The following is a 42,380-nucleotide window of genomic DNA, read 5'->3' as shown; positions in this document are numbered from 1 at the left end:
ATTGTCTTTTTGCATAAAAAATACCACCCACATTTATGTGAGTGGCATCGATATCCATCAATACCAGTTGACAGATATCCTTTCTTTTTTACTATTATAATTAATCTTACTTAACTGTACCAGCAAAACTTGGTGCAAAATAAGGGCTTAAGTTATATACGGCCACGTTTGTTCCCGGCTTAGCGGCAGCAGCATATTGGTTATTCCCCATGTAAATCCCAACGTGGTATGTGCTTCCATGGTTACCCCAGAAAAGGAGGTCTCCTGATTGAGCTTGACTAGCTGGCTTTGAGTTAACATAACTTTCCATTGCAACGGTGTTATGTGGTAATTGCTTACCTTCAGCGTTTGCGTATACATATTGAACAAAGCCTGAACAATCCATCCCACTTAATGAATTACCACCCCATTGATATGGAACGCTATTTGAATTAGCAATCTTGCTTGCCAAACTTACCACTGAACCTGAATGTAAATCAACGTTATTTTGAGTGGTAGTTTGAGGCTGTTGTGAAGCTACTTGGCTTTGTTGTTGTGGCTGTGATTGTGTTTGAACAGTAGCTGAACTGTTAGAAGTTTGGTTCTGGGTATATGCCACTTGTTGAACAGCAGGTTGTTGTGAAGCAGTACTACTATTTGCGGTTAATTTTTGACTAGTATTAACTGCTGAAGCTTGACTTGTCTGTTGGTTATTAGTGACAGGAGCCACTGAACTTTGTTGACTAGTAACAGCTGCTGAGTTATAAGCCGCTGCATTTGCATCACTTGTGTAGGCAGTTGCCGTAGAGTTAACAGCTACTGCTTGTTGGCTAGCGATCTGCTGGCTTGCAACCGCAACCGTTGAACCTTGCTGACTAACAACTGCTGAGTTATAAGCTGCTGCATTTGCGTCACTCGTGTAAGCAGTTGCAGTAGGGTTAACAGCTGTTGCTTGTTGGTAGATCCCTTGTTGATATACAGGCGTTACTTGTTGTGAAACAACTTGTTGAGCTGGTACAGTTTGCTGTGGTTGATCCTGTTGAGTGCCATTTCCTGCTACAGTGTAGGATTGAGGTTGAGTACTTACTGTACTTGACTGGGTTGTTGCTGAGTTAGCACCCTTTCCTTCAACTAATAGTTGTTGACCAACGTAAATCAGGTTTGGATTCTGAATATGGTTCCAGGAAACAAGGTCATTAAGGGTAACATTAAAGTGAACAGCTAGTTCGCTTAAAGTATCACCACTCTTAACCACATAAGTACGGTTATGTGCAGTTGAAGCTGACTTAGCTGCAGATGATGAAGATACCATTGGGGCCAATGACAACTGATTATCGTTCCGAATAGCACTTGCTGAAGAACTCATTGATTCAGGTTGTTCAGTGCCTGCATTATTATTCTTAGCCTTTGCTTCAACAGTATTGTTTATTTGGGCAGTTAAAGCAAAAACACTTAATGCACCTACCGTCCCAGCAACTAATCTTTTTGATGAACTATACTTATGTACCTTTTTTACCATACAGAAACATCCTCTCAAAATAAACGAAAATAATTGCTAATTACTTAGTATCTAAATTCAAATCTCTTTAACCATATCATTTTTTTAGAAATTCTTGTACTAATTTTAACATTTTTAAAGATTTTATTTTTACGTTAAAGCAAAATAATGTGATAAATGTTACAAAAAGGTTATTTTGCTTAAGTTTTGTTAAAGACGACAGTAAATTCAAACTGCCGATCTCATTTCATTGATAAAATAAAAATAGTTATAGAAGGAAGTGATCGCATGATTTGGATATACTATCACACTAACGATCCTTCAAAACGAAAAGCAGTTAAATTGCTTACCGCTCACCGACTATTTGTAAATGAACGGAATATTGAAAAGCAACCATTAACTCAAGCAGAGATTTTTAACTTGCTGAGTAAATCAATTAACGGAACTGCTGACTTAATTTCCAATCGTTCTCGAGATACAAAAGCTCTCAAGTTAACTTCTGAAAACTTAACAATTAATCAACTTGTAAGAACGATTCAGAAGAATCCCCACGTTTTGAAAAATCCAATTATCTGTGATGAAAACAAGTTAGTAACAGGTTTCGATCAAGAAAAAATGGGCATTTTCATTTCACAACAAGAACGTAAGGATGAACTTGCGGACTTATTATTGAAACAAAATCTCCAAACAAGCCATTTTGCATTTCCTTTCTAATCGAAATGGTTTAATTATGCAATTATCATAATCTTATACATATTAAAAGGTCACCGGTATTCAATAGTCTGAATACTGGTGACCTCTTTTTTATCCTTTTAGGACAACACACTAGCTCTAAGAACTCACTAGTCGTCTCCCTAATTTATTCTAATGCTTAAATAATTCACGAATTGATTGGTGATTGTGAACCCGCACTATTGCTTCCTTTAAGAGTGCGGCAACAGAAAGACGACGAAGCTTCTTAAATTCTTTTTCAGCAGGCAAATTAATTGTATCTGTAACCCACATCTCTTCAAGTGGTGATTCTTCTAGCACTTGAGGAGCATTTCCGGATAAGACAGCATGAGTTGCAATTCCATAAATCTTCTTTGCACCAAGTTTCCGTAATGCGCGTGCAGAGAGGTTCATCCGAACCCCAGTATCAACAATATCATCAACGATAATTGCGACCTTATCTTTAACATCACCAATAACATATTCAGGAACTTCTTGATCAGTTCGTTCCCGAACTTCATCATTCCGATTATCAACAATCGCAATTGGCGCCTTAATTTCTTCTGCAAATCGCCGTGCTAAACTAACCCCTGCATGATCAGGTGAAACCACGACAATATTATCGCCAAGTTCCCGTTCTTCGACATACTTTGCAAATAATTGAGTTGCTTGTAAATGATCGACTGGAATATCAAAGAAACCTTGAACTTGAGCAGCATGCAAGTCAATCGTAATTAGACGATCAATTTTATCCATTTCAAGCAAGTTAGCAATTAATTTTGCGGTAATTGGTTCCCGACTTCGTGCTTTCCGATCTTGCCGTGCATAACCATAATACGGCATCACAACATTAATCTTTTTAGCGCTTGCCCGACGTAAAGCATCAACCATAATTAACAATTCCATCAAGTTAGTATTAACTGGATCGGAAACCGATTGAATTACGTAGGTTTCGCAACCACGAACACTTTCATCAATCGTCACTTTGATCTCCCCATCAGCAAAATGACTAATTGAAGCCTTGCTAAGAGGTAAACCAATTTTATCAGCGACACTTTTAGCTAGTGGTTCGTTAGAGTTCAGGGCAAATAAGCGAACATTTTTCGCATCTTTTATTTCAGTCATTGTTATTCTCCTCAAGATAAAATCAACAATACACTGTTATTATCGCAAGTTTTTCTATCCGGTGCAAGCTGAACTATTTTTTAAAATCGGTTGGTCTTATTCCATCCATTCCGATCATTGGATCAATTGTCCCTGCTTTAACTAAGGCGGGCGTAAGAACTGCTTCCTTCACGTTACCAGTTTCGAGTAATTTCACTGACCCTTGTTGTTCATGATCATGTTCTTTAGTTTTATTAAGCTCAAATTGATCTTCAGTTCCCTGTTCAAGAGGTGATTTTAATTCTCCATGGTGGTTCCAAACATCTGTTAATCGTTTCAATAAACTAGTCTGCCGGTTAACAGACTGGTTGTTAATCGCAGTCACAAACGCGTAAGTCTCACCAAGCATAATTAATTTATCCGCAGCCCGGGTAATTGCAGTATACAAAAGATTGCGTTGGAGCATCCGACCAAATTCGTGTACAAGGGGCAAAATCACAATTTTAAATTGGCTCCCCTGAGACTTATGAATTGAAATACTATAAGCTAACCGAATCTGTGACCATTCCAGCCGACCATAATTAACCTCGTTCCCGTCAAAGTCAATTGTCATCGTCGCATTCTTTTTCCCCTTAGTTCTACCATTTTCAATTGAGACAATCCGTCCAATATCACCATTAAAAACGTTATTTTCTGGACTATTAACTAATTGTAGGACTTTATCACCAACCCGGAAAATCTGACCACGAAATTCGATTTCCTGTTTACTAGGAGTTGCCGGATTATATACCGTCTGTGAAAGATCATTAAGACGATCAACCCCCGCTGCTCCGCGGTACATTGGAACAAGAATTTGAAGATCATTTGCGTCATAGCCACGTTTTTGGCTCATCTCAATAATTTGTTTTACAACTCCTGGAACTTGCTGTGAATGACACGCAATAAATGATCGATCCGCCATCTTAACTGTCAAATCACTAGGGATTCTTCCTTCCCGAATGGCATGGGCTAACGGAATAATTGTTGAATCAGCTGCCTGCCGGTGAATCTTTTTCAATTCGATCCGTGGTAAATCAGCAAACTCCAACAAGTCATGGAATACTTGACCAGGACCAACTGACGGTAATTGATCCTTATCACCAACAAAAATAACGTGCATTGACGTTGGGATCGACTGAACCAGGACTTTAAATAGTAACGTATCAACCATCGACATTTCATCAACAATTAATAATGAGCCTTCAAGATCCTTTGCATTTAACTCAGTCGGCATTTCACGACCATTTAATCCCAATAACCGGTGAATTGTGCTGGCTGGTAAGTCAGTGGCTTCACTCATGCGCTTTGCCGCACGCCCCGTTGGAGCAGCTAATAAAATTGGAAATGCTTTTTCCTTGTATTGATTAGGATCAAGGGCAATAGCATGCATTTCAGCAAAGGCTTCCACAACACCCTTAATAATCGTCGTTTTCCCTGTTCCTGGTCCCCCAGTAAGAAGCATTACTTTAGATGTCAGCGCGGTTTTAATTGCCTCGATTTGAACATCATCATATTTGATTCCTGTCTTAATCGGCAACTTTTCTAAAATAGTTGCAACTTGTTGTTCATTTTTTGAATTGTCCTGTTTCTGGAAAAGGCGGTGTAAGTTTTCAGCAATTTGCCACTCAGCTTTATAAAGGCTTGCTGGATAAATCCGTTTCTCTTCGTATTGAATGGCACCCTCTTTTTCCATCGTTACAATCTGCTGGGTTACTTTATCCGTCGAAATTGGTTCCCCACTACCTTCAGCAAGCAATCGCATACTCTCCTGAAGTAATGGCTTAGCGCTTGTATAGGTGTCCCCACTTGCCATTGTTAAATCATCAATCGATTGAATAATAGCAGCCGAGATTCGCCGCTCATCATCTGAAGGGATCCCCATTTTAATTGCAACTTGATCTGCACGTTTAAAACTAATCCCGTCAATATCTTGAACAAGCTGGTAGGGATTTTCACTAATAACATGGAGAGTCTCATCTCCATACCGGTCAAAAATTGCGCTACTTAGGTTACTCCCAAAGCCAAGATCGTTTAATCCAATAATAATTTGATCCATCCCTTGATTAGCATTGAGATTTTCTACAAGACTAGTACGTACTGCTTCACGTAGCTTTAGACTATCCAAGACATGTGGATCAGCATTAATTTTATCAATTGCTTGGATCCCTAAATGATCGACAATTTTCTCTGCAGTCTTTTTTCCCACTCCAGGAAACTGTTTCCCAGAGAGAAAGTTAATGATTCCTTCTTTACTCGTTGGCTGGTTGGCATGGTATGAACTAGCCTGAAATTGACGCCCATATTTCGGGTGATCGACTAGTTTCCCCTCAAATCGATATGTTTGGTCATCACGTAAATCGCCAAAGCTTCCCGTAACCGTTATTTCGCTTTCTTTCCAGTCAAAGTTAGCATCTTCTACCGATACCAAAAGAACCTTATAAAAAGAATCAGGACTATCAAATATGTCTGATTGAACCTGGCCAATAAAAAAAGATGGCTCTTCTGGCGCCTCAAATAGGTTAATTTCTTCTGCTATGAAAGTCATCCTTTCTCTAATTATTATTTATCATTTTGTGGTTTCTGGGTTGCTTGCAAAGTCTTTTCAATTTCTGCAATCCGTTTTTCACTCTTCGTGTAGTAATCTAGATCAAGCTGCCGTGCCTGGTTTAGGTAGTCCTTATAAGGCTCACCAAGAACCATTGCCACCAATCCACGGTTAAACTGTGTATCAGCCCGACCAGGATGACGTTTAAGAATTGCATCATAGTATGAAGCTGCTTGCTTAAATTCACCTAATGCTAACAACGCGTCCCCTAATGCTTGGTTAATTTCTGGATCCTCTGGACGTAATTCATGAGCGGTCAAGCCATAGGCAACTGCTTGCTTATACTGCTTTTTCTTACTGTAACTTTGGGCAAGCATCAGGTAAGAATCAGCCTTTAACTTCTTATCATCAATCTTGTTATAAAGCTTAATAGCCTGATCAACCTTCCCGACTTCATAATACAAATTTCCGAGGCCATAATTTAACAGGTTTTGGGCTTCCTGATCGTTTTTTGCTTCAAAAATTCCTAATGCCTTCATAAAGAGCTCTTCAGCCTGAGCATAGTCTTGAAGACGAGTTAGCAATGAACCAAGATCATAGTAATTATTAGCCTTTTCAGGATGTTCATCAATTGCAGTAATCAACTTATGGACTAAACGTTCAGTTTGCTTTTTTTGTTCTTCACGGTTAGTTTGCTGTTCAGTCATTGAAATTCACTCTCCCTCAAATTGTATCGGTTGGATCGACACTAGTTTTATGCAGATATGATGTATCGTTCCATTTTTCCAATTCGAAATGTTCAGCATCATCAGTCGTTAAAATAGTTGTCGAGGTGTTACTAAGGCCTCCCCGATCTTTAAGGTGGGCCATTGGAGTACCAACTAATGCATTAATACTAGCATTCAGGGCTGCTCCATGGGAAACAATTAAGATTGACCCATGTGGATCATTACGACAAAATTCTCTAATTGCTGTCCCCATCCGATCAATAACTTGTTCAAAGCTTTCACTTTCAACAATTGTACTGTCATACTTATCAGGATGATGACGGAAGTTTTTAAGTACTTCAGGCCACTTTTGAGCTACCGCATCAAAGTGCATTCCTTCCATTTTTCCCAAATTAAATTCCTTTAACCGGCTATCAATTGTTAGTGGGACCGGCCGGTTAAGGTGCTGTAATAATGTCATTGCGGTTACCCGAGCACGCTTCAATGGGCTTGCATATATATGGTTAATCGGAACATTCTTCAACGATGCAGCAAGCATTTCGATTTCTTTATAACTTTGATCAAGTAACGGTGAATCGCCATTTGCCCCTTGGTAACGAGATTCAAGATTCCATTGGGTTTTTCCGTGACGGATTAAATAAACTTTAGTCATACTATTCGACCTTTTTCCTCTATTCTAACAAAATATCGCCATCATGTTTCAAACTTTTATAAATATATGTATAGGGAAGTCTACCGTCTATATATTAATAACGGTAACTTCCCTGATTTGTACTAATTTACTTATGTTTTTTAGACGTATTGGCAAAGGTGATCGTGATTGTAGGCCCGATCAATAATTGCACTTCCTAGACATTCTTCACCATTATAGAAAACTACTGCTTGACCTGGCGTAATTGCCCGTGCTGGATCATCAAAGGTTACGGTTACCATTTGGCCATCCTCAGAAAGGTGAACTGTAACCCCAACATCTTTTTGCCGGTAACGGAACTTTGCAGTACAGTGGAAATCACGACCATACCGACTTACAACATCATCAACCCAATGGATATCACTTGCTTCCAAGTGAGTTGCATAAAGGTGTTCGTTTTCGTATCCTTGACCGACATATAGAACATTTTTCTTAATATCCTTACCAATTACAAACCATGGGGCATTACTTTTCTTGTTTCCCCCAAGGCCGAGCCCACGACGCTGGCCAATAGTGTAGTACATTAAGCCCATGTGTTGACCGACAACCTTTCCGTCGACAGTTTCCATATTTCCAGGTTGGGCTGGAATGTACTGGCTTAAGAATTCACGGAAGTGCCCATCTTCACCAATGAAGCAGATCCCAACTGAATCCTTCTTCTTTGCTGTTGCCAAACCTGCCTCTTCAGCAATTTGCCGAATTTCTGGTTTAGTGTAGTCAGCTAACGGGAAAAGGACCTTATCTAATTGGTGGTAGTCCAATTGACTTAAGAAGTAAGTTTGATCCTTATTTTGATCCTTAGCCCGCATTAAGTGCATCCGCCCATCGCTATCACGCCTTAAATCAGCATAGTGACCAGTAGCAACATAGTCAGCACCAAGTTGGTTTGCGTAATCAATAAAGGACTTAAACTTAATTTCCTTATTGCAGACCACATCAGGGTTAGGTGTCCGTCCCTTCTTGTATTCAGCAATAAAGTATTTAAATACCCGATCCCAGTATTCCTTTTCAAAGTTTACAGAATAATATGGGATCCCAATCTTAGCGGCCACCTTTGCAACATCCCGGTAATCCTCTGTTGCAGTACAAACACCATTTTCATCCGTGTCGTCCCAGTTTTTCATGAAGACACCAATAACGTCATAGCCTTGACGCTTCAATAATAGCGCGGTAACTGAGGAATCTACTCCCCCACTCATTCCTACAACAACTCGCTTACGGCGCTTTTCGGCCATTTTATATCACCATCATTTCAAATAGATTCTGGAACAATCTACGATAGAAGGTCGCATGTTACCAGTATGAACTATTGTATCAAAGCTTACTAATTACTGCACCTATTTGCCCTCATTCTTAACAAAGACATCTCGTTGTAACATTTCTTTAAGAATAAAGTGGTATTGTTCAACAAATTCCGCTGATCGCTGGTGGTTAAAAATATTAATTTTCCGTGTTCCGTTACCAGTAATCGTTTCCATCTTAAATCCACTTAAGTCACTATTAATTAGGATCCGTAACTTAGCAACTGGTTTAAACGGGTTCTTCGTATCTACACTACCCACATACTCAAAATTACCGCGCTTGGTTTCTTCAAAGCCCAAATCTATTAATGTATAACGTTTTATCTCAGGACTTAATGAATAACGGTCAGGATCGCCCTGGAGTTGAATACTCTTTTCAAATTCCATTATTCTTCAACTCCCTTAACCTTTTTAACTTTGTTGACAATTTCTGCAATTGCATCTGCCAACTCCTTAACATCTTCCTCAGTATTCATAATACCGAAGCTAATCCGGATTGACTCACTAATCCGTGGGCTTTGCTTACCAAACATTGCGGTCAAGACATGTGACGGTTCAATACTTCCGGCTGTACATGCCGAACCACCAGAAACGGCAAAACCAGCTAAATCAAGATCCGTTTGTAAAACGTACGTTGAAATTCCCTTAATCCAAAGGTTTAACACATGGTTAAGGTTATTCGGATCCACACGACCATTAACTTTAAAATCTACTCCAGCATCCGTCAAGCATTGAATAATTACTTGCTTAAAATGGAAATAACGTTCCTGGCGTCGTTGCTTTTCTTCCGGAGTATCAATCGAAACAGCCTTGGCAAAAGCCGCAATTGCTGGAACATTCTCCGTTCCCGCACGCCGTTTTGTTTCTTGATCTCCCCCACGAACAAAACTAGGGAAATTGATTCCCTGACGACGATAAAGGAACCCAATCATCTTCGGACCATTAATCTTATGGGCAGAAGTTGAAAGCATATCGATATGATCAGCCTTAACGTCAATTGGCAACAAACCGTACGTTTGGACAGCATCGGTATGGAACCATGCTTGGTGATCTTTTAAAATTTCACCGATCTCATGAATTGGCATCCGGCTACCAACTTCATTATTTCCCATCATAATCGTGACAAGAATTGTATCATCACGTAAAGCATTTCGAAAATCAGTTAGTGAGATTTCACCATTTTCATCTACGGGTAAGTAAGTTACTTCAAAGCCCAGTGATTCAAGGTAGTGTAACGGCTTTAAAATTGCTTCATGCTCGATCGCTGTAGTAATGATATGCTTTCCTAATTTTTGCCGGGTTAGTGCAGTTTGAATCACAGCAGTGTTATCACTTTCTGTTCCCCCACTAGTGAAGATAATTTCATCTTCATTTGCATTAATACTTTTAGCAATTACCTGCCGACTTTCATCCATCACCAGTTTTGATTGACGACCATATGAATAACCGGTTGAAGCATTTCCCCAACTCGTAGCCATTTGCTTTGTCATCTCATCTATAACTGGCTTTGTCATTGGGGTGGTAGCAGCATTATCAAAATACTTCTCACTCACTTTTTTCACTACTCCTTATTCAAATCATTAAAAAGTTGTAACAGCATCTTTGCGGACCGTTTACCAGCTTCAATAATAAATTCATCAAAGCTAACCCCAGCATCTTCATCCCCGGTGTCAGACATTGCACGAACAACAACATATGGAATGCCATGATCAGTGGCAACTTGTCCTACAGCAGCCCCTTCCATTTCACTTGATAATGCTTCAGGGAAGTAATGGAGGATCTTTTGAATTGCGTCCTTACTTGCAACAAACTGATCACCAGAAACAATCAGACCACGCTTAACATTTAACCCGGTCTTTTCACCAGCAGCTTCAAGAGCCTTCCCCCACTTTTCAGATGCTTTAAACCGTGGTTCTTTTCCTGGTAATTGCCCATAAACATAATCAAAGGCTCGTGCATCAACATCATGGTATGCTGTCTCACTTGAAATAACAACATCACCAACATGAAGGCCTTCACCAATTCCACCTGCAGAGCCAGAATTAATCACAATATCTGCCCCACAATCAGTAATTAAGTGCTCAGTTGTAATTCCAGCTTCAACCTTACCAATTCCAGATTCAACCAAAGTAACATCCTGGTTATCAATTTGACCAGAATAATACTTTTTTCCACCAATTTCCTTAACACTTTCGTTTTCCAATGCCGCCGTTAATTCCTTGATTTCTTCTGGCATTGCGCAAATAATTCCAAACTTCATTCTCTTCATTCCTTACTTTACAAAAAATAAAATTAAATAGACGATAATAATTGCGATCACTAAAGCAACGATTGCAATGTTTAACCGTCTTCGTAACTGGTGCATTTTCTGCTCACTCGTCAACTGCTCTTGCTCAATCTTTTGGGCAGTTCGTGATTGAGAAGCAAACGATTGGCGTCCTTCTTCATTACCGTCTTCCGTACTTTGTTGACGATATTGCTGACGCGTCATCCGTTCACTATTGCTATTTTGATGATCCTTATCCACGATTACTCATCCCTTGCCAATAGTAAATTGCCATAATTGTCTTGGCGTCTTCAATTTCTCCCGCATCAATCATCTTTAATGCTTCGTCAAGGGTAACCTTTTCTAATACTAATTGTTCATCACGATCCTGGGGTAACTTTTCCTTCACTGGAGTTAGATCAGTTGCTAAATACAACGTCATAAATTCATCCAGGACTCCAATTGAAGTATAAAATGATGAAATCTTTTTAATTGTCCCGGCTTCAAAACGGGTTTCCTCATTCAATTCACGCTTTGCTGCATGAAGAGCATCATCACTATCACGTGAATCTACTTTTCCTGCGGGAATTTCTAAAGTGGTGTTATGAATTGGTGAACGCCACTGCTTCTCCAGTATCATCTTATGATCATCCGTTAAAGCTAAAATTGCTACCGCTGGAACATGATGGACAATCTCCCGCTGTGCCTTTAAGCCTTTGGGAGTTTCAACTTCCTCAACAGCAACTTTAATTACTTTCCCATCAAAAACGGTTTTCTCACTTAAGGTTTTTTCTTCAAAATCCATTTTAAAAACCTCGCTTACTTAGTCGTTGAACATGTGCCGCTTGTGGTCCCCGTTTTCCTTGAACAATTACTAATGAGACCTGTTCGCCCGGGGTTAAGATTCTTAAACCATGACCATCAATTCCTGAATAGTGAACAAAGATTTCACCTTCATTAGGAACGTTGATAAATCCCCATCCCTTTTCACGATCAAAACTTTTGACTGTGCCTTGTAACATTAATTTCACCTACAAACAAAAATACCAAGCAACATAAACGTCACTTGGTATTTTACAACGCTATTCAGGGTTTGTCATTGATGGACAACTATTTTTCTAAGCCTTCATCAACGGTTTCTGGGAAGGTTTCCCGGACAACCTTAGCACAACGAGCACAAAGGGTTGGGTATGCTGAGTCTGAACCAACATCTTCCTTCACCATCCGACAACGTTGACAAGTTTCACCTGGGGCAACACTGACCTTAACGGCAACTCCGCCGTTATATTGATCGGTATCTTCACCCGCTTCATCAAGAGAATGAAGAACTAATTTTGAAACACCGAGTAATAATTGAACATCTGCATTCAGACTCTCTAATAATTCCTTATTATGGTCGTTAACATAAAGATCAATTTGTGCTTCTAGTGATTTACCAATCATTTTGGCACTCCGTGCTTCTTCAAGACTCTTCAATACATGAGAACGAACTTCCATAAATTCTGACCACTTGTCTAGTAAGCCATCTTCACCATCAAAGTGACGAACTTCAGGAATTTCTGTTAATTGAACGAATTCTTCAGGTTCATTCATATAGCTCCAAACTTCTTCAGTCGTGTGAGGAAGAATTGGGGTAAGCAACTTAACCATTGTCAGTAAGATATCATAGAAGACAGTTTGCATAGAACGACGAGTCCGTGAATTCTCCGGTTCAATGTAAAGAACATCCTTAGCAACGTTCATATAGAAGGCTGACAAGTCATTATTAACAAAATTAATTAATAACCGGTAAGCATCAAGGAAGTCATAGTTATCGAAATCAGCCCGCATCTTCTCAAGGAAGTGGTTTAACTTAACGAGCATGTATTGATCAACTGAACTCAAGTATTCATATGAAACTGTATCTTCATTAGCGTCAAAATCACTAGTATTAGCAAGCAAGAAGCGGAAAGTATTCCGTAACTTACGGTAAGCTTCAGAGATTTGTTGGAAAGTTCCCATTGAAACCCGAACATCAGCAGAGGTATCAGCACTCATTACCCAAAGACGGATGATTTCAGCACCCATTTGTTGGACAACCTTATTCGGATCAATAACATTTCCTTGGGACTTACTCATCTTGTTGCCACGCTTATCAAGGGTAAATCCTTGAGAAATAATTGACTTGTATGGTGCGTGACCTGAGCAAACAACACTAGTAATCAAACTAGAATTAAACCATCCACGGTATTGATCTGAACCTTCAAGGTAAAGATCAGCTGGATATGTCAAGTAGTCACGTTCAGTTAATACTCCTTGGTGAGAAGAACCAGAATCAAACCAGACATCCATAATGTCAGTTTCCTTAGTAAACTTCCCATGAGGTGAATGCTCATTAGTGTAGCCTTCCGGAAGAAGATCCTTTGCATCACGTTCAAACCAAACGTTAGAACCATACTTTCTAAAGAGATCGGCTACATGGTTAATTGTTTCTTCTTCCATGATTGGTGTACCATCTTCGGCATAGAAGATTGGCAATGGAACACCCCAAACACGTTGACGAGAAATTACCCAGTCACCACGGTCTTTGATCATATTGCGCAAACGAACCTTACCCCATTCTGGGTAGTACTTAACGTTTTCCAAAGCATCTAAAATGTTTTGCCGCATCTTTTCGATAGAAACAAACCATTGATCCGTTGCCCGGAAAATAATTGGCTTCTTTGTCCGCCAGTCAAATGGGTAACTGTGCTTTAATGGTTCTTCAAGTAAAAGGGCATTGTTATCTTCCAACTTTTGAAGTGAAATATCATCAGCCTTTTGATAGAAGACACCATCAAAGTCCTCACCATTTTCTTTCGTCAATACCCCTTGATCATTAATTGGAGCAAAGATTGGTAAATCATACTTCTTCCCAAAGTTGTAGTCATCATCACCATAACCTGGTGCAGTGTGAACTAATCCAGTACCAGCATCAGCAGTAACGTAATCTGCAACCCCAACTAATAAATCACGATCAAGGTATGGGTGTTGAGTAGTTAATCCTTCAAGATCCTTACCAGCTAAATGCTTAACTACTTTATAATCTTCCCAGCCAAGCTTTTCAACTAAACCGTCAAGCAAGTCAGTAGCAACAACAAATTGCCGTTCGTCGTTTGCTGGCTTAACAACAGAATAATCAAACTTAGCGTTTACAGCAACCGCCTCTGAAGCCGGAATAGTCCATGGGGTAGTCGTCCAAACTACTAGGTAGGTATTATTATCAAGAACACCCTTACCATCCTTCACTTGTTCAGCAAAGAAGGCTGTCTTAGCAGTAACATCATGGTATTCAACTTCCGCTTCAGCCAATGCTGATTCAGATGACCATGACCAATAAACAGGTTTCTTAGCTTGGTAAAGAAGGCCCTTCTTAGCAAATTCACCAAAGACACGAATTTGAGCAGCCTCAAATTCCTTATTCAATGTTAGGTATGGGTGATCCCAGTCAGCACTAACACCTAAACGCTTAAAGTCAGTTCGTTGTTTATCAACTTGTTCCAAAGCGTATTTCCGACAAAGATCACGGAACTCGGTTAAACTCATCTTTTTCCGGTCATAGCCAGCCTTAGTCAATTGGTGTTCGATCGGTAACCCGTGAGTATCCCATCCCGGAACATATGGTGAGCGATAACCACTCATTGACTTATAACGAACGATAAAGTCCTTTGAAATCTTATTCATGGCGTGACCAATATGAATATTACCGTTGGCATATGGAGGACCATCGTGAAGAATAAATGTTGGTTTCCCCTCATTTAATTTTTGCCGTAATTCATATACTTTATTTTCTTCCCAGACACTTTCACGTTGTGCTTCTGTGACTGGTAATTTCCCCCGCATTGGGAACTTGGTTTTACCCAAATTTAAGGTATCTTTAACCCGCATATGCAATTCTCCTTCCATATTTTTAATAATTAGTAAATAAAAAACTTCACCCCTAATTGGGACGAAGTTTTCTCGTGGTACCACCCGTTTTCAGGGCATTCGACTTTCCAAATACCCCCTCAATCATTGATTAACGGTAATGAACCGACCTAACTTAAAAATTCAGTTAGGTACTCAGGACCGATCAAGCAACGCAGTACTAAGTGTTAACCTCACACCTTTTGCTAACTCGCTGAACCGTTCATGCCTTGCTAATGTCCCTCAACATTTTTACTAATTATTTCTATCTAATTTCAACAACTAGTTATTATCCGGGAAGACAACAACCGTATCTCCATCATCGCTATTACTTGATTCTGTTGAAGTCGAATCGATAGAATCAGTAGTTGCTGATGAAGAATCACTACTTTGTGACATTAATGAATTAAAATCAATTGAAGAATTAAAGGAAACAGTCTCCGCTGAATTAGTAGAAGTAGTTTCTTTTTCTTCCTCTGGTTGAACTACAACTTCAGAATTTGATGTAATATCTGGATTGTTATTACTATCAATTTCAACACCTGCTGATGTAGCATCAGAAGGTGAAGTTGTACTTTCCGCTTCTAAATTACTAGTTGTAATTGAGGTTGATTCTACACTTTCACCCGAATTATTGTCAAGACGAGTTCCTAAAATATTTTGAATTTCACCGTATTTATCAATATCGTCATTAGCTAAAAGCTTATCCCACTCAGCACTTTTGACAACCTCTAACTGGGATTCAAGCATCACTTGTAGACGTTGGCGGAAAATTCTGGTTTGCTTCTTTAGATCACTAGTTTCAGAAGTTAACTTGCGAGTCCCTTCTGCAGTATTCTCGACAATTTGATTAGCCTTTTCATTAGCAGTTGAAACAATATCGGTCGCTTGCTTTTGTGCTTCACGAACCATGATATCAGCTTCACGCTTAGCATTATTTTTAACCTTATCAGCGGCTTCCTGAGCAACAAGGATCGACTTGTTCAATGAATCCTTTAATTCGCTGAAGTATTTTAACTTACTTTCATTAGCCTTAACTTTTTCTTGTAATGCCCGATTTTGTTCACTCAATTCTTGAACCGTTTGTGCAACTTCTTTAATGAAGTCATTCACTTCAGTTGGATTGTAGCCACGCATTTTGGTGTTAAATTGAATTTGATTTATTTCATCTACAGTTAAACTCATCAGTTTTTTCCTCCATGTGATCTTAATTAAGCATGAATTATTGATAAGGTAATTCGTTGCTTATTTTTTCTCGTAATGGTTCCAACCTGGTCAACTCGTAACCGGCCAGCATGTCTTACGGACAGCATATCATGTTCACCAACCAAGTAGTCTGGTCGTTGCATTTCTTCCCAATTAATCTGCACAAGCCCATGCTCTAACAATTGTTTTGCTCGATTACGAGAATAATTAAAACCAGCAGCAACTACCGCATCAATCCGTAATGACGAAACAGTAGTCGTTAATTGTTCCCAATCATCTTCCGGCGCAATTAATTGCTCAAGGGAAATCGTCTTCCACTTAACCTTAATCTTACCAACATGGTCAATTCGTTCACACACAAAACGGGCCATTTGGTTAGTAATTACTACTTGCCACCGTTTACCATCAGTAACAATATCTCCAAATGCAGCCCGATCCAGTCCTTCACCCAATAATGTTCCCATTATTTGACGATGGTGCAACTCAGCAAATTTTTGTGGATAATCTATTTCTAAACAGGTAACCTCAAAATCTTTTACTTGTGGCTGATAATAAGACGGAAAGAAGAGAACCCGCTTCATTTCCGCATGCTGCCACCCACCGTTCGATACCATTTTCACGTTACCGTTACCATTCACAAGTGTCTGGGCAATATAACGTTGTCGCGGATTAAGAAATGGTGTCAGTACAGGACGATATTGATCCGTAGTTTGTACTAACCAGTCATTAATCTGATCTATAATTGGCCCTTCATCAACCCGAAAATGTTGTTTTATGTTTAATTCATCCATAATTAATTAAAGCATCATGGTAATTGCTTTTAGTCCATATTGAACAAGGTAAAGGACAAAGATTGCTACAATTGGTGAAAAACTAATTCCCCCCAGTGGTGGAATAAAATCAAACCACCGCATATAAGGTTCAACCAACCGATTAACAATCTCGCCTAAACGGCTTCCCCTTGCATTTGGAAACCATGATAGCAAGCACCAAATGACAATCACCAAAATATAAATATCAATTAGTTGGTAAATTACCCAGGCTAAAAAATTAATAATTGCCATTGCAAGCTCCTTTTATATTAAATCTTATCTGTATCATTCTTAAGGTTATCAGATAGGTTACCCGAAACCTCAAAATTCTTTGGTGTACAAAGGAAAATTTCTTTTCCAATCCGCTTAATATCACCACTAATTGCAAAAACAGTTCCATTTAAGAAATCAACAATTCGACTTGCCACTTTTGAATCCATTTGGGAAAAATTAACGATTACTGCCCGATCATTTAATAATTGATCAGCAATTTGTTTAACATCCGCATAGAGTCGTGGCTCATAAAGGGCAATCTTACTTGAACGTTGCCGGATACTATTCATTGAAACGACTTTATTATCGCTCTGTGAAACTGGAGCCTGTTCATCATAGTATTCATCTTGATTATCAGACTCACCATCACTAAAGAGACTCTTAAAAAGATTATTTGCCATCTTACTTCCTCCTTACCTTCCTAGAATTACGAAATGGGAGATGCCCTAAATCAGTGCCTCTCCCCATCACTATCTATTAATTATTGACGACGATTCTTAAAGAATGGTGGCGTTGATAAATTATCATCGTCATCATCAGTTGCAGCAGAATCATCATTAAAGACGTTAAATTCTGGCTTCTTCACATGTGAAAATTCATTATCCGTCTTTTCGTTTGAATCATTAATCCCAGCAGTTGGATCATTCCAACCATCAAATGGATCTTCAGGAGTAGCTGATTCTTCAGGCTTATTATCCTCACTCTTTGGTTCATCATTTACGGGAGCTACATGTTGTGCCTTCTGAGCATTTTTACTCTTCTTAGCGTCAATTCCTGTAGCAATTACAGTAACACGAACTTCATCGCCTAATGATTCATTCAAGGACATCCCAAATGAAATATCAACATTTGTACCAGCCGCTTGTTTAATTACGTCAGAAGCTTCTTGGGCTTCAAACATTGAAAGATCTTTACCACCAGTGATATCCATCAACACATGTTGGGCACCAGAAATTGAAACTTCAAGAAGTGGTGATGAAATAGCCTTCTTAGTTGCTTCCGTAGCACGGTTCTCACCAGTTGCACTCCCAACCCCCATCAAGGCAGACCCTTGATTAGACATTAAGGTCTTAATATCGGCAAAATCCAAGTTAATGTAACCTGGAGTAACAATCAAGTCAGAAATACCTTGCACACCTTGACGAAGAACATTATCTGCTTCCTTGAACGCTTCCATCATTGGGGTCTTCTTATCAATCATTTCTAGCAAACGATTATTAGCAACAATGATTAAAGTATCAACATTTGCCTTTAACTTCGCTAAACCTTCACTAGCAAACTTATCACGCCGGGGACCTTCGAAAGTAAATGGACGGGTAACAACACCAACAGTTAATGCACCACTATCCTTAGCAATCTTGGCAACAACGGGTGCAGCACCGGTACCGGTACCACCACCCATTCCGGCAGTAATAAAGACCATATCTGAGCCTTCAAGTGCTTTTTGAATTTGTTCTTCACTTTCTTCAGCAGCTTTATCACCAACTTCAGGATTAGAACCAGCACCAAGCCCCTTAGTCAATTTAGGTCCTAATTGGATCTTGGTCTGTGCTTGAGAAGCATTCAGTGCCTGGAGGTCAGTATTAGCAACGATAAAATCGACACCTTGAACCTTTTCAGTAATCATTCGATTTACGGCATTACCACCACCACCACCGACACCAATAACTTTAATCTTAGCTCCGGCAAATTGGTTTTCCATTGAATTCTCGTTATCCATTCGACACCCTCCGTTAATTATTAATCAAATAAATTATTGAAGAGGCTCTTAAATTTACTGCTAAATGAGCCATCCTTCTTTTTTGTGGTTTGTTCCTGGCTAGTCCGTTTTTGAGTAGGACTATTACTATCTTCAACTGATTCTTGACTCTGAGGTTCACGATTACCAGCATTAGTATCCGGTATAGCCTTTCCAAAGTCAGCCTCTTGGACTACTTGTTTAATTAATCGGTCAATCCCGGATAACCGATCTTCATAAAGGCCAAGCGCGTAACTAATAGCAAAACGCGGATGACGAATTCCCATTTGTTCTGGAACAAAAACTTTTACGTTACCAGAGAAGTATTGTTTAGCTAATGACCTAATGCCAGGTAAGGCAGCAACACCACCGATTAAAATCACACCACCTGGTAATTCAGGTGCATTAATCCGGTCAAGTTGACGAGCAATTCGGTCAAAAATTTGCCGAATCCGCGCTTCAATTACTTCTGAAACATACTTTTCACTATATTGAACTGGCTTATCTTGACCAACAACTTCAACGTCAATCTGAACATCGTCATCAGCCTGTGTACTATCAGCAAAACCATGATCACGCTTTAATTGTTCTGCGTTTTTTAGCGAAGTATTCAAAACAGTTGAAATATCCTTAGTGATATATTGACCACCTTCCGGATCAACATAACTGTACTTTAACTGATGATCATGAATAATACTTGTAGTTGTCTGGCCGCCACCAAGATCAATTACTAATGTCCCAAAATCTTGTTCACCATCATTAAGTAGGTTAAAGCCAGTGGCAATTGGTGTAACAACAAAATCCCGGACCATGTAACCAGCTTTTTGAATCGCTTTTTTAGCATTATGGACAATCGTCTTTGGACCAGTATAGAGAGTTCCCTTCATTTCAAGACGAACTCCAACCATTCCACGTGGATCTTTTATCCCATCAAAACCATCAACGGTAAACTCGGTTGGTACCAAGTCGATTACCGTTCTTTCAGGTGGAATGCTTTGCGTCAATGTTTCTCGTGCTAAATCTAAGACATCTTGATCAACAATTTCACGTGATTGACCATTATTAGCAATGGTTATCATTCCATGAACCCGTTGCATTTGTAAATAGTTTGCTGGCAAGCCAACAATTACTCCTTTAATGTCTATATTGGACTTTTCCTCAGCCTGAGCAATGGCATTTGAAATTGCACGAGCGGTTTTATCAATGTCAACTATTACACCGCGACTCATTCCGGCCGCAGGTTCAACACCGGCACCAATAACCTTAATTTGCCCTTTTACATTTTCACATACTAATGCTTTTATCGAGGTGGTTCCAATATCTAACCCAACATAAACCTCAGAATTATCCATTGAGAGGAACCTCCTAAATTTTTACACTAAATTAATATTTTTATTTATTAGTCTAACCTAAATTTTACCACAGTTAATCACTTGTAAAGAAAGATCTTTGTGATTTTTTTATAAAATCATTTATCTTTTGCCCCGTAATTGTACGAATAGGCACCAACACGAAAATCAACTACCCCTTGTCCTTTCATCTTGGTTAGAATTGATGGGTAATATTTCATTTTATCACCAACATTCGTTAACGTAGCCTTAACGGTATTTCCATCTTTCATGTAAAGAATCACTTGGTGAGGTGATTCTTTAGTTGGTTGGTACTTAATGGATGAAATTCCGTGAGAAATTACTGGCTTTAATTTTCCCAACTGTTGACCAAGAATTTCAAGCTGTTGACGGTGGCTTTCAAACCCCTGAAAATCAATATTTGTATTTTGTGCTGTTGTTAACTGTAACTGACCATTTGACAACACAGCGTATTTTTGTTTGCCAACTTGTGCCTCACCTAACAACCGATTTTCCGTAATTGCAACGTGAACACTTTGGGGACCACGAAGGCTAACTTCAAGTGTTTTAACCTGTGGATTTTTGATTCTAGTCGCATGCTCTAAATATTTCTGACCTAACCAGGCAGTCCAAATCAGCCGTCCTGGACGAATCGTAGATGCATCTTCAACTTCCCTATTTGTTAACTCGTTATTCCCACTAATCGTAATATTAGTGATCTTACTTATCGGTAGAATGATATAAATCATTACTAACAGAACAATTCCAAAAAGCCACATTAACGCACTAATTCTCTTTTTACTGGAATTTTGACGCTGTTTCTTTATTCCAACAACCTTATCTCCAATCGGTTGATGTGGTCCCTTTCGTGCAGAAATATTTCGCTTTTCTAGATGAGCTAAGCGCTGAGAATAACGATGATGCTCTGGAATACAATTGTCACTCGCCATTTCATCCACCAACTAATGCTCGTTAATTGCTTTACGGAGAACAGAAATTAACTCATCAGCAGCTTGTGGATGACCAACCTTACGAGATGCATTTGCCATTTTATCACGAAGACCTTGATTTTCCATAATTTTATCTGCCTGAAGCAATAATGTCCTACTATCTAAATGATCCTCAGTAATCATTACTGCAGCATTCTTCCGAACTAGCGATTGAGCATTCTTTACTTGGTGATTAGCAGTTACGTATGGACTTGGAATTAAGATTGTTGGTACACCTAAAGCAGTTACTTCCGCAATTGTAGTCGCTCCCGCACGGGAAACTAATGCAGCTACTTTAGGCATTTTTGCTGGCATATCCTTAATATACGGAACAACTTTAACATTTTTACCAATTTTCGTTCCTTGTAACTGTTTTTGAACGTTATTATACCGCTTCTGTCCAGTAGCAAAGATCACCTGATAGGAACGCTTACTAAATTCCGGAATTGCATCTACAACTGTCGAATTAATTTTTGGTGCACCTTGGCTTCCCCCAAAAATCATCAATGTTGGGACATCATCCTTTAACCCGTATTCTTTCCAAGAAAAGTCACTAGCAGTTTGAGAAGCAACTTGTTGAGCTCGCGGATTACCTGTCATCGTGACTTTTCCTTCCGGAAACTGACTGCGTGCAGCTTCAAACGCAATTGCTATCTGATCCACATACCGACTTAAGAACTTATTTGTTACCCCAACAACACTATTTTGTTCATGAATCACTGTTGGAATGTGTTGTTTAGCTGCGGCATAAAGGACCGCCCCACTTACATAACCACCAGTTCCCAAAACAACGTCCGGTTTAAAATCATGAATAATCTTTTTTGCATGGTGAACAGAGCGGAGAAAAAGGTAGACTGTCTTAAAATTTTCCAATGAAAGTGATCGCTTAAACCCCTGCATTTGCATTGTTTCAAGCTTAATTCCTGCATCTGGAACAATTTTATTTTCAAGTCCCCGGGTAGTCCCAACATAAAGAACCTCTGTATCTGGTTCTACCTGTTTTAATCGCTCAATCAATGCTAATGCCGGATAAATATGACCACCGGTTCCGCCACCAGAAACAAGTAACCGCATATTATTTCTCCTCCTGTTCTTTAATTAACGTATTAACAGCTTCAATAAACTTATCACCACGAACCTCAAAGCTTGGGAACTGATCCCAACTAGCATTAGCTGGAGATAATAAAATGACATCCCCCGGTTCACTAACCTTCCAAGCTTCTGGGACAGCAGTAATTGCATTTTCACTTTCAATTATTGTTGGAATTTCAGCTTGTTTTGCAGCATCCTTCATTTTATCTTTACACTGTCCAAAAACAACGATCGCTTTAACATGCTTTTTGAAATATGGAACCAGTCGTTCAAAGGTATAGCCACGATCTAACCCACCAGCTAGTAGAATAACTGGTTGTTCAAAGCCCTGAAGTGCTACCTCAGTTGCTTCAATATCAGTTGACTTAGAATCGTTATAGAACCGACGACCCTCGTAATCTGTTACGTATTGAAGACGGTGACGGACACCACTAAAAGTTGTCAAGACGTCAACTATTTCCTGATTAGCAACCCCACTTAATTTAGCAGCAGCAATTGCAGCTAACGCATTTTCAACATTTTGTGGACCGATTAGGCGAATGTCCTTAGCATCCATGATATATTCATCACGCCAATAGATCTTGCCATTCTCCTCATAAGAACCTTCATGACTTTTATTTTGGCGTGAAAATGGAATGATCGTTGCCCGTGAACGCCGTGCAATTTCTTGCCATTCATCACGATCCCAATTCATGATTAAGTAATCATCACTGGTTTGGTTGCGGGTGATATTTAACTTGGCATTAACATAGTTTTCACGTGTTTTATGGTAATCGAGGTGGTTAGAGAAAATATTAGTGATAATGGCAATATGTGGATGAATAGTGGGCGCTCCTAGTAATTGAAAGCTTGAAAGTTCAGTAACCAACGTATCCTCTGATCCTAATTCAGCAGCTACTTTACTAAAGGAAACACCGATATTACCGGCATATTCAACCCGGTGAGAGTTATTCTTTGCAATCATCAATTGTGTCAAGGTCGTTGTCGTCGTCTTCCCGTTACTTCCAGTAACACTTACCAAGTGTCCTTCAAAAATCTGCCACCCCAACTCTGCCTCAGTGATAATCGGTGTCTTCTTTTCAACAAACTTAGCAACTAATGGATTATCATAAGGAATTCCCGGGTTTTTTACCACAACATCAAAGTTGTCTTCCGCAAGACTAAGCGGATTAGAACCAGTAATTACTTTAATCCCATCATTTTCAAGTCCTTCAACAATTGAAGGATCCTTAGGTGTTGCCTGATCATTAGCAACAACGTCAGCACCCAACTTTTTTAACAAATGTGCTGCGTTTAACCCACTGATTCCAAAACCCATTACAAGAACTTTTTTATTATTATAGTTTGTTACTTTCTTCATTTCTCTTGCCACCTAGCTTAAATTAAATATTAAAAATTAAAATACTTGCTACCGCAATAATTGAAGCAATTAAACCGACACACCAGAAGACGATATCAATCTTCCACTCACTCCATCCGCAAAGTTCAAAGTGGTGATGGATCGGTGTCATCTTAAAAATTCGCTTCCCAGTAAGCTTAAATGATGCTACTTGCATGATTACACTAGCAGTTTCGCAGACATAAACAATCCCAATTACTAATAATGACCATTCGTGATGAAGTAATAGTGAAACTGCAGCTAGTGAAGCACCAATAGCTAACGAACCCATATCACCCATAAAAATTTTAGCGGGCTTATGGTTATAAGGAAAGAACCCACATAAGGTTCCAATCATTGCTAAACAGAATAAAGCAATTTCTGCATAACCAGGTTGGTTAATATTTACAAGGGCAATAATAAGGTAAGCCAAGAATGAAATAATTGATAATCCACTAACTAATCCATCCAAACCATCAGTCAAATTAACAGCATTTGAAAACCCAACAATCCAAAAAATGATAAAAAGGCCGTACCACCAACCAACTTGACTAGTTCCAAAGCCCATTTGGAAGCCTTCATGCTGGTAAATTACTGTAAAAATCATTGCGGCAATAACTTGACATAAAGCTTTTTGCCATGCTTTAAATCCTTCATTTTGGTGGTGAAAAATCTTTATGCTGTCGTCCCACATTCCAATTAGTCCATAAACTACTAGGACAAACAGGAGAGCCCACATAGTATTAGTTAACATCCCCATGAAAACGCCAACCAGTAAAACGGTAATAACGGCTGAAATTATAAAGAGGAGTCCTCCCATAGTAGGTGTCCCCGCTTTTTTAGCATGCCACTTAGGTCCTTCTTTACGAATCTGCTGTCCTTCTTTTTTCGCCCGGAAATAACGGATTAAAGAAGGCATTAATAGAAAAGTGATTAAGAATGAACAAACTAATGTTATTACAATACTAAGAAAATTCATATTTTCCTCCTAAATTAATGTCGAGAAGAATACTCGACAGTCAATGTTGATGACTTTTTCACACTATCATTTGGTCTAATACTTTGCTTAGTAACATAGCCAGAACCTTTTTCTTTTAACTTGATCCCCATCATTTGAGAAAGTTTCTGAACATCATCAGAACTCCAATTATTAATATCGGGCATTTTATATTCCCCTCCAGTATCCAAAATGATATGCTGGTTAATCAGAGAAAGTTGCCCCTTAGCAATTGATTGCTTTTCAACGCTATGTCCAGAACCAATTACAACTGGAACAAGGTGTTTCTTATTAAGCTGATCACTTGCTTCTTGAGGAGACTGGTTTACAACATCTGGGACCTTAACAATTCCCGAATTCTTTTGTTTAGTACTCTTCTGACGACTTAAAATAAATTTCATCGTTGGGTTAAAGACCTCTGCAATCATTTTAGTTGCTGGTTTACTAAGATTATGTGGTTTCCTTAACGTTACATACATTACATAACGTGGCTTATTTGCAGGAGCAATGCCAACAAATGAGTAAAGATAATTACTATCACCATTACTATATCCACCAGCACCACCAATTTGAGCGGTTGCTGTTTTTCCGGCTATTTTATAACCGTCAATTTGATAATCATGTCCGAGGCCCTTTTTATCATAGATAACCCCTTCCATCATTTTAACTACCTTTTTAGAAGTTGAGGCCTTGATTGGGTGCCCAACTTGCTGAGGTTTTACCTTCTGAATAGTTTTTCCTTCGTTATTAGTTACCTTATCAACAATATATGGCTTCATCATCTTACCGTTATTGGCAATAGCACTAAAGCCCTGCATCATCTGCATAGCATTGACGGTAATTCCTTGACCAAAGGCAGTGTTAGCCTGTTGCAAAATTCCCTTGAAGGCACTATAACCACTTACTTCACCATCCATTCCTTCAACGTTAACTTTATTAAACATTCCAAAACGGGTTAGGTATTTTTTCCAAGTTTTTGCCCCCATATTCTGTTCAACATGGGCAAAGCCAACATTACTTGAAAGATCAAAAGCGTCCTTATAGGAGATTGTTCCCCAACCGGACGTTTGCCAATCAGTAACTTTACCGCCACCAATTTGCCAAGTACCAGAATTAAAGGTTGCATTCGGTTCAAAATGGCCGGAATCAATTGCTGCACTCAGGGCAAACGTCTTCATTGTTGAACCAGGCTCATAAACATCTTGAACCAACATATTTCGCCAAACAGGATCTTTCTTTGAACGAAGCGTCGGTCGTTGAGAGGCTGCAATAATTTTACCAGTTTTTGCATCCATCACAACTGCAATCATTGATTCTGCCTTCGATTCCTTAAATACCTTAGTTAGCTTATTTTCCATAATATGCTGAACCTTGGCATCCAGCGTCGTATAAACATTATCACCGTTCACTGCTTTTTTCACCACTTGGTTACTATTAGCTAGGCTATACCCATAAACGTCTCGTTTATCTTGACGGAGGCCATTCTTTCCGGTCAATTTTTTATTAAAGTACTTCTCCAGACCAACTTGACCAACTAATGTCATCTGACCAGTTTCTTTATTGGCAACTCGTGGTGTCGCCACTCCAATAATTTGAGAGGCAAATTCACCTTCCGGGTAAGAACGGGCAGGCGTTGCAATAAAACCAATTCCAGGTAGTTTTTCCGCTTTAATTTGTTGCATCTTGGCAACTGATAAGTTTGCCCCCGCACTCCCAAACTCAACTTGATAGGACTGTCCTTTTTTTGAAAGAGTTTTTAAGATTTGAGATTTAGGCATGTCAATATATTTGGCAAGGATTTTAGCAGTTTGCTGTTTATTTTTTACATAAAGTGGCTTACCATCTGCAGAATGCTGACTCTTATCTAAAACTGCATAGAGTGTATATCTACTTGTATCTGTTGCAAGGACAGAACCATGTTGGTCATAAATGTTGCCACGTTTGGCAAGAATTGTTCTTCTCTGCGTATAAATTTGTTCAGCCTGAGAACGCAGATTCACATGCTGGACATCCTTTGTAATCGCAATATACGCAAAACGAACGATAAATAACGTAAACATTGCAACCACGATTATAAAGAGCCACTTACCAAAAGTTTCTCTGTTGCCACTATTTCCGTTATTTTTCGTTCGTTGAGTCATCTTATTCATTATTTATTAACGTTCCTTACGTTTGAATTATGATCCACTAATCCATATTTCTTAGCGGCTGATCTTAATTGGGATTGACTCGTCATTTCAGCAATTGCCTGCCGATGACTGGCATTATCGTTTTTGGCTTGATATACCTTTGTTTGTAAGTCTTGCAATTGATGTTGACGAGTATTAATTGTAATTTTTGTTGATAAAAGCGAAATGGTTAAACATAAGGTTAAAATACTACAAACTGCAACTAGCCCACGTTCAAAATTTGACCAAGCCACTGTTTTCACAGCGGGGCCTAATTGTTGACGCGCTTGTACTCCAGGATCAGTCGTCCTTGGCTGATCACGAGAAATCCTTTTTGCAGTATTTGAAACCATCTTTAATCACTTTCCTTTTGTATTCTTACTTTTTAATTCTTTCAATTACCCGTAATTTTGCGCTATGAGCACGATGATTATTAGCTAATTCTGCATCACTCGGTAGGATTGGCTTCTTGTTAATCAACTTGTACTTTGGTTGCATTTCTGGTGGAATGACCGGTAATCCCGGTGGTAATTCGTCTGCTAATGAGACCTTCTCATGAAACATCGTTTTAACCAACCGATCTTCTAATGATTGAAATGTAATCACACTGATCCGTCCACCAACATTAAGCATTTCAAGCGCCTGTTCTAAAGAATCCTCTAATGCTCCCAATTCATCATTAACCGCAATTCTAATCGCCTGAAAAGACTTCTTTGCTGGATGACCGCCATGCCGCCGTGCAGCAGCTGGAATGGCTTCCTTAATCACATCAACAAGCTCAAAGGTTGTTTTAATCGGCTTACTTTCCCTTCGTCGCTCTATTTTTCGCGCGATCTGTTTAGCAAATCGTTCTTCACCATAGCGGTAAAGAATTTTAACTAATTTCTCATATGGCCACTCATTAACAACATTCATTGCAGAAAGCGATTGTTGTTGGTTCATCCGCATATCTAGTGGTGCATCTAATTTATAGCTAAAGCCACGTTGTGCATCATCAAACTGTGGGGATGAGACCCCCAAATCATAAATAATCCCATCAACTGCTTGAACACCATTTTGTAACAATGCGGTTTTTAAATTTCGAAAATTGTCTTCGATTAAAATTGAACGTCCATCATCGATAAAGCTTTTTAGGTGTTGTCGATTATATTTAATTGCCGTTTGATCCTGATCAAATGAATATAAGTGCCCTGTCGTCAACTGATTAAGGATCGCGGCACTATGACCGCCCCCACCTAGCGTTGCATCAACATAGGTTCCGTCTGGATGGATATTTAGACCAGTAACAGCCTCATTCAATAATACTGTTACGTGCTTAAATTCTGTCATCTAAAATCCTCCATTAAAAATCAATATTTAAATCTTCAGCGATCTGATCAAAATCATCTTCCGTGGTATCCGTAAATTGTGCCCACTTTTCTGCACTCCAAATTTCAAGTCGGTTAGCAACACCTACCACAACACACTTTTTTTCTAATTGAGCATGTTGACAAAGGGTATCTGGCAAATTAATCCGGCCTTGTTTATCAAATTCACAATCAGTTGCGGCAGAATATAAAAAGCGAACAAACGCACGTGCATCACGCTTAGTCAGCGGTAACGCCCTTAATTTTTCTTGCAATTGTTCCCATCCTTTAAGCGGGTAACCAAATAGACACCCATCTAAGCCACGAGTGACAATAAAGTGAGTGCCTAATAATTCACGAAATTTTGCGGGGATAATCAAGCGGCCTTTGCTATCGATCGAATGAGTGTATTCGCCCATAAACATTAGCTTTACCTCCCCACAACCACTTTATAGGTAAAGTCTACCACAATCCCCCACTTTCCACCATAAGATTTCAAAAATAATTGTTAATAATAAAAAAATTAGCAAGATAGCACTTTTATGTTTAAGCACTTCTTGCTAATCAACATTTTCTATTACCAATGTTATATCAATGGTAAATTTTGACAAAATAGTGAAACAATAAACGTAATTGTTGCAACAATTACAGATAATCGCCAAAAAACTGGCCAATAACGCCGGTAGATAAACTCATTATAATGGAATGTTTGGCCAATAATTAAAAGGATTGCAATAATCATCCAAGTAGCAATCGGGTACGCTATCCAATAAAGGCTTCCAATATTATAAATACTCAACAACCATAAAATAATCGTCCAAATAATGGGGCTATGTTTATGATGATGTTGATGACGATAATGATGAAAAACCTTGCTGATTAAATCTTCTACAAGCCAAATAATCATCAGTAATATTACCTGAAGAAATGCTATTCGATAATCCATATTTAGTTCTAACTACTCCTGACTAATATTTACAATCATTAGTTTAGCACAGACTATTGAGATTGTTTGAAATCACATCCTAAAATGATGTAGACTGTTACTATTATCAATCCATCAACGAAGGGCGGTAAAAAGATGCAACGGAAAAAGAAAACTCGTTTTCAAAAAATTACAATGGTTGCAATTTGGTTGATGCTAATTGCCATGCTTGGCTCACTAATCTTTGGAGCAATTGCATCATTAGGTGTAATGTAGTTTCCATTATCTAAAGAATTGAAAAGTGCGAGGAAGAAACTACTATTCTTCCTCGCACTTTTTAATTCTTTAGCATAAAAGTTCAATTACGAAAAAACTTGTATTATTCCTCATCTTGACTCTTTTTCTTAAAAACCTCACGAGGTTTAGAACCATTAGCAGATCCAATGTAGCCACGCTGTTCCATATCGTCAATAATTCTTGCAGCCCGATTATAACCAATACGAAATCTGCGCTGAATTAATGAGGTAGAAGCTTTTTGCTGATCAACCACGAAATCTAATGCCTCAGGGAAAAGCTCATCTTCATCCTCAAGTTTTTCCTCTTGTTCAATTTCATTATCAGTAACAACCATCTTCTGGTCATATTCCGCTGGACGCTCTTCTTTTATAAAGTCCACTACTGCTTCAACGTCATGATCTGAAATAAAGGCGCCCTGAACTCGAACCGGTTTATTTTGGTCGATCGGTTCAAACAACATGTCTCCCCTACCGAGCAATTTTTCAGCACCATTAGTATCAATAATTGTTCGAGAATCAACACCACTTGAAACAGCAAAGGCAATTCTCGATGGGACATTCGCCTTAATTAAACCGGTGATGACATCAACTGAAGGACGTTGAGTAGCCAAAATCATATGGATACCAGCAGCTCGTCCCATTTGTGCAATTCGGACAATTGCATCTTCAACATCGTGAGAAACAGTCATCATTAAATCAGCCAGTTCATCAACAATTACCAAAATTAACGGTAACGCTGGTTGTTCGGTCGTATCTTCTTGCTCGTTGTTCTCCTGAACAAGTTGGTTGTACCCCTTTAGGTTGCGGACCCCAAATTTAGCAAACAGTTCATAACGACGTTCCATTTCAGCAACTACCTTTGCCAATGCTTTAGCTGCCTTCTTTGGTTCTGAAACTACTGGGCTTAACAGGTGTGGAATCCCGTTATAGACGCTTAATTCTACCTTTTTAGGGTCAATCATCAAGAATTTTACCTGGTGGGGTTTAGCCTTCAATAAGATGCTGGTAATAATATCGTTAATCGCAACTGATTTCCCACTTCCGGTAGCACCTGCAATTAAGAGGTGGGGCATCTTGGTTAAATCAGCCATCATCACATCCCCTGTAACAGTTCTTCCAAGCGGAACATTCATTGGGTGATCATCATTGGGCATTGATTCTACCATATCGCGAAAACCAACAGTCGCAATTTGCTGGTTAGGAACTTCAATTCCAATTAATGATTTTCCAGGAATCGGTGCTTCAATCCGAATATCTTTTGCAGCAAGCGCTAGGGCTAAGTCATCTGCCAAGTGTGTAATCCGACTCACCTTGACTCCCACTGCTGGACGCAATTCATATTTTGTCACCGATGGACCAAGGTTAACATTCTCAACGGTTGCATCAACGCCAAACGACTTCAACGTATCCTGAAGCTTTTTGGTATTCTTCTTAATCGCGTGTAAATCGTCTTTTTGATCAGCTTGCGGAATCTTGGTTAATAAACTTAATGGTGGTAACTGGTAATCAGCATCTTCCTTTTCAGCAGTAGTAGCCAATTGCAAATCATCATTAGAAGTTGGCAACTCTTGAGATTTTCCGGTTTTACCCGAAGCCTCATCATTGCTTGTACTGGCTACTGTAATCCGCGGCTCGGTAACTTTTGGTGTTACTGAGTGTTGAGAAGCATCAACATCTGTTAGATCTTTTTGAACCGGTTTCACCTTGTCAGCTAAAGTGGTAATTTGCTCCTTAACTGGTTGTTTAACCCGTGGCTTGGCCGCAAAAGACTGTCTAACCCGTTGAATAAGCATTGGTATTTTTTTCAATTGGCGACCAAGATTAATTAAATATTGTTCCCAGGGAATCGCAAAAAAGATAATAATTCCTGCAACAATCATTAACCAGGCCAATGCAGCCGTTCCCTGACGACCAATCAAATAGTTACTCCCAGTATAGAGGAATGCCCCTAGCATCCCCCCACCGATGTTAGTAGAATTGCTTGTCTGAAAAAAGACCTCTGTTAAATTATTCCAGGTTGTAGATATAAAATTGGCGTGAAGGTTCAAATGATTAAACATTAGATAGTGTAACCAAATTAATCCCCCACAATATGCAATAATAAATCCACTAATCCAGCGATGATTATATCTTGGTCGATGACCGAAGAAGGTTAATGATAATCCAGAAATAAGAACAAGGATCATTGCTACCGGATAGGATCTACCAACCAGAATACTAAATAAGCCAACTAATAATTGACCAATTGCTCCAAGATTAAATAACCCAATAAGCATCAAGAATGCAAGAATAATTCCTACTAAATTATCAACAATCCTTGCTTGACTTTTTTTACTTACAGTTCGGCGACGACCAGTTCCTGACCGCTTCTTTCTTGCCATATTATTCCCCACTTATTTTAATTTATCAAAGTGATATTTATGAACCCGTGCTAAATTTGGAAAACTTTGCTGACGAAGGGCCTCGTAGATCACAATTGCCGCACTATTCGACAAGTTTAATGCCCGGATATTGTTATCGTTTTGCGGAATTCGAATAGCATTTTCTGGATACCGACGCATAAATTCTTCTGGTAACCCGGTTGTTTCCTTACCAAACAGGAAATAGTGATCCCCAGAAGTTGTATAGTCAACATCAGTATAGTCACGGCTTGCAAATTTAGATACAAGGTATAACTTACTAATATCAGGAACGGTAGAAATAAACTCGCGCAGATCATCATGATAGGTAATTTTTACCTTATCCCAATAATCTAATCCCGCTCTCTTCATGTGCTTATCATCCGTTGAAAATCCAAGCGGCTTAATTAAATGTAATTCCGTATTCGTCCCGGCGCATGTCCGGGCAATATTCCCAGTATTTGCAGGAAACAATGGTTCAAATAATACAATATGGTTTGTCATCATAATTCTCCTTAGACAAATAAAAAAAGCAGGGTCTCGGTGTTGGCACGGCGAAACGCTGCTTTAATGAAGTACTCTTTGGCAATTACCAACGAATCTGTTCGATGTCAATTGCCAAACGATTTCTCATAAAGTAATTTACCACCTTTAATTAAGATTGGCAACACCATTAACTAATTTTTTGTAGAAAGTTAAAGATAACTTCTTAAATCTCACTTTCTCCCTACCAATAAGCTAACATCAACGGTAATTGAGTGAAGTTTTGCCAATTCATCATCGGTAAGTTGTTGGACATTCTTCCCCCAACTCATCGGCGTCATCTTAACCATATCCGTGATTAATTCTTTAGGAAGATCAAATTGGTACCGGACACGGATCACATGTGCGTCTGGGTAGTGCTTCTTAAATAATTCAAGGACCTTACTATTATCATAGTGGTAATGCTGATCTTTGTTTCCATACAGTAAGTGTCGCAATTCCAAGAGATAATCTGCATTAGGAATTACCTTAATTAGGAGGCCATTTTCTTTTAAGACTCGATTAAATTCTCGATAATCAGACGGAGAAAACAATTCTAAAACTGTATCGAAGGATTGGTCAACAAATGGCAACTGACGAAGATCGGCAATACAAAAGAAAGCCTTCGTATCAAGTTGAGTTGCCAAGGTAATCCCAGGTTTTGAAATGTCAAAGCCAACATAAAAATCTCGATCTTTTCGAAGCGATGCCAATTGTGCTAGCGGCGTTCCTTCCCCTGTACCCACATCAAGAACTGTTTGGGGAGTTGCCGGGAGGAATTGATTAACCCGTTCAATAATTGGTTTAAATAATCCTGCAGAAAGTAATTTTCGTCGTGAGATAAACATTGCCCGATCATATTCTGTTGTTCCCTGGGTATTTAAAAAATGAAGGTAGCCATGACGGTTAAAATCAATTGTATGACCCTTTTCACAAACAAGCGAATTTCCAGTTAAATTCAAATAACGATGGTGACAAACAGGACATTGAAATAGTTCAAGATGGCTTTGAACCAAATTTTCAGCACGTTCAATCTTTTTCACTTTAATTTCTCCTATTTTTTTATTATTTACAGTGTACCATAGCTAGTATTAGGCTTGCTGAATTGCTATCATAGAGATGAACAAATTCAAAGGAGGCAGTTTAATTTGACTGAACAATTTTTGATCGGTACGTATACTAAAAAGGATAGCAAGGGTGTTTATAAAGTTACCTTGGATCCTGAAAAAGAAGAGATTACTAACGTCGAATTAGCTATTCCATCACAAAAGCCAGCTTACTTACAAGTAGGTTCTGATAAGCGAGTTTACGCTGTAAAGCAAATTGATGACCAGGGTGGTGTGGCATCATATTCACTAAAAGATGACAATGCCAAGATGCTCAGTAAGGTTCTTGCAGCAGGAGCTCCTCCAGCATACGTTGGCCTTGATGAAAAGCGTCACCTACTTTACAGTGCTAATTACCATACTGCAAAGATTGATGTCTTCAAGATCAATGAAGATGGAACACTAACTCAGACTGACTCAGTTCTCCACCAAGGTGCTACCGGCCCTCAACCAGAACAAGATAGTCCACACGTTCACTTTGCCGACTTGACTCCTGACCAACGCTTGGTTGTCTGCGACTTAGGAATGGACCTTGTCGTCGTTTATGATGTTTCTGCTGACGGTAAATTAACTGCTGTTTCCCGTTATAAGTCAGAAGATGGTTTTGGTTCTCGTCATATTGCGTTCCATCCTAATGGTAAATATGCTTATCTTCTCGGTGAACTAAGTAGCAAGCTTGAAGTACTAAAGTACAATGCCACTGATGGAACCTTTAGTCACGTCCAAACAATTAAGACAATCCCTGATGATTGGACAGCTCATAATGGTGCTGCTGCTATTCGACTTTCAAAGGATGGTAAATTTATTTACACTTCAAACCGTGGAGAAAATACCATCGCAGTCTTTGAAGTTCAACCAGACTTCACTGTTAAGCATATTCAATCAATTTCAACTGAAGGTGACTTCCCTCGTGACTTCAACCTTAGCTCTAATGAATCATTCTTGTTAGCCTCTAACCAAAATAGTGATAACTTGACCCTTTACAAGCGTGATGCTAATACTGGTAAGTTAACCTTACTACAAAAGAATGTTAAGTGTCCTGAACCTGTTTGTGTTCAACGCTTTTAATAAAATTGAGCTGAAAATTTGCCCAATTCTTTAAATAAAACAAATAACCCTCCGGAGTCCAACTTTGTCAGATACTGGAGGGTTATTTATTGTTTAAATTAAATCAATCAACTTTTGAATATCTTCCGGAAGTGGGGCATGAACCTCAATGTATCGTTGCTTAAAAGGACTATAAAACTTCATCCAGTAGCAATGAAGTGCTTGACGAGAAATTAACGGTTCACCGCCATACATTTCATCCCCAATTAACGGGTGCCCTAAATAACGAAAGTGAACCCGGATTTGGTGAGTCCGTCCAGTATGAAGACGTATACGTAGTAGTGAACCCCTCGTCGATGATTTCTCTAGCCAATATTCCGTAACCGATGGCTTCCCCGTAGAAATTACGGTCCGCGTGACAAATTTTTCCGGATCACGATCTATCGGTGCATCAATATACCCATGGCTAGCCTTAATTTGTCCCCCAACAACCGCATAGTAATTTTTCTTTACTTGGTGCTTTTTTAGTTGCTGATCCATAATTGCATGCGCAAAACGGTGTTTCGGAAAAGCCACCAGGCCACTCGTATCTTTATCTAATCGTGTAGCAACATGAATCACTAAATTCTCATAGCCCTGTCGCTCATAATAACCACGAACTCGGTTAACCAAACTATCAGCAACTGTCACGTGATGTGCAGGAACGGTCGCAATGCCCGCCGGTTTATTAAGAATCAAGAAATCACGATCTTCATAAACAATTTCAATTGGCAGGTTACTAGGAATAACGTTATCATTGGCTTTTTCTGGAGGCAAAATTAGTGAGAAATGATCACCGGGATTAACAGTATCCACTGTCCACCGATCCTCACCATTAATTTGCATTTTTCCACCATGATAAACTGCGACCTTAATCAAGCTTGCACTAACGCCTTCATGTTTTAGTGCAGAACGTAATTTCCGTGGCTGGTGTCCATTATATTGCCATTCAAATTCCATTACTTTACTCCACCAATAAATGAATCTTTAACCCGGTGCCAGAAGTTATTATGCCGATATTGGGCAAAATTAATCCGTTTCTTAGCGACTTGATAAGTAATCTCTATTAGTTTTCGTTCCCCCACTGAGGGCTTTAGCCGTACTTGATCACGATCACAAGTCATCACATGGCCATTAAGATCCTTCAACCGAAGCATCAATTTGGATTCAGAACCGAAAATAATTGGGGATCCCAAAGTTCTAAATACCCGGTTATTTAATGAAGCCATTTCAGCAAGCTGAAAACCGACAATTTGTGGATCCATAATTGCCCCACCGACAGATTTGTTATAAGCAGTTGACCCCGTTGGAGTAGAAATGCATAAACCATCTCCACGGAAGGTTTCAAATAATTCATTATTAATAAACACATCGCAGACCATGGTCTTTGTAATATTACGAACGGTCGATTCGTTTAGGGCTGTATAGTGATCAATAGAGCCATCAGAATAGATCGCGTGCATATCAAGAAGTGGGTATGATACCGATTGTCCACTGTCATTAACTAAACTATCAACCAGGTCATCGATTTCGTAATTTCGCCAGTCAGTATAAAAGCCTAAGTGTCCCGTATGGATCCCAACAAAGCGAATCTTATCCAATAAAGCTTCATAATGATGAAATGCAGACAATAGGGTCCCATCTCCACCAATCGTAATAACAACATTGGGAGCATTTTGGTCTAAAACCAGTCCGGCCTTACTTAACTCTGCCTTAAGTAATTTACTAATCCGTTGTGATTCCGACGTATCATTATTATAAATTGCGACTCGCATATAATCTCCTTATCTATCCGAAATATTCTGATCTCCCGGTGTCCGGTTTGAAAACATTGTTTGTGCTTCTTGAATTTCTTCCCGAATTTCTGACATTTCATTATCAAGTTTGAACGCAGCTTCTGCAGCACGCTGTAACCTTGCTGACAACTCTTCTGGAAATTCACCTTGGTACTTATAGTTTAATGAATGTTCAATTGTTGCCCAAAAATTCATCGCTAATGTCCGAATTTGAATTTCAGCAAGGATTCGTTTTTCACCAGTAATCAACTGAACCGGGTATTCAATTACAATGTGGTAAGAACGATACCCACTCGGTTTAGCATTACTAATGTAATCACGTTCTTCCAGGATCATCATATCACTTCGTTGACGAAGCAAATCGACTACTTGGTAAATATCCTCCACGAACTGACACATAATCCGTACTCCAGCAATATCTTGCATATCTTGTTCAAGCCGATCCTCTTGAACATGTCGACGAACCATTTTCTCTTTAATGCTATCAACCGGTTTTACCCGACCAGTAACAAATTCGATTGGTGAATGCTGTGTTTCATCTTGGTATTGTTTCCGAATACCCCTTAACTTAATCTTCAATTCATTAACAGTTTGTTGGTAAGGTAGTAGAAAGTGTTGCCAATCTTCAACCATAGATAACCCTCCCATTAAAGTTCGCATTTAATTCTAGCACACTCATCCCCTCAACAGCATAAAACTGGTTCATAAATCATAATTCTTTACAAATTTAATTTTTTTTGTAAAAATAAATTTGTTTAGAGAAGAAATTAAGTTAGTATTAAACGAGGGGGAGCATTTAATGCTAGAAATACATTTATTTGTCAATCCACTCGGGAGTCGTTGCTTCCGCTGTGAACGTGACGTTCTTAAAATTGATCATCAACTTAACACAAAAATTAATTATCGTTTTATTCCGTTTTTCAACATGGCAACAATCCAACAAACAATTGAATTTTACCATCTCGATCCACGTAGTTTAGCCGTTCGTCAAAACGTTTCTAACACCATTTATCGAGTAATTCTTGACTATATGGCGGCATCTTTTCAGGGAAAAAAGCGGGGGCGTCAATTCCTCTTGATGTTGCAAAACGCGTTAATTAAAGAAGATAGTAACTACAATGATAGTTTAGTAAAAGATATTGCTTCACAGTCTAAACTTGATCTTGAAATGTTTTTAGAAGATCGTCATTCCAATTTAGCTAAAAAGGCTTTCCACCAAGATCAACAATTTGCCAAAAGCTTAGAAGTTACAAAACCAGCTACTGCAGTTGTCTTTGATTCTAAGCAGTTGCAATACGGTTTTTTACTCAATAACTTTGACTATGAAACCCTTATTACTGCTTATAAGAATAAACAATTAGAGAATGACCTGTCGATAGCAACCTTTGTTAAGAACTACCAATCTCATCCTTTAACTAAAACAATGCAAAAATAATAACATGAGGAAAATGGCCTTCAAAGTCTAATTTAAACTTTGAGGGTCATTTTATTATTAGTTAATACTGAAGATGAGCATTTTTAAACCCATAATCAACTAATTTTCCTAGTAACTTCATTGATTCCTGATACGAAATCTCTGCCATTTGTTCATTAATCTTGCTCAAAAATCCTGTTATATTATCCTGCTTCACAAATTTTTTATCTGCTTGGTGCTGGAGTGCTAACGTTCGAGTCATTACTTGTTCCGAAAAATCTTCAATTAAGGATTCAACTTTTTGGTAATGCTGATCAGCAATTGCCATAATAACATGATTTAACCAGTAACTATCTTTAATGTCAAATGTCGTCTTAGTATCACGATAATGCCGTGGAGTTTCTTCAACATTAGCATAGAAAGGAACAACCGCATTAACAGTATTAGGGCCAAAAGCTAGCCACTGAACAGCACTAATTTGTGGATCAACATTATTCCTAATTTGAAGGATGTGGAGCTCAAGATTACGGTTTAATGCAATTGACCGAAATGGTGCTTCCTTTACAACATAAGGATCATATTCAGTATCCTGATAATGAGAGCTCATTAAATCCTTAATCTCTTGGATTGTAATTTTATGTTGCGGATAATTAATAAATGGCAGCATCTGATCAGTTGGCTTATTTCCTTGCTCGCCACTCAATTGCTGTTCAACAAACCAAGCCCGTGGATTATTATAGTGGGCATCGCGGTAAGTACTGCTACCAAATATTAACCGTAAATTGTAGTTATCTTCTTCGGGATTAAGGTGGTTGAGATCAATCAATTCTTTTAAATCAGCGGAACTTAATGTCGCTGTCGATGAGAAATCAAAATTAGTAATGTTTAACCGGTTTGGTGCAATTACATAAGCTTCATCAGGAATTCTCACCGCGGCCCAGTGATGACCTCCAATCGTTTCTAAATACCACACTTCATCTTTGTCACCAAAAGCCATCCCATTAGCCTCATAAGTTCCATGCTTTTCTAGAAGATAGCCAACTCGCTCCACGGCTTGTTTAGCTGTCTTAACGTAGGGTAAGACTAAGGTTAGAAAATCCTCTTCACCGATTCCATCCTCACTATTATAAGGATCAAGACTGAGGATCCGTGGATTACTCGTAATTGTCTCGGTAGCAGTCATCGAAACATTAGCAGAGTTGATCCCACTCGCTCCAAAAATACCAGCACTACTATCCGCATCGGGAGTTGAAGTATAACGTAGTGCGTTAGTTGGTAAATCAATTTTGAACTTAGTCGTTTTACTTTCATAATGCTGAGGTTGCTTTTCAGGAGTAACTACGATAAACCGTTGCGGATCAAAGTTATTTGAGTAATCCTCAACCCGACAAACAATCGTTGAACCATCTATAGTTGCTTTTTTTCCTGCAAGAAAGGTTGTACAAGTATGACGTCTCATTTAGATCATCCCCAATTTTATTTTTTCATCTCTATTATTTCATATTTCATTAATATCCACTAAATAATTTTTGTAGTTCTTGATACTGCTCCGCAAGGGAATGGGGTGCGCAGGGATACTTAACCAAAATAATTCTCTTTCCCCTCCTTACAACAATTCCACCCATAATTAATTGCTTAGTAAATAATTTTAGGTAAGTATTAACTAATGTCATCGGAGGAATGCAAGGAAAAATTACCCATTCACTAGCTTCCACCTTTCTTAACATCTTTAACCACGAAGTTTGGCTAAAACTAGTAAATAACGGTATACCAGCTAATTTTCTACTTACCAAATAACGCCAATATATTTCTGGATGTTTAGTGACCTGAATTCCACCAAACTGCTGATGGCAAATAAGTGGTAAGTCGTTACGCGGAAAATTCATTTTAATTTCTGGTAATAGTATAAGTTGACGAAATATTCGATAATTTTTGTTAATTTGCCTTAAATTTAGTCGTTGTTCCCAAATAACAGCATTCTCTATCTTAATTGCTGCTGATTTAACGTTCCAGAAAATAAGTCCATACCGGTGATTTAGTAATTGAATAAATTTTTGAGTTTGTCGTTGGTGAATCTTTAGCTTATATGGCGAGCCAAGAAACCAGTAACATTTTATCCCGAGCTTTTCATAACCACGGGTTCGCTCTTGAAGATCTACTAACGATAATGGACTACACTGAAATTCAATTACTACCCGCTGTCCGTGAACTTTAAGTAACACATCCGCTCGTTGTTTTAATGATGAAATGTAAACCTCAAGTTCTGGATGCCAATCATTTCGTCGTGCCCATTCAAATATCTGTTGTTTTCCTAGAAGATGTTCATAACTTTCCCCTTTTTGTAATGGGCATTGACTATTGACACAATGTGCAAAATGAGCAACCTTACATTGTCCCTTCTTAAGAATTAACCGCTCTCCACATTTAGGACAATAATATTTCTCCTTTTTACTAGCGTTAAAAGCATTCACAAAACAATTATTGGACTTAGCAACTAACAACTTATTTACCCTCCCTTATATAAAGACGGTAAATCCTTTAAAATGCATTAAAAAAGTACCCTTATTGACTACAAGGGTACTTTTTAGCTAGCTAAAATAATGCTGAATTAAATGTAGCGCCGAAATCTCCATCAGCTTTTTTGAATGCTCTGCTAAATAATCTGACGCAATATTTGTTGGATCTCCATATTCGTATGCTAATGCAATCTGGTTCTTTATTTCTTCATCAGTATTTTCATCGGTAACTAAGTACTGTAAGGTCAGGTAGTACTGACCCTCGTACTTATAGAGTTCACTAACAACATTATAATCATCAGCAACCTTTGCATACTGAATTAGATCTTCAAACTGCGCAAACCTAACAACAATTAACTTTGTTAGTGGTTCAGTATCGCTTGCCGGAGAAGCATAATCATCAGCATCTTCGAACGATTGCTCAATTTCATTAGTTCTCGATTTCTCGTTTCGCCGTTGTGCAATACTTTGGCGAATATAATCCGTAATCGCATCAGTTTGCTCACTATCGGCTCCAGTAATTTGATCATTTTTACTAATAAATAATTCCAAGCCATTTCCTGTAGGCATTACCTGAAATGTTACAGAATCATTATCTTGAAATTGGTGAGTTGAATCAACTTCCTTCAGTATACTGTAAAAGAAATCTTGAATCTGTTTATGATCACTTAACAAGTCCAGGATCTTAATTCCCCGTTCTTCCAGATCGTCCGAGTCGACTAAAACACGAATTGTATTTTCATTAATGCGCTCCATTTCCATTAAAAGCACCCCCTTCGACCCGAGTTATGTATTACTACCATTCTAACTAATTTACCACAAAAGTAAAGAAGAAAAGGCGCAACATAGAGCTCGCTGGAGTCTGTACATTGTGCCTGTTTAATTATGATTAAATTGTGTTAGCTTTTCGTTCAGCTTCCGCTAATTCTAATTCACGAACTTGACGTGGAAGGAAGCGGCGAATTTCATCTTCATTGTAGCCAACCTGTAGACGCTTTTCGTCAACAATAATTGGCCGCCGTAACAATCCAGGATTTTTACTAATCATTTTATACAACTGCTTCATTGGCAGTTCATTCAAATCAACGTTTAATTTGGAATAAGCCTTAGAACGCTTAGAAATAATATCTTCCGTTCCATCTTCTGTCATCCGTAATATGTTCTTTATCTCACTCACATTAAGTGGTTCAGAAAAGATATTTCTTTCTTTAAAAGAAATTCCATTTTCTTGTAACCATGTCTTTGCTTTCCGACATGAGGTACAACTTGGAGACGTGTAAAGTGTAACCATTTAATAAAAAGCCTCCTTTAGAGCTAATTCTTGATGTCAATTCACCACTACAAAATTAATTATACAATGTTTTTTATATCATTAAAAGTGCCACTATGGTTTGTTTACTTTTAGTAAGTAAAATTATAGCGCGTGATTCATGTATTTCAAGCGTTTTTAAAGATAATTAATTATTTTAAATTAATATTAAAAATTGATTATTCACTGTTCCTACTTAAAATTACTGATAATTGGTAATTAAGGAAAAGAAAGTATTATAATAAATCTATACAATTAAAAGGAGGAACTGCCATGTTATCAAAATTAAGCTTAACCTTTGGATCACGGCAAATCTTGCAAGATATTATTGATAAATACCCAGATAGAAAGTTCAAACTAATGCAAGCTTCAGAGCATAGTCACAATTTAGCATTGTTTGACTTTTCTAATAAACCAACTGTTTTCAAATCACCAGTTGAATATACTGTTTTGGGAGAACAGTTAGATAGTGAATACAGAGGAATTCTTTATTATCAATCATTCCAAGTTGATAATGATCACCAAAAGATCCTCTTTAATACTCTTAATAAGATAATTGACAATTCAAATCCACTGGTTAATGGACAGGCTTTTTTCCAAGTCGATAACAAAGAAGAAAGTACTACATTAGTTCTTCTAACTGCATTAAACGATTTAGATGAACTAATGGCCTGGAAGAAAACCGATGCGTTTAAGCAACTTGATAGCTTTACTACCCGTGACCCGAATAACACGTACTATGATGAAGTATATCGTCCATTGATGTAATTAATTTTAACAAATCGAGTAGGAGGTAATTGATTGATTAGTTCAATTACCGACCTCTCACACCACCGTACGTACGGTTCCGTATACGGCGGTTCGACAATTTAATCAC

Annotated in this window: 42 protein-coding genes and 1 pseudogene; 5 read left to right on the top strand and 38 right to left on the bottom strand. The window is 38.6% G+C overall.

The window, feature by feature from the left end; genetic code table 11:
• Positions 1-106: 106 nt before the first annotated feature.
• Positions 107-1,498, bottom strand: a complete 1,392-nt coding sequence (locus NFR46_RS08585; RefSeq protein ID WP_251576506.1) for a C40 family peptidase — start codon at positions 1,496-1,498, stop codon at positions 107-109.
• Positions 1,499-1,765: 267 nt separating this feature from the next.
• On the opposite strand from NFR46_RS08585, the gene NFR46_RS08580 reads away from it, so the two are divergent.
• On the top strand, positions 1,766-2,191 hold the full coding sequence (locus NFR46_RS08580; RefSeq protein ID WP_338146935.1) for an ArsC/Spx/MgsR family protein: 426 nt from the start codon (positions 1,766-1,768) through the stop codon (positions 2,189-2,191).
• Between the two features lie 150 nt (positions 2,192-2,341).
• On the opposite strand, the gene NFR46_RS08575 is transcribed toward NFR46_RS08580, so the two are convergent.
• The 27 genes and pseudogenes from NFR46_RS08575 to NFR46_RS08445 all read right to left on the bottom strand — a co-directional run bounded on the left by NFR46_RS08575 (position 2,342) and on the right by NFR46_RS08445 (position 29,080).
• A complete protein-coding gene (locus NFR46_RS08575; RefSeq protein WP_251576504.1) occupies positions 2,342-3,313 on the bottom strand; it encodes a ribose-phosphate diphosphokinase in 972 nt (323 codons plus the stop codon).
• Between the two features lie 73 nt (positions 3,314-3,386).
• Positions 3,387-5,876, bottom strand: coding sequence for an SF1B family DNA helicase RecD2 (gene recD2, locus NFR46_RS08570; RefSeq protein WP_251576502.1), 2,490 nt, complete (start codon positions 5,874-5,876; stop codon positions 3,387-3,389).
• 14 nt (positions 5,877-5,890) lie between these two features.
• The gene (locus NFR46_RS08565) at positions 5,891-6,583 is read right to left on the bottom strand and encodes a tetratricopeptide repeat protein (RefSeq protein ID WP_251576500.1); all 693 of its coding nucleotides are present in this window, start codon (positions 6,581-6,583) and stop codon (positions 5,891-5,893) included.
• 16 nt (positions 6,584-6,599) lie between these two features.
• Positions 6,600-7,256 (bottom strand): histidine phosphatase family protein, encoded by a 657-nt coding sequence (locus NFR46_RS08560; RefSeq protein ID WP_251576498.1) that lies wholly within the window; start codon positions 7,254-7,256, stop codon positions 6,600-6,602.
• 140 nt (positions 7,257-7,396) lie between these two features.
• A complete protein-coding gene (gene mnmA, locus NFR46_RS08555; protein WP_251576496.1) occupies positions 7,397-8,530 on the bottom strand; it encodes a tRNA 2-thiouridine(34) synthase MnmA in 1,134 nt (377 codons plus the stop codon).
• 102 nt (positions 8,531-8,632) lie between these two features.
• Positions 8,633-8,983 (bottom strand): DUF1831 domain-containing protein, encoded by a 351-nt coding sequence (locus NFR46_RS08550; RefSeq protein ID WP_191683702.1) that lies wholly within the window; start codon positions 8,981-8,983, stop codon positions 8,633-8,635.
• Positions 8,983-10,149 carry a cysteine desulfurase family protein gene (locus NFR46_RS08545; RefSeq protein ID WP_251576494.1) on the bottom strand — a complete coding sequence of 389 codons (1,167 nt, stop codon included), beginning with the start codon at positions 10,147-10,149 and terminating at the stop codon, positions 8,983-8,985. The genes NFR46_RS08550 and NFR46_RS08545 overlap by 1 nt, the downstream gene beginning before the upstream one ends.
• A gap of 8 nt (positions 10,150-10,157) precedes the next feature.
• Positions 10,158-10,856 (bottom strand): 5'-methylthioadenosine/adenosylhomocysteine nucleosidase, encoded by a 699-nt coding sequence (locus NFR46_RS08540; protein WP_251576493.1) that lies wholly within the window; start codon positions 10,854-10,856, stop codon positions 10,158-10,160.
• 12 nt (positions 10,857-10,868) lie between these two features.
• The gene (locus NFR46_RS08535) at positions 10,869-11,126 is read right to left on the bottom strand and encodes a hypothetical protein (protein ID WP_420908598.1); all 258 of its coding nucleotides are present in this window, start codon (positions 11,124-11,126) and stop codon (positions 10,869-10,871) included.
• The gene (locus NFR46_RS08530; RefSeq protein ID WP_251576489.1) at positions 11,116-11,667 is read right to left on the bottom strand and encodes an NUDIX hydrolase; all 552 of its coding nucleotides are present in this window, start codon (positions 11,665-11,667) and stop codon (positions 11,116-11,118) included. Before NFR46_RS08530 ends, NFR46_RS08535 begins: the two co-directional genes overlap by 11 nt.
• A gap of 1 nt (position 11,668) precedes the next feature.
• The gene (locus tag NFR46_RS08525) at positions 11,669-11,884 is read right to left on the bottom strand and encodes a cold-shock protein (protein WP_191683698.1); all 216 of its coding nucleotides are present in this window, start codon (positions 11,882-11,884) and stop codon (positions 11,669-11,671) included.
• An 88-nt stretch (positions 11,885-11,972) separates the two neighbouring features.
• Positions 11,973-14,768, bottom strand: coding sequence for an isoleucine--tRNA ligase (ileS, locus tag NFR46_RS08520; RefSeq protein ID WP_251576487.1), 2,796 nt, complete (start codon positions 14,766-14,768; stop codon positions 11,973-11,975).
• Positions 14,769-15,382: 614 nt separating this feature from the next.
• Positions 15,383-15,971 (bottom strand): annotated as a pseudogene (locus NFR46_RS08515) (DivIVA domain-containing protein); the annotation flags it as partial.
• Between the two features lie 26 nt (positions 15,972-15,997).
• Complete coding sequence (locus NFR46_RS08510; RefSeq protein WP_251576485.1) at positions 15,998-16,783, bottom strand: YlmH family RNA-binding protein; 786 nt, start codon at positions 16,781-16,783, stop codon at positions 15,998-16,000.
• Positions 16,784-16,789: 6 nt separating this feature from the next.
• Positions 16,790-17,056, bottom strand: coding sequence for a YggT family protein (locus NFR46_RS08505; RefSeq protein WP_420908597.1), 267 nt, complete (start codon positions 17,054-17,056; stop codon positions 16,790-16,792).
• A gap of 17 nt (positions 17,057-17,073) precedes the next feature.
• Positions 17,074-17,478, bottom strand: coding sequence for a cell division protein SepF (locus tag NFR46_RS08500; protein WP_251576483.1), 405 nt, complete (start codon positions 17,476-17,478; stop codon positions 17,074-17,076).
• A gap of 80 nt (positions 17,479-17,558) precedes the next feature.
• On the bottom strand, positions 17,559-18,797 hold the full coding sequence (ftsZ, locus tag NFR46_RS08495; protein WP_251576481.1) for a cell division protein FtsZ: 1,239 nt from the start codon (positions 18,795-18,797) through the stop codon (positions 17,559-17,561).
• Positions 18,798-18,817: 20 nt separating this feature from the next.
• Positions 18,818-20,167 (bottom strand): cell division protein FtsA, encoded by a 1,350-nt coding sequence (gene ftsA / locus NFR46_RS08490; protein ID WP_251576479.1) that lies wholly within the window; start codon positions 20,165-20,167, stop codon positions 18,818-18,820.
• A gap of 116 nt (positions 20,168-20,283) precedes the next feature.
• Positions 20,284-21,114 (bottom strand): cell division protein FtsQ/DivIB, encoded by an 831-nt coding sequence (locus NFR46_RS08485; RefSeq protein WP_251576477.1) that lies wholly within the window; start codon positions 21,112-21,114, stop codon positions 20,284-20,286.
• Positions 21,115-21,126: 12 nt separating this feature from the next.
• Positions 21,127-22,227 carry an undecaprenyldiphospho-muramoylpentapeptide beta-N-acetylglucosaminyltransferase gene (murG, locus tag NFR46_RS08480; protein WP_251576475.1) on the bottom strand — a complete coding sequence of 367 codons (1,101 nt, stop codon included), beginning with the start codon at positions 22,225-22,227 and terminating at the stop codon, positions 21,127-21,129.
• 1 nt (position 22,228) lies between these two features.
• Positions 22,229-23,605 (bottom strand): UDP-N-acetylmuramoyl-L-alanine--D-glutamate ligase, encoded by a 1,377-nt coding sequence (gene murD, locus NFR46_RS08475; protein WP_251576473.1) that lies wholly within the window; start codon positions 23,603-23,605, stop codon positions 22,229-22,231.
• 22 nt (positions 23,606-23,627) lie between these two features.
• Positions 23,628-24,602 carry a phospho-N-acetylmuramoyl-pentapeptide-transferase gene (mraY, locus tag NFR46_RS08470; protein WP_251576471.1) on the bottom strand — a complete coding sequence of 325 codons (975 nt, stop codon included), beginning with the start codon at positions 24,600-24,602 and terminating at the stop codon, positions 23,628-23,630.
• A 14-nt stretch (positions 24,603-24,616) separates the two neighbouring features.
• Positions 24,617-26,770 carry a penicillin-binding protein gene (locus NFR46_RS08465; RefSeq protein ID WP_251576469.1) on the bottom strand — a complete coding sequence of 718 codons (2,154 nt, stop codon included), beginning with the start codon at positions 26,768-26,770 and terminating at the stop codon, positions 24,617-24,619.
• On the bottom strand, positions 26,770-27,141 hold the full coding sequence (gene ftsL2 / locus NFR46_RS08460; protein WP_251576467.1) for a cell division protein FtsL: 372 nt from the start codon (positions 27,139-27,141) through the stop codon (positions 26,770-26,772). Before ftsL2 ends, NFR46_RS08465 begins: the two co-directional genes overlap by 1 nt.
• Positions 27,142-27,166: 25 nt before the next feature.
• Positions 27,167-28,117: a 16S rRNA (cytosine(1402)-N(4))-methyltransferase RsmH gene (gene rsmH, locus NFR46_RS08455; protein WP_251576465.1), complete on the bottom strand. Its 951-nt coding sequence runs from the start codon at positions 28,115-28,117 to the stop codon at positions 27,167-27,169.
• Positions 28,118-28,130: 13 nt separating this feature from the next.
• Positions 28,131-28,559, bottom strand: a complete 429-nt coding sequence (gene mraZ, locus NFR46_RS08450; protein ID WP_251576463.1) for a division/cell wall cluster transcriptional repressor MraZ — start codon at positions 28,557-28,559, stop codon at positions 28,131-28,133.
• Between the two features lie 161 nt (positions 28,560-28,720).
• Positions 28,721-29,080, bottom strand: a complete 360-nt coding sequence (locus NFR46_RS08445) for a hypothetical protein (RefSeq protein WP_251576461.1) — start codon at positions 29,078-29,080, stop codon at positions 28,721-28,723.
• Positions 29,081-29,215: 135 nt separating this feature from the next.
• On the opposite strand from NFR46_RS08445, the gene NFR46_RS08440 reads away from it, so the two are divergent.
• Positions 29,216-29,335: a DUF4044 domain-containing protein gene (locus NFR46_RS08440; RefSeq protein WP_081446177.1), complete on the top strand. Its 120-nt coding sequence runs from the start codon at positions 29,216-29,218 to the stop codon at positions 29,333-29,335.
• A 103-nt stretch (positions 29,336-29,438) separates the two neighbouring features.
• On the opposite strand, the gene NFR46_RS08435 is transcribed toward NFR46_RS08440, so the two are convergent.
• The 3 genes from NFR46_RS08435 to NFR46_RS08425 form a co-directional block, all read right to left on the bottom strand.
• Positions 29,439-31,736, bottom strand: a complete 2,298-nt coding sequence (locus NFR46_RS08435; RefSeq protein ID WP_251576459.1) for a DNA translocase FtsK — start codon at positions 31,734-31,736, stop codon at positions 29,439-29,441.
• Positions 31,737-31,748: 12 nt separating this feature from the next.
• Positions 31,749-32,258 carry a tRNA (uridine(34)/cytosine(34)/5-carboxymethylaminomethyluridine(34)-2'-O)-methyltransferase TrmL gene (gene trmL, locus NFR46_RS08430; RefSeq protein ID WP_191683782.1) on the bottom strand — a complete coding sequence of 170 codons (510 nt, stop codon included), beginning with the start codon at positions 32,256-32,258 and terminating at the stop codon, positions 31,749-31,751.
• A gap of 212 nt (positions 32,259-32,470) precedes the next feature.
• Entirely contained in the window at positions 32,471-33,319 is an 849-nt protein-coding gene (locus tag NFR46_RS08425) for a methyltransferase domain-containing protein (protein ID WP_251576457.1), read from the bottom strand.
• Between the two features lie 105 nt (positions 33,320-33,424).
• On the opposite strand from NFR46_RS08425, the gene NFR46_RS08420 reads away from it, so the two are divergent.
• On the top strand, positions 33,425-34,450 hold the full coding sequence (locus tag NFR46_RS08420; protein ID WP_251576456.1) for a lactonase family protein: 1,026 nt from the start codon (positions 33,425-33,427) through the stop codon (positions 34,448-34,450).
• A gap of 93 nt (positions 34,451-34,543) precedes the next feature.
• Here the strand turns inward: NFR46_RS08420 and NFR46_RS08415 are convergent, their stop codons facing one another.
• The 3 genes from NFR46_RS08415 to yjbM are packed head-to-tail and all read right to left on the bottom strand — an operon-like array spanning position 34,544 to position 36,897.
• On the bottom strand, positions 34,544-35,428 hold the full coding sequence (locus NFR46_RS08415) for an RluA family pseudouridine synthase (protein ID WP_251576453.1): 885 nt from the start codon (positions 35,426-35,428) through the stop codon (positions 34,544-34,546).
• The gene (locus tag NFR46_RS08410) at positions 35,428-36,243 is read right to left on the bottom strand and encodes an NAD kinase (RefSeq protein ID WP_251576451.1); all 816 of its coding nucleotides are present in this window, start codon (positions 36,241-36,243) and stop codon (positions 35,428-35,430) included. Before NFR46_RS08410 ends, NFR46_RS08415 begins: the two co-directional genes overlap by 1 nt.
• A gap of 9 nt (positions 36,244-36,252) precedes the next feature.
• Positions 36,253-36,897, bottom strand: a complete 645-nt coding sequence (yjbM, locus tag NFR46_RS08405) for a GTP diphosphokinase (protein WP_251576450.1) — start codon at positions 36,895-36,897, stop codon at positions 36,253-36,255.
• Between the two features lie 166 nt (positions 36,898-37,063).
• Between yjbM and NFR46_RS08400 the strand changes: the two genes are divergently transcribed.
• Positions 37,064-37,699, top strand: coding sequence for a DsbA family protein (locus tag NFR46_RS08400; RefSeq protein WP_251576448.1), 636 nt, complete (start codon positions 37,064-37,066; stop codon positions 37,697-37,699).
• Positions 37,700-37,760: 61 nt separating this feature from the next.
• On the opposite strand, the gene NFR46_RS08395 is transcribed toward NFR46_RS08400, so the two are convergent.
• The 4 genes from NFR46_RS08395 to spxA form a co-directional block, all read right to left on the bottom strand.
• Complete coding sequence (locus NFR46_RS08395) at positions 37,761-39,137, bottom strand: C69 family dipeptidase (RefSeq protein WP_251576446.1); 1,377 nt, start codon at positions 39,135-39,137, stop codon at positions 37,761-37,763.
• 49 nt (positions 39,138-39,186) lie between these two features.
• A complete protein-coding gene (locus tag NFR46_RS08390) occupies positions 39,187-40,179 on the bottom strand; it encodes a competence protein CoiA (RefSeq protein WP_251576444.1) in 993 nt (330 codons plus the stop codon).
• Positions 40,180-40,266: 87 nt separating this feature from the next.
• Entirely contained in the window at positions 40,267-40,956 is a 690-nt protein-coding gene (locus NFR46_RS08385) for an adaptor protein MecA (RefSeq protein WP_251576442.1), read from the bottom strand.
• 127 nt (positions 40,957-41,083) lie between these two features.
• Positions 41,084-41,485 carry a transcriptional regulator SpxA gene (gene spxA / locus NFR46_RS08380; protein ID WP_191683672.1) on the bottom strand — a complete coding sequence of 134 codons (402 nt, stop codon included), beginning with the start codon at positions 41,483-41,485 and terminating at the stop codon, positions 41,084-41,086.
• A gap of 291 nt (positions 41,486-41,776) precedes the next feature.
• On the opposite strand from spxA, the gene NFR46_RS08375 reads away from it, so the two are divergent.
• Positions 41,777-42,271 carry a hypothetical protein gene (locus NFR46_RS08375; RefSeq protein WP_251576440.1) on the top strand — a complete coding sequence of 165 codons (495 nt, stop codon included), beginning with the start codon at positions 41,777-41,779 and terminating at the stop codon, positions 42,269-42,271.
• Positions 42,272-42,380 lie beyond the last annotated feature (109 nt).

The sequence above is a fragment of the Limosilactobacillus agrestimuris genome (assembly GCF_943193105.1).
GTDB classification, from domain to species: Bacteria; Bacillota; Bacilli; order Lactobacillales; family Lactobacillaceae; genus Limosilactobacillus; species Limosilactobacillus agrestimuris.
This window is presented reverse-complemented; position numbering and strand designations above follow the sequence as displayed.

Bases quoted from the DNA above. Each gene is read 5' to 3' on its own strand.
- NFR46_RS08525 (WP_191683698.1), bottom strand. From the start codon at position 11,884: ATGTTACAAGGCACAGTCAAAAGTTTTGATCGTGAAAAGGGATGGGGA.
- NFR46_RS08485 (WP_251576477.1), bottom strand. From the start codon at position 21,114: ATGGCGAGTGACAATTGTATTCCAGAGCATCATCGTTATTCTCAGCGC.
- ftsA (WP_251576479.1), bottom strand. From the start codon at position 20,167: ATGGATAATTCTGAGGTTTATGTTGGGTTAGATATTGGAACCACCTCG.
- NFR46_RS08465 (WP_251576469.1), bottom strand. From the start codon at position 26,770: ATGAATAAGATGACTCAACGAACGAAAAATAACGGAAATAGTGGCAAC.
- NFR46_RS08565 (WP_251576500.1), bottom strand. From the start codon at position 6,583: ATGACTGAACAGCAAACTAACCGTGAAGAACAAAAAAAGCAAACTGAA.
- NFR46_RS08585 (WP_251576506.1), bottom strand. From the start codon at position 1,498: ATGGTAAAAAAGGTACATAAGTATAGTTCATCAAAAAGATTAGTTGCT.
- NFR46_RS08510 (WP_251576485.1), bottom strand. From the start codon at position 16,783: ATGGATGAATTAAACATAAAACAACATTTTCGGGTTGATGAAGGGCCA.
- mnmA (WP_251576496.1), bottom strand. From the start codon at position 8,530: ATGGCCGAAAAGCGCCGTAAGCGAGTTGTTGTAGGAATGAGTGGGGGA.
- NFR46_RS08580 (WP_338146935.1), top strand. From the start codon at position 1,766: ATGATTTGGATATACTATCACACTAACGATCCTTCAAAACGAAAAGCA.
- NFR46_RS08505 (WP_420908597.1), bottom strand. From the start codon at position 17,056: ATGGCAATTATTAATTTTTTAGCCTGGGTAATTTACCAACTAATTGAT.
- NFR46_RS08385 (WP_251576442.1), bottom strand. From the start codon at position 40,956: ATGGAAATGGAGCGCATTAATGAAAATACAATTCGTGTTTTAGTCGAC.
- NFR46_RS08400 (WP_251576448.1), top strand. From the start codon at position 37,064: ATGCTAGAAATACATTTATTTGTCAATCCACTCGGGAGTCGTTGCTTC.
- NFR46_RS08410 (WP_251576451.1), bottom strand. From the start codon at position 36,243: ATGCGAGTCGCAATTTATAATAATGATACGTCGGAATCACAACGGATT.
- NFR46_RS08540 (WP_251576493.1), bottom strand. From the start codon at position 10,856: ATGAAGTTTGGAATTATTTGCGCAATGCCAGAAGAAATCAAGGAATTA.
- trmL (WP_191683782.1), bottom strand. From the start codon at position 32,258: ATGACAAACCATATTGTATTATTTGAACCATTGTTTCCTGCAAATACT.
- NFR46_RS08530 (WP_251576489.1), bottom strand. From the start codon at position 11,667: ATGGATTTTGAAGAAAAAACCTTAAGTGAGAAAACCGTTTTTGATGGG.
- NFR46_RS08575 (WP_251576504.1), bottom strand. From the start codon at position 3,313: ATGACTGAAATAAAAGATGCGAAAAATGTTCGCTTATTTGCCCTGAAC.
- ileS (WP_251576487.1), bottom strand. From the start codon at position 14,768: ATGCGGGTTAAAGATACCTTAAATTTGGGTAAAACCAAGTTCCCAATG.
- mraZ (WP_251576463.1), bottom strand. From the start codon at position 28,559: ATGTTTATGGGCGAATACACTCATTCGATCGATAGCAAAGGCCGCTTG.
- NFR46_RS08445 (WP_251576461.1), bottom strand. From the start codon at position 29,080: ATGGATTATCGAATAGCATTTCTTCAGGTAATATTACTGATGATTATT.
- mraY (WP_251576471.1), bottom strand. From the start codon at position 24,602: ATGAATTTTCTTAGTATTGTAATAACATTAGTTTGTTCATTCTTAATC.
- yjbM (WP_251576450.1), bottom strand. From the start codon at position 36,897: ATGGTTGAAGATTGGCAACACTTTCTACTACCTTACCAACAAACTGTT.
- NFR46_RS08375 (WP_251576440.1), top strand. From the start codon at position 41,777: ATGTTATCAAAATTAAGCTTAACCTTTGGATCACGGCAAATCTTGCAA.
- rsmH (WP_251576465.1), bottom strand. From the start codon at position 28,117: ATGACAGAATTTAAGCACGTAACAGTATTATTGAATGAGGCTGTTACT.
- NFR46_RS08415 (WP_251576453.1), bottom strand. From the start codon at position 35,428: ATGGAATTTGAATGGCAATATAATGGACACCAGCCACGGAAATTACGT.
- ftsZ (WP_251576481.1), bottom strand. From the start codon at position 18,797: ATGGATAACGAGAATTCAATGGAAAACCAATTTGCCGGAGCTAAGATT.
- NFR46_RS08550 (WP_191683702.1), bottom strand. From the start codon at position 8,983: ATGGAATTTGAAAAGAGTATTCAACTCCAGGGCGATCCTGACCGTTAT.
- NFR46_RS08395 (WP_251576446.1), bottom strand. From the start codon at position 39,137: ATGAGACGTCATACTTGTACAACCTTTCTTGCAGGAAAAAAAGCAACT.
- NFR46_RS08440 (WP_081446177.1), top strand. From the start codon at position 29,216: ATGCAACGGAAAAAGAAAACTCGTTTTCAAAAAATTACAATGGTTGCA.
- ftsL2 (WP_251576467.1), bottom strand. From the start codon at position 27,141: ATGGTTTCAAATACTGCAAAAAGGATTTCTCGTGATCAGCCAAGGACG.
- NFR46_RS08560 (WP_251576498.1), bottom strand. From the start codon at position 7,256: ATGACTAAAGTTTATTTAATCCGTCACGGAAAAACCCAATGGAATCTT.
- recD2 (WP_251576502.1), bottom strand. From the start codon at position 5,876: ATGACTTTCATAGCAGAAGAAATTAACCTATTTGAGGCGCCAGAAGAG.
- NFR46_RS08435 (WP_251576459.1), bottom strand. From the start codon at position 31,736: ATGGCAAGAAAGAAGCGGTCAGGAACTGGTCGTCGCCGAACTGTAAGT.
- spxA (WP_191683672.1), bottom strand. From the start codon at position 41,485: ATGGTTACACTTTACACGTCTCCAAGTTGTACCTCATGTCGGAAAGCA.
- NFR46_RS08500 (WP_251576483.1), bottom strand. From the start codon at position 17,478: ATGGCAAATAATCTTTTTAAGAGTCTCTTTAGTGATGGTGAGTCTGAT.
- murD (WP_251576473.1), bottom strand. From the start codon at position 23,605: ATGAAGAAAGTAACAAACTATAATAATAAAAAAGTTCTTGTAATGGGT.
- murG (WP_251576475.1), bottom strand. From the start codon at position 22,227: ATGCGGTTACTTGTTTCTGGTGGCGGAACCGGTGGTCATATTTATCCG.